General features: G+C 35.8%; 59 protein-coding genes, 1 tRNA gene and 4 pseudogenes (1 of these 64 only partly in view). 41 read left to right on the top strand and 23 right to left on the bottom strand.

Annotated elements, in window-relative coordinates; translation table 11 throughout:
- The first annotated feature begins 228 nt into the window (after positions 1-228).
- The 3 genes from HX13_RS00565 to HX13_RS00560 all read left to right on the top strand — a co-directional run bounded on the left by HX13_RS00565 (position 229) and on the right by HX13_RS00560 (position 2,335).
- The gene (locus tag HX13_RS00565) at positions 229-1,038 is read left to right on the top strand and encodes a hypothetical protein (protein WP_157837394.1); all 810 of its coding nucleotides are present in this window, start codon (positions 229-231) and stop codon (positions 1,036-1,038) included.
- Between the two features lie 67 nt (positions 1,039-1,105).
- The gene (locus HX13_RS22360; protein ID WP_157837393.1) at positions 1,106-1,264 is read left to right on the top strand and encodes a hypothetical protein; all 159 of its coding nucleotides are present in this window, start codon (positions 1,106-1,108) and stop codon (positions 1,262-1,264) included.
- A 231-nt stretch (positions 1,265-1,495) separates the two neighbouring features.
- On the top strand, positions 1,496-2,335 hold the full coding sequence (locus HX13_RS00560; RefSeq protein ID WP_050019525.1) for a hypothetical protein: 840 nt from the start codon (positions 1,496-1,498) through the stop codon (positions 2,333-2,335).
- A 60-nt stretch (positions 2,336-2,395) separates the two neighbouring features.
- Here HX13_RS00560 and HX13_RS00555 read toward each other — a convergent pair whose 3' ends face one another.
- From HX13_RS00555 to mce, 13 genes are all read right to left on the bottom strand, one after another.
- Positions 2,396-3,475 carry a hypothetical protein gene (locus HX13_RS00555; RefSeq protein ID WP_050019524.1) on the bottom strand — a complete coding sequence of 360 codons (1,080 nt, stop codon included), beginning with the start codon at positions 3,473-3,475 and terminating at the stop codon, positions 2,396-2,398.
- Positions 3,459-3,980, bottom strand: a complete 522-nt coding sequence (locus tag HX13_RS00550; RefSeq protein ID WP_050019523.1) for a hypothetical protein — start codon at positions 3,978-3,980, stop codon at positions 3,459-3,461. Before HX13_RS00550 ends, HX13_RS00555 begins: the two co-directional genes overlap by 17 nt.
- A gap of 372 nt (positions 3,981-4,352) precedes the next feature.
- Entirely contained in the window at positions 4,353-5,321 is a 969-nt protein-coding gene (locus HX13_RS00540) for a hypothetical protein (protein WP_050019521.1), read from the bottom strand.
- 11 nt (positions 5,322-5,332) lie between these two features.
- Positions 5,333-6,595, bottom strand: coding sequence for a hypothetical protein (locus HX13_RS00535; protein ID WP_050019520.1), 1,263 nt, complete (start codon positions 6,593-6,595; stop codon positions 5,333-5,335).
- Positions 6,596-7,298: 703 nt separating this feature from the next.
- On the bottom strand, positions 7,299-7,865 hold the full coding sequence (locus HX13_RS00530; protein ID WP_050019519.1) for a hypothetical protein: 567 nt from the start codon (positions 7,863-7,865) through the stop codon (positions 7,299-7,301).
- A gap of 92 nt (positions 7,866-7,957) precedes the next feature.
- Positions 7,958-8,725: a relaxase/mobilization nuclease domain-containing protein gene (locus HX13_RS00525; RefSeq protein WP_050019518.1), complete on the bottom strand. Its 768-nt coding sequence runs from the start codon at positions 8,723-8,725 to the stop codon at positions 7,958-7,960.
- 21 nt (positions 8,726-8,746) lie between these two features.
- Positions 8,747-9,193, bottom strand: a complete 447-nt coding sequence (locus HX13_RS00520) for a plasmid mobilization protein (protein ID WP_238554926.1) — start codon at positions 9,191-9,193, stop codon at positions 8,747-8,749.
- A 104-nt stretch (positions 9,194-9,297) separates the two neighbouring features.
- Positions 9,298-10,242 carry a toprim domain-containing protein gene (locus HX13_RS00515; RefSeq protein ID WP_128572121.1) on the bottom strand — a complete coding sequence of 315 codons (945 nt, stop codon included), beginning with the start codon at positions 10,240-10,242 and terminating at the stop codon, positions 9,298-9,300.
- 221 nt (positions 10,243-10,463) lie between these two features.
- The gene (locus tag HX13_RS00510) at positions 10,464-11,702 is read right to left on the bottom strand and encodes a primase-helicase family protein (protein WP_050019516.1); all 1,239 of its coding nucleotides are present in this window, start codon (positions 11,700-11,702) and stop codon (positions 10,464-10,466) included.
- A 33-nt stretch (positions 11,703-11,735) separates the two neighbouring features.
- Entirely contained in the window at positions 11,736-12,071 is a 336-nt protein-coding gene (locus HX13_RS00505; protein WP_050019515.1) for a helix-turn-helix domain-containing protein, read from the bottom strand.
- A gap of 204 nt (positions 12,072-12,275) precedes the next feature.
- The gene (locus tag HX13_RS00500) at positions 12,276-12,839 is read right to left on the bottom strand and encodes a hypothetical protein (RefSeq protein ID WP_128572120.1); all 564 of its coding nucleotides are present in this window, start codon (positions 12,837-12,839) and stop codon (positions 12,276-12,278) included.
- A gap of 459 nt (positions 12,840-13,298) precedes the next feature.
- A tRNA-Ile gene (locus HX13_RS00490) sits at positions 13,299-13,372 on the bottom strand.
- Positions 13,373-13,434: 62 nt separating this feature from the next.
- Positions 13,435-13,833 (bottom strand): methylmalonyl-CoA epimerase, encoded by a 399-nt coding sequence (gene mce / locus HX13_RS00485; RefSeq protein ID WP_050019512.1) that lies wholly within the window; start codon positions 13,831-13,833, stop codon positions 13,435-13,437.
- A 92-nt stretch (positions 13,834-13,925) separates the two neighbouring features.
- Between mce and rbfA the strand changes: the two genes are divergently transcribed.
- From rbfA to HX13_RS00445, 9 genes and pseudogenes are all read left to right on the top strand, one after another.
- The gene (gene rbfA, locus HX13_RS00480) at positions 13,926-14,285 is read left to right on the top strand and encodes a 30S ribosome-binding factor RbfA (RefSeq protein WP_002983518.1); all 360 of its coding nucleotides are present in this window, start codon (positions 13,926-13,928) and stop codon (positions 14,283-14,285) included.
- 4 nt (positions 14,286-14,289) lie between these two features.
- The gene (locus tag HX13_RS00475; protein WP_050019511.1) at positions 14,290-15,495 is read left to right on the top strand and encodes an ABC transporter permease; all 1,206 of its coding nucleotides are present in this window, start codon (positions 14,290-14,292) and stop codon (positions 15,493-15,495) included.
- A 50-nt stretch (positions 15,496-15,545) separates the two neighbouring features.
- Positions 15,546-17,138 carry an endonuclease gene (locus HX13_RS00470; protein WP_238554925.1) on the top strand — a complete coding sequence of 531 codons (1,593 nt, stop codon included), beginning with the start codon at positions 15,546-15,548 and terminating at the stop codon, positions 17,136-17,138.
- A complete protein-coding gene (locus HX13_RS23065) occupies positions 17,110-17,325 on the top strand; it encodes a T9SS type A sorting domain-containing protein (protein WP_316931200.1) in 216 nt (71 codons plus the stop codon). The genes HX13_RS00470 and HX13_RS23065 overlap by 29 nt, the downstream gene beginning before the upstream one ends.
- Positions 17,326-17,388: 63 nt before the next feature.
- Positions 17,389-18,126 (top strand): shikimate dehydrogenase family protein, encoded by a 738-nt coding sequence (locus HX13_RS00465; RefSeq protein ID WP_050019535.1) that lies wholly within the window; start codon positions 17,389-17,391, stop codon positions 18,124-18,126.
- A gap of 75 nt (positions 18,127-18,201) precedes the next feature.
- A pseudogene (locus tag HX13_RS00460) lies at positions 18,202-19,999 on the top strand (DUF349 domain-containing protein).
- Positions 20,000-20,062: 63 nt separating this feature from the next.
- Positions 20,063-21,088: a bifunctional diaminohydroxyphosphoribosylaminopyrimidine deaminase/5-amino-6-(5-phosphoribosylamino)uracil reductase RibD gene (gene ribD, locus HX13_RS00455; protein ID WP_050019510.1), complete on the top strand. Its 1,026-nt coding sequence runs from the start codon at positions 20,063-20,065 to the stop codon at positions 21,086-21,088.
- A 64-nt stretch (positions 21,089-21,152) separates the two neighbouring features.
- The gene (locus tag HX13_RS00450; protein ID WP_050019509.1) at positions 21,153-21,335 is read left to right on the top strand and encodes a bacteriocin-like protein; all 183 of its coding nucleotides are present in this window, start codon (positions 21,153-21,155) and stop codon (positions 21,333-21,335) included.
- A gap of 99 nt (positions 21,336-21,434) precedes the next feature.
- A complete protein-coding gene (locus HX13_RS00445) occupies positions 21,435-22,040 on the top strand; it encodes an IMPACT family protein (RefSeq protein ID WP_050019508.1) in 606 nt (201 codons plus the stop codon).
- Here HX13_RS00445 and HX13_RS00440 read toward each other — a convergent pair.
- Entirely contained in the window at positions 22,037-22,747 is a 711-nt protein-coding gene (locus tag HX13_RS00440) for a zinc metallopeptidase (RefSeq protein WP_050019507.1), read from the bottom strand. The two genes, HX13_RS00445 and HX13_RS00440, sit on opposite strands and share 4 nt — an antisense overlap.
- Before the next feature lie 106 nt (positions 22,748-22,853).
- On the opposite strand from HX13_RS00440, the gene HX13_RS00435 reads away from it, so the two are divergent.
- The 22 genes and pseudogenes from HX13_RS00435 to HX13_RS23060 all read left to right on the top strand — a co-directional run bounded on the left by HX13_RS00435 (position 22,854) and on the right by HX13_RS23060 (position 44,312).
- Positions 22,854-23,987 (top strand): GNAT family N-acetyltransferase, encoded by a 1,134-nt coding sequence (locus HX13_RS00435; protein WP_050019506.1) that lies wholly within the window; start codon positions 22,854-22,856, stop codon positions 23,985-23,987.
- A gap of 19 nt (positions 23,988-24,006) precedes the next feature.
- Entirely contained in the window at positions 24,007-24,312 is a 306-nt protein-coding gene (locus HX13_RS00430) for a hypothetical protein (RefSeq protein WP_050019505.1), read from the top strand.
- Between the two features lie 75 nt (positions 24,313-24,387).
- Positions 24,388-24,564 carry a hypothetical protein gene (locus tag HX13_RS22725; protein ID WP_167336362.1) on the top strand — a complete coding sequence of 59 codons (177 nt, stop codon included), beginning with the start codon at positions 24,388-24,390 and terminating at the stop codon, positions 24,562-24,564.
- 121 nt (positions 24,565-24,685) lie between these two features.
- Positions 24,686-25,058, top strand: a pseudogene (locus HX13_RS00425) (NADH-quinone oxidoreductase subunit A).
- 79 nt (positions 25,059-25,137) lie between these two features.
- Complete coding sequence (locus tag HX13_RS00420; RefSeq protein ID WP_002983540.1) at positions 25,138-25,698, top strand: NADH-quinone oxidoreductase subunit B; 561 nt, start codon at positions 25,138-25,140, stop codon at positions 25,696-25,698.
- Positions 25,699-25,704: 6 nt separating this feature from the next.
- Positions 25,705-26,199, top strand: coding sequence for an NADH-quinone oxidoreductase subunit C (locus HX13_RS00415; protein ID WP_050019503.1), 495 nt, complete (start codon positions 25,705-25,707; stop codon positions 26,197-26,199).
- 62 nt (positions 26,200-26,261) lie between these two features.
- Positions 26,262-27,486: pseudogene (gene nuoD, locus HX13_RS00410) on the top strand (NADH dehydrogenase (quinone) subunit D).
- Between the two features lie 104 nt (positions 27,487-27,590).
- The gene (nuoE, locus tag HX13_RS00405) at positions 27,591-28,100 is read left to right on the top strand and encodes a complex I 24 kDa subunit family protein (protein ID WP_050019502.1); all 510 of its coding nucleotides are present in this window, start codon (positions 27,591-27,593) and stop codon (positions 28,098-28,100) included.
- A 110-nt stretch (positions 28,101-28,210) separates the two neighbouring features.
- Positions 28,211-29,569, top strand: a complete 1,359-nt coding sequence (nuoF, locus tag HX13_RS00400; protein WP_050019501.1) for an NADH-quinone oxidoreductase subunit NuoF — start codon at positions 28,211-28,213, stop codon at positions 29,567-29,569.
- Positions 29,570-29,577: 8 nt separating this feature from the next.
- The gene (locus HX13_RS00395) at positions 29,578-30,453 is read left to right on the top strand and encodes a hypothetical protein (RefSeq protein WP_128572119.1); all 876 of its coding nucleotides are present in this window, start codon (positions 29,578-29,580) and stop codon (positions 30,451-30,453) included.
- A 41-nt stretch (positions 30,454-30,494) separates the two neighbouring features.
- Positions 30,495-31,493, top strand: a complete 999-nt coding sequence (locus HX13_RS00390; protein WP_050019500.1) for a 2Fe-2S iron-sulfur cluster-binding protein — start codon at positions 30,495-30,497, stop codon at positions 31,491-31,493.
- A gap of 96 nt (positions 31,494-31,589) precedes the next feature.
- Positions 31,590-32,654: an NADH-quinone oxidoreductase subunit NuoH gene (gene nuoH / locus HX13_RS00385; protein ID WP_050019499.1), complete on the top strand. Its 1,065-nt coding sequence runs from the start codon at positions 31,590-31,592 to the stop codon at positions 32,652-32,654.
- A gap of 118 nt (positions 32,655-32,772) precedes the next feature.
- A complete protein-coding gene (locus HX13_RS00380) occupies positions 32,773-33,330 on the top strand; it encodes a NuoI/complex I 23 kDa subunit family protein (RefSeq protein ID WP_002983553.1) in 558 nt (185 codons plus the stop codon).
- Entirely contained in the window at positions 33,330-33,827 is a 498-nt protein-coding gene (locus HX13_RS00375) for an NADH-quinone oxidoreductase subunit J (protein WP_050019498.1), read from the top strand. Before HX13_RS00380 ends, HX13_RS00375 begins: the two co-directional genes overlap by 1 nt.
- Positions 33,828-33,831: 4 nt before the next feature.
- On the top strand, positions 33,832-34,161 hold the full coding sequence (gene nuoK, locus HX13_RS00370) for an NADH-quinone oxidoreductase subunit NuoK (protein WP_050019497.1): 330 nt from the start codon (positions 33,832-33,834) through the stop codon (positions 34,159-34,161).
- A gap of 2 nt (positions 34,162-34,163) precedes the next feature.
- Positions 34,164-36,077: an NADH-quinone oxidoreductase subunit L gene (gene nuoL / locus HX13_RS00365; protein ID WP_050019496.1), complete on the top strand. Its 1,914-nt coding sequence runs from the start codon at positions 34,164-34,166 to the stop codon at positions 36,075-36,077.
- A 2-nt stretch (positions 36,078-36,079) separates the two neighbouring features.
- Positions 36,080-37,573, top strand: a complete 1,494-nt coding sequence (locus HX13_RS00360) for a NuoM family protein (protein ID WP_050019495.1) — start codon at positions 36,080-36,082, stop codon at positions 37,571-37,573.
- A gap of 16 nt (positions 37,574-37,589) precedes the next feature.
- Positions 37,590-38,969: an NADH-quinone oxidoreductase subunit N gene (locus tag HX13_RS00355; RefSeq protein ID WP_050019494.1), complete on the top strand. Its 1,380-nt coding sequence runs from the start codon at positions 37,590-37,592 to the stop codon at positions 38,967-38,969.
- 157 nt (positions 38,970-39,126) lie between these two features.
- Positions 39,127-39,885, top strand: coding sequence for a hypothetical protein (locus HX13_RS00350; protein WP_050019493.1), 759 nt, complete (start codon positions 39,127-39,129; stop codon positions 39,883-39,885).
- Positions 39,882-41,783 carry a DUF4838 domain-containing protein gene (locus tag HX13_RS00345; protein ID WP_050019492.1) on the top strand — a complete coding sequence of 634 codons (1,902 nt, stop codon included), beginning with the start codon at positions 39,882-39,884 and terminating at the stop codon, positions 41,781-41,783. The genes HX13_RS00350 and HX13_RS00345 overlap by 4 nt, the downstream gene beginning before the upstream one ends.
- 210 nt (positions 41,784-41,993) lie before the next feature.
- The gene (locus HX13_RS00340) at positions 41,994-44,039 is read left to right on the top strand and encodes a GAF domain-containing protein (protein WP_238554924.1); all 2,046 of its coding nucleotides are present in this window, start codon (positions 41,994-41,996) and stop codon (positions 44,037-44,039) included.
- Positions 44,040-44,060: 21 nt separating this feature from the next.
- Complete coding sequence (locus HX13_RS23060) at positions 44,061-44,312, top strand: hypothetical protein (protein WP_238554923.1); 252 nt, start codon at positions 44,061-44,063, stop codon at positions 44,310-44,312.
- Between the two features lie 6 nt (positions 44,313-44,318).
- Here HX13_RS23060 and HX13_RS21720 read toward each other — a convergent pair whose 3' ends face one another.
- The gene (locus HX13_RS21720; RefSeq protein WP_128572118.1) at positions 44,319-44,828 is read right to left on the bottom strand and encodes a hypothetical protein; all 510 of its coding nucleotides are present in this window, start codon (positions 44,826-44,828) and stop codon (positions 44,319-44,321) included.
- Between the two features lie 394 nt (positions 44,829-45,222).
- Positions 45,223-45,474, bottom strand: coding sequence for a hypothetical protein (locus HX13_RS00330; RefSeq protein ID WP_050019490.1), 252 nt, complete (start codon positions 45,472-45,474; stop codon positions 45,223-45,225).
- A gap of 9 nt (positions 45,475-45,483) precedes the next feature.
- Here HX13_RS00330 and HX13_RS21715 point away from each other — a divergent pair, with 9 nt between their 5' ends.
- The gene (locus tag HX13_RS21715) at positions 45,484-45,636 is read left to right on the top strand and encodes a helix-turn-helix domain-containing protein (protein WP_157837392.1); all 153 of its coding nucleotides are present in this window, start codon (positions 45,484-45,486) and stop codon (positions 45,634-45,636) included.
- 50 nt (positions 45,637-45,686) lie between these two features.
- On the opposite strand, the gene HX13_RS00325 is transcribed toward HX13_RS21715, so the two are convergent.
- Positions 45,687-46,862, bottom strand: a complete 1,176-nt coding sequence (locus tag HX13_RS00325; protein ID WP_050019489.1) for a Pycsar system effector family protein — start codon at positions 46,860-46,862, stop codon at positions 45,687-45,689.
- Positions 46,863-46,888: 26 nt separating this feature from the next.
- Here HX13_RS00325 and HX13_RS23055 point away from each other — a divergent pair, with 26 nt between their 5' ends.
- Positions 46,889-49,201 carry a metallophosphoesterase gene (locus tag HX13_RS23055; RefSeq protein ID WP_238554922.1) on the top strand — a complete coding sequence of 771 codons (2,313 nt, stop codon included), beginning with the start codon at positions 46,889-46,891 and terminating at the stop codon, positions 49,199-49,201.
- Positions 49,137-50,606: an outer membrane protein assembly factor gene (locus HX13_RS23050; RefSeq protein ID WP_238554921.1), complete on the top strand. Its 1,470-nt coding sequence runs from the start codon at positions 49,137-49,139 to the stop codon at positions 50,604-50,606. The genes HX13_RS23055 and HX13_RS23050 overlap by 65 nt, the downstream gene beginning before the upstream one ends.
- Before the next feature lie 168 nt (positions 50,607-50,774).
- On the opposite strand, the gene HX13_RS00315 is transcribed toward HX13_RS23050, so the two are convergent.
- The 5 genes and pseudogenes from HX13_RS00315 to ruvX form a co-directional block, all read right to left on the bottom strand.
- Complete coding sequence (locus tag HX13_RS00315; RefSeq protein ID WP_050019488.1) at positions 50,775-51,650, bottom strand: SdiA-regulated domain-containing protein; 876 nt, start codon at positions 51,648-51,650, stop codon at positions 50,775-50,777.
- A 54-nt stretch (positions 51,651-51,704) separates the two neighbouring features.
- Positions 51,705-52,472: a nucleoside triphosphate pyrophosphohydrolase gene (gene mazG / locus HX13_RS00310; RefSeq protein WP_050019487.1), complete on the bottom strand. Its 768-nt coding sequence runs from the start codon at positions 52,470-52,472 to the stop codon at positions 51,705-51,707.
- 181 nt (positions 52,473-52,653) lie between these two features.
- Positions 52,654-53,175 (bottom strand): DUF5606 domain-containing protein, encoded by a 522-nt coding sequence (locus HX13_RS00305; RefSeq protein WP_050019486.1) that lies wholly within the window; start codon positions 53,173-53,175, stop codon positions 52,654-52,656.
- A 73-nt stretch (positions 53,176-53,248) separates the two neighbouring features.
- Positions 53,249-53,822, bottom strand: a pseudogene (def, locus tag HX13_RS00300) (peptide deformylase).
- Positions 53,819-54,235, bottom strand: coding sequence for a Holliday junction resolvase RuvX (gene ruvX, locus HX13_RS00295; protein ID WP_050019485.1), 417 nt, complete (start codon positions 54,233-54,235; stop codon positions 53,819-53,821). Before ruvX ends, def begins: the two are co-directional and overlap by 4 nt.
- 119 nt (positions 54,236-54,354) lie before the next feature.
- On the opposite strand from ruvX, the gene HX13_RS00290 reads away from it, so the two are divergent.
- From HX13_RS00290 to HX13_RS00275, 4 genes are all read left to right on the top strand, one after another.
- Complete coding sequence (locus HX13_RS00290) at positions 54,355-54,831, top strand: SixA phosphatase family protein (RefSeq protein ID WP_050019484.1); 477 nt, start codon at positions 54,355-54,357, stop codon at positions 54,829-54,831.
- Between the two features lie 114 nt (positions 54,832-54,945).
- Positions 54,946-56,397 (top strand): hypothetical protein, encoded by a 1,452-nt coding sequence (locus HX13_RS00285; protein WP_050019483.1) that lies wholly within the window; start codon positions 54,946-54,948, stop codon positions 56,395-56,397.
- A complete protein-coding gene (locus HX13_RS00280) occupies positions 56,394-56,696 on the top strand; it encodes a hypothetical protein (protein WP_050019482.1) in 303 nt (100 codons plus the stop codon). The genes HX13_RS00285 and HX13_RS00280 overlap by 4 nt, the downstream gene beginning before the upstream one ends.
- Positions 56,665-57,162: a leucine-rich repeat domain-containing protein gene (locus tag HX13_RS00275; protein ID WP_050019481.1), complete on the top strand. Its 498-nt coding sequence runs from the start codon at positions 56,665-56,667 to the stop codon at positions 57,160-57,162. The genes HX13_RS00280 and HX13_RS00275 overlap by 32 nt, the downstream gene beginning before the upstream one ends.
- Before the next feature lie 128 nt (positions 57,163-57,290).
- On the opposite strand, the gene HX13_RS00270 is transcribed toward HX13_RS00275, so the two are convergent.
- On the bottom strand, positions 57,291-57,671 hold the final stretch of the coding sequence (locus HX13_RS00270; RefSeq protein WP_050019480.1) for a serine hydrolase. The gene runs 1,164 nt beyond the window's last position; only the last 381 of its 1,545 coding nucleotides appear in the window; its start codon lies beyond the right edge, outside the window; it ends in the stop codon at positions 57,291-57,293.

Below are 57,671 nucleotides of genomic sequence, written 5' to 3'. Positions count from 1 at the left end.
TTGCTTCAAAATGCCACGATATACAGGTTTCCCTAGGTGGTGCTGATGTCCCAGACTACGAGTTGATACCTAAAGTTGGAATGATGGTTAACCTATCATTACATATTCGAGGACTAGCTACAGTACCATACGATTTACTCAGATTAGTTTCAAGTCACTATTTTGGTATTCCGACGCTTTTTTTTTAAAGATATTATTAAAAGCTTAGCCGACATCGAATTTGTTGCGTTGCATACAGAAAAAGAAACAATTAAAACAGTTACCCCAACCGTTCCTTATTTTGAAAATATTTATGACCGTGTTGGAGAATTCGCTGAGGTATCGGGGTTTTCTGAACCTGAAAAAGCTGCTTTAGTAATTTTAGATAAATTATCCCAAGCTCCAACAGAGATTAGTAATATTTATGGCATAGGAGCAGAAAAAAAGATTATTGAACGAAATGTACAAATAGGCGTACAGGGTGGATATATTTTAAATGAGCGTACAAGAGGAAAAGATATTTTGATAAGTCCACTATTCTTCTCAGAAAATTATCAATTGTTTGCAGATTTAACGGCAAAATCTGGTGCTAAAACAATTCAAAGAATTTTGGATTTAATAAAAGAATCACAGGGATGGCCATTAAGTATAATTGAAAAAACAAAGATGATTAATGGTAAAATTGTAACAGATGAAGAAATATCACTTATTAAAAGATTAGCTCAAGATAGCATAGTAAAGCCGCCCTCTATAACTACCGCTCACGCCGGAGAAAATTATTTCCTTTTTCCTCCGGCGCCCGGAAATGCTAAACTAAATATATCAAATAAAGAAATTTATGAGCGTGCTATGGCGCTAATTGCTTCTGTAAGGCAAGGACAGCTTCTGGCTCAAAGATACCCTATACGCAATCCTTTATGGATTTTAAATTCGTTAAAAGATACTGGATATTTAAATCCTACTACAGAAACCCAAGCGCAGTACCAACAATTAGCAGTAATGCGTGTAGGTCGTTTTAGAGCAAACAAAACCTGGTTGGCATCGGTTTGTTTTAATTGATACAGAAGAAAATGTAAAAGCTTTAAAATTAGCTATTTCACTACTGTCAACCGGGGTATTTGCAAATATGGAAATAGACCAAGAAGCACGTATAGCTTTGCAAAAAGACCAAACTTACATTGAGTCAATAGTATCATCTAACAAATTACGAAGAGATGGTAAAATTGAACTTGATGAGGAAATGAAAGAAGAAATTGATAACTTATTATTGAACGCTTCATTATGATGAAAGACCGACTCTTGAAACTTAGATTACTTAAATATTATTTACTTAATTTTTGGTATCCAGAATTAGAGGTAAATATAAAGTCCAAAGAGCGTTTATCTAATGCTCCAAAATTGATTACGGATATAGATGCTTTGGCTTTATTTCCAGATGTTACTGGTAATCTTCGTTTGTACTTAGGTGATTGTAAAACTTTAAAAAAATCAATCTCCTATTGCACGTGTTCTATGGATGAAAGGCTTACTAGAATATCTTGGAGCTGAAAAGGGAATAATCTTATTAACTAAAGATATTGAAAAAGAACATCAGCTTTCCGCACATCATTTAAATGTACAGTTATTTTCAGATAAAGATTTTGAAATATATTCTAAAAGTACAGCAGATTATTTGGTAGATATAAAATGTGCATTAGAAGTTGAAGATAAATGGACTGAATTTTTTAATATACCAAAGAAATTCCCTAGTTTATCTAATTTATTTGATTACGGACGTACACAATTCTGGAATGAAGATGGGAGTAGAAAACAATTGAGGTCATCGCTTTCCCAACTAAGAGCTTCTAGAAGAGAACTTAATCCTGATAATCCTCTTCATCTTGCCATTGTATTAAATCATTTATCTTTATCTGCGGTAGCATTAAATAACATTATTATTCACATATTTAACAAATATTTACTTCCTGCTTCGAAAGATGATTTAGATAAGGAACTAAAAATATTTATATATGGAGGTATTGATAACTACGAACTGTTGAATGATTTTAGAAAAAGAATCTCTGAAAATCCAGTAGACTTAGGCTTACCAGAGTGGGATTTATTTTTGGAATTAGTACGGACATCTTTGGAGAAACCTCTTGCATTCAATTTAGTACCATTACTTTTAAAAGAATTAGCATTTAGTTTTTTACCTGTAAGTTCTGATGATTACAACTATTCCCAACATATACTAAAAAAAGATGCATATGTAAAAACATTTGCGCATAGATTTATTGAATATATGTGTAAAGCTTGTGGTTTACCACCTGAATTCAAAGATATCTATATTAAAAGCCTACATTCTATATCGGTTTAAAATTTTTAGAGGTTATTCTTTTTTAGAATAACCTCTAAAAATTTCATAATGAGTATATTGTTACTTATTTAACCTTGTATCTTCATATTTTGCCCTTTCAGTTTTCAAAGAGACTAACCAATCAAGATACATTTCTTCCGGCATACTTCTGTAACCGATTTTGTGAATATGAGCATATTCCTTGTTCATCAGTTCATATAGTTCTTTTGCTTTCGGATTGCTCAGAACTACCTGAATGTCCTTTGTATTCTGTTCCTTCATTATTTTTTGAAATAGTCTTTTATGGGTTTCCGCCTGTAGCAATAAAGCATTGGCTAGATATGGGTGGATTTGAATTGCACGCTCCGCACATTTTAAAGGAAAACTTCCATCGTTATCTGGAAAACTTCTGTTATAATCATTTGCTAAATCAACTAATAAAAGCGCAAGACTTTCTTTATTGTTCAGAGCTTTCATAAAAACACCATTTTGGATAGCATCTAGATGAATAAATCCCGAAGCCATTAACCAACTGTCCTGTGGGAATATTCCGCTTGTCAATTCTGTATTGTACCAACCCAATGATTTGATATTATGCTTTATGTATATATGATTGGGAGCAAGTGCCAAGTTCGCATCAACACCTAATTCTTCCGCCAAAATTTTATAAAGATATGGCATTGAATTACAGTTGCCTTTTTGTGTATCTAATAATTTTGAAACAAAAAGATTGGATTGTTCTTTATGACCAAAAACATCATTAAAGTCATAAGTGAAGGGTTTATATCTTATGGTATCATTGTCAACAATAACCGGAGTTGCTTCACACATTACCGAATAAATGGCTGCATATTTATTTACTTTATTTTCATCTTTCTCTGAATATTTGAGTTTTCTATTTTTTAGCAACGTATTACAGAAGTGGCTAAGAAATCTAATTTTGTTGTTAAGCTCAACTGTGTCAAGTTTACCCTGATAGTAAGCATTTTCGACAGAATACACTCCTTCCTTGAAACTATATTTTTGCTTGTCCAAAAGCATATTGTCTAATGTTTGGTAAGAGTCAGCATAGAAATGATTTTCTTGAGCATTTGATATAAAGAACATACTCAGGGTTATTAATGAGAAAAATTTTGCATTAAATTTATTTACCACTTTCATTTGCTATAGGTTTAGGTGGTAATGGTACTCTTTTTAAGCCGACATTTGTTTTGTCTATATAATTTTCCAACGAATCTAAACTTTTGAAATTCATTTTTTCAATAGTAGTTCCTTTTTCTCTATTTTTTGAAAGATAAGTAACAAGTAATGTCATAAATAATCGTAAATCATTTTTATCATTAAATGCATTTGCATAAATAATTTTAGTGTCTTTATTTTTATATTCAATAAGACAAATAATAAAATTGTTTGTCTTATTAATGTTTTTTGCATCCATTTTTCTCTCCCGTAAAGAAAAATTGAACCACTTTTTGAATTCTTTATCTAATTCAATTTTTTTTGTAGTATTATTTTCAACATCATAAAATATTATTGAACTACTAAATATTTTTGCATCAAATTCTTTAATTCCCTTATGTTCATAATTATCAGTATTGTATGAAACTTCTAAACTGTCAAAATCGGGAATATTGTCATTAATTAATAATTTTTTTGTATTTCTCATTATTAAGAATTACATCGTCATTTACAAATTTAATTTTGGCTTCAAAGGGATATAATAATTTGTTATTTTCAATAATTACAAATTGTTCATTATCATTTGCGTAAATACCTGAAATAGGTACTTTTTTATTATCACTACAATTGATTAATGATAGTATACAAATGCTACTTAGTATAAAGGTTCTTAATTTGTGCATCAGTTCTATTGATATTATATTTTTGATAAAGCGATTTTATAATTGGCAAACCCAGTTTATATGCCTGATTTGTTTTGTCATTAACTAAGTGGTCCGGCGTATTTGTACTTCTTCCTGAATTTGGACCATAGTATTTATTCAGATATGATTGCGTATATCCATCTTTTGCTATTGATTCATAGCCGGTAGAAAAATCGAATTTTTTTATTGTCAAAATAATCAGCGGCACCTAATTTTACGTGTATTCCTAATTCGTGTGTTACGGTCTCTAATGTTCTATCTGTAAATGGTCCATCCGTAATACTTACCTGAAAATTCATTCTTCCATTTTCTTCTTTTTTAGTTGTAATACCATCTGCTGGAGTAACTGTTTTATCTGAATTACGATTGTTTAGTGCCGTACCGTTATCGAAACTTAAATCGATGCCGGCTTTATCATATTTGCCACCTACATCAGAATACTTATGCCCTGCTACAACTTGTCCAGGACTTGCATAATCTTTTAAGAAATTCTGTCCTTCTTTAGAAGTTGCAAATTGATTCCACGCTTGTACTAATTTAGGATTTTTGTAAGAACCATCTTTATTTTTTTCAAATATTGCACTTGGGTCAATATGCTCAGGAGCCATACCTGTAGGGTCTGTGAACTTTAACGGATTGGAAAACACAAAATTGTATGGTGACCAGCTCGGAAACTCCTCACTCAAAGGGTCGGGGCTCATCCACATCCCGTGTGTGTCTCCAATTGGCTGTGCATCGGGGTCAGATAAATCAATATCCAGAACTTCGATAACCTTTTGTTGTTTGGTGTTGTATTTTACAGAACCGATAATAACTATAGAATCCTTATCGTGGAACTCTAAATATTTTCCTCTGCTCAATGTCGCTATTTTAGGATAATAACCATATTTCGCAAAGGGATTACCTGCTGCAATATTCTTTCTTCTTCGTTCTGCTTCCTTTGGAGTTAGTGAATCTCTTGTTTTCAGAACATCATCCATATAAGGGCGGTTCCGTTCCTCCTTTGTTAATTTAACAGGATTTACCCATTCCTTTTCAATTTTAGGCTTTATTGTTTTTTTCTTGACTTGCGCTTGTGAAAATACTGTTGTTATCAGTACAATTAAAATTAGAAGTTTTTTCATATCACTGGTTTTTAAGTTAATAATGGAATCCGGTAAACTTTTGGCGCCTCTTTTTTAGGTATTACTTTTTTTATCTTTTGCTGTAATTCTCTCTGTTGTGCTTCTTTTCTTTTTTGCGTTTCAATGGCTCGTATTCGTTCTAAAATCTCATCACTTCTCTGTTTATTTTCAGCTTTTTGCAGAGAGCCGAGCCATTTCTCATACTGCTCCGCAGGCATCTGCGTGAATCCCGATTGGTCAATAAAATCAAACTGCCCGTTGATATTTCTTAGCTGCGTAATCAATTCAGGAAAATTTTTAATCTTCTGCAATTCGTCTTTATCGTTCGGATTGATTCCTAAATTATTGCAAGCTTTTACAAACCTTTCCTGATTGAGATTTGATTCCCAAAGCACCGCATTGATATTATTAGGATTCAGCTGTTGTGCTTTATTTAAAACTTTTCCCACAAATTCGTCATACCCGAACTTATGAATGTATCCGCTTGCCAAATCTACAAAAGTTTGTGAAAGCAGTTCCTTTTTTGTCAAGTTCTGCATATACATTTTATTTTGCAGGGCTTCGGATTTAATATACCCGTTGTTTAGAACAAATGAATTTGCTGTAAACATTCCGTTGGTCAGTTCTGCGTTCAGCATTTCACCATCGTTGTCTTCGAATCTGATATAGGAATGATTCGGAGAAAGTACCAGCGACGCTTCCGCACCGATTTGTTCCGCTAGGATTAGATACAGCAACGGCATTGAGTGGCATTGCCCCGTATTGGTTCGCATAAGCTTCGACACAAACATTTTGGAATAATCTTTTGCTCCCCAATAATCATCAAAATCATATTTGACAGCTTTATGAACTATTTTGCCACCCTGCTTGGTATCTCCTGCGAAGTATTGGAATAGGGTTAGATTCTTCGACGTGTTATCGTCGTCGGAAATTTTGTTTTTCGAAAACTCAGAACGGATAATTTTAACGGCTTTTTGAATATAATTCTGATATGTGTTTTGAAAATTTTTGTCGTTATCATAAAAGGCATTTTCTACAAAAAAGATAGCATCCGCCAGTGAATAATCTTGGGGATTAAGGTTTGAGAGACTTTCGAAAGCAGAATAATAAGCCTTTGCTCCTGTTTTGTTTGACAACGAAGGTAATCTATAAGACATAGTACGTACATTTGTCTCATAAGCTTGTCTGTTAAGTTCTATCTGCTCAGCCTTCCTGTCGGATTCTTCTTTCGCAATACGCCTAAAATCTTCCTCTATAATCTTTCTATTCTTCAAATCCTGGTTGGAAGAACTTGATGAGACAAAATTTTTTCGGAAGTGAAGGCATAATAGAACTTCTATTACTATGTAATTCAACTGTAGGAGGCGTAAATAATGTCGTTGGAGAATTACTGACTGTTTCTGGTGTTGGAAGATTCGGAATCTGTGAAAACCCTACATTATAAAAAGTAAAAAAAGCAGAGACGATAAGTAAATCTTTTGCATTTCATTAGTTATTTGTTTTTTGTTGGTCTAAGTTTACTAAATTTTTCAGAAATATAAAATAGGTATTTCTACTTGCTTTAATAGTTATTTATAGTCTGATTGTTAGTGAATAAAAAAAAGAGCGTGAATTGACATCACCCTCCGTTCAGGTCACTGGAATAACCTACAAATGGAATGACGCAAAACACGCCCCGGTAGGGCGCATCTCACAGTCTTTTTTCCATTTGTTTTAATATTTCCAGTATTTGAACGGTGAAAAATGAACTGCTTAACGCAATATTTTATGTGTACCTAAACTTGATATTCTATCTTATAAACTTTCTTTTGTTATATCACAAATTTAGCAATAAAATCCGATTGGTAAAAGTCTATCTTTTTGAAGGTATAAAACCATTACTAATGCTTTATTTCATTTTTCGTATGGTTTTCAGCTTCAGCATTCACTAATATGCTTTGCCTTATCACCAAATGTTAACAGGTAGAAAGAGTAACTTTACCTAGCTTCGTAACCATCTTTGAATCTCAGGAATTTTTCTGCATCTTTCGGGTTTTTCTCAATCCATTTTTGCAGGAGTTTCGTATTATTTTCCAATTGTTGAATGTCATTTTTCGGATAAAGCTGTTTTCCGTCTTTTTCAAACTCGGAAAGAATTTCCTGCCTAAGTTCTCTTTTGGAACGAATACTCTCCGCATACCATTTAAGTGCAAGATTGCCACCAATAACAATCGTCAAAAAAGACAATAAGACCACTCCAAAAACTATCCAAACAAAATTTGATTTGCGATTGAATGAATTGATAACATTGAGACTATTACTTGATAACTCTGCTGTTACCCTTTGTGGAATCTGGCTTATGGTTTCTTTTAATATTTTTTTTTGACCTTCGAATATTTCCTCATTCAAAGCAAATCCACTTCTCAACGAATGTTCACATTCAAGCAAGAGGGCTGTAAAATCCTCAATTGACTCTTGGGTCTTTATATTAGATTCAGTATTTGTTCTGCAGGATTCTACTATCCTTTGCAAAAGTTCTTCTCCGTTTTGTTCAGTATTGTCCATATTTTTAACGTTTAAATTTGTTATTGTTATCTATTTCAATTTCATTATTCCTTAAATCCTCATTAGTTTTATTTTGTTTAAAAAATCCAGAATCATTTGAGATTATCAGCTGTTCCGAACGTTTTTGTTTTCTCTTCAAAGATTTGCTTAATCTCTGATATTTTCAGCTTGTTCGTAATTTCTGAAAGCTTATATCCTGCCTTGTACTCCCGTAAAGTTTCTTTATTAATATCCGTTTTAAGGGTAATTCTCATTCCTGAAATCCCAACTTTGATATTGCTCGATAACGATACCAGATAGCCCCGATTTGACATTTCCGAAACCAGCTCGTCAAAATTCTTGGAATTTTCGATACTGGAAACAAGATTCTCATACATCTCATTTCTTTTTTCAATGCCTGTTTCGATATCGGTCTTTATTCCCAAATCCTTGCAGATTTCTCGGACAGCCTTGCCGAAATTCTCACCGATGTTGTGGGATTTTACGGTACACTTTCCAAAAGTATCAATCCTGTTTACCACGAAATGAATATGTTTCTGTTTCGTGGAATTGTGCGCGTCCAAACGGTATTGGTTGTTTTCCGAAACTCCAACCTTTGCCAAAGCCAACATTGTGATTTTTGCCAATTCCGCATCGGAAAGCTTATCACCTGTTTCTTTTGGCGGTGAGATGTAGCCAGTCAAAGCCCATTTTCTGACATTGGAATTTCTTTTCGCTACAGCTTTCATTTCCAAGAATTGTTCTTCAGGACTGCTTCCTAGGAGATTGTTTGTCCCAAGCATCTTCGCAGTTCCTTTGTCGTTTCCATTGTATTCCAAAGCAATTTTGGATATCCGTCTTGTTGTTGCCGAATTATTCATAATTCTCCGTTTTGCAGATTTTCACGTTCCTGTATTTTTTGATAGAGGTATTGTTTTAGCAGTCCCAAAACGGTTTCGATTTCCAGCAGGATGTTTTTTTTTATTTTCAAAAGCAGACCATTCGGAATTTCGCAATAGGTTTTTGATTCGGATAAAGTGATTCCCATATTCTAAAAGGATTTTATCTGTTTCAAATTCATTGACTTTTAATTCTTCTTTTGTCGCTACCATTCGCAGGTAGGTCGAAATCTTCAAGCTGTATTTTTGAGCTTCGTTTTCCAGAAACCCGATTTCCTTTTCGGTAAACCGCACAGAGACAACTCGTAAAAGCTGGCTTGCGCTTTTCTTTTTCAGACCTCCTTTTCTTCCGAGTTCACGGAAGTATTGTTTCCTGTTTTCCTCCACCTTCTTTTGTTCCTGCTCACGGGAGATTTTCAGGACAAAACTTTTCAAAAAGTCATTCTCCATATTTGTGTTTATTTATTTCTTTATTGAATTTCACTTTATTTTTAAAAGGCTCTTCCAAAACGTTTTTGACGATAGGAAAAAACCAAAAATTCCCAATTTTACAATTAGCGTCCACGCTTTTTGTAAACATTGGGTACTTTTTGCACTATGAGACTACCGGATTTTGACAAATCGTTTTTAATGTCAATCAAATGCTCGTTCAAATCCTTATGATTTGTATAGATTTCCGAGCAATCTTTGGCGTTGGGGAATGATTGGAGAATCTCGTTTCTGCATTTCATTCCGGCATTGTCATTGTCCAGAAAAAGATTGATTTCCGAATAGCTTTTTAAATGTTCCTTGGTTTTACCAAGCAAGGCGATGGAATTCATCACCAACAAATCCCCATTGAATTTTTTACGCATTTCAACGAAAGATAATGCATCAATGAAGCCCTCGAAAACGGCAACGTTTTTTCCATCTTTACCGTTTTCATTTTGATTTTGGGAATCGCTATGATGTTCACAACTAATAATCGAAATATCCTTTTTCAAAATAGCACCTTTGTAAAATTGGTTTCTCAATTCCCAACCTCCTGAAAGATTTGCAAAACCCACAGCATACAGATTTTTATCTCCCAATTTGAAATGCACTTCCTTTACCAATGGAAAGACCATTTCAGAAAGTCCCCTGTCCCGCAAATAGCTTTTCAGATTTTTATTTTGCAGTTCTTTGATTGTGATGATTTGATAATTTGCTTTCTCGTGGATTGGGCTTTGAAGTTGGATTTGAGAATGAAAAGAAGAAAAGTTCTGCTTTTCTGCCCATTCCAGAACTTCTTTTACAGAAGCATTCAGATATCTCTGGATAAAATAGGTATTGTTACCACCAACTCCTTCGGAGTGGAGATACCATACATTTTGTCTCTTATCGAGTTTGAAAGATGCCTGGGATTCGCTGGCAAACGGATTGAGATACCAGGCTTCTTTTTCATTTTGTTTCGTGGGAAGGTGTCCGAGATTTTGGAGGACTTCTTCCAACGATATGCTGTTAAATTGTCTACAGTTCATAGGTTTAAATAATTGGGGTTCAATAATTGAAATATTTTGTTGAATTGTTGAGGAAGTAGTGTATATTACTGATTTATAAAAGGTTATTTCATCAACAAAGTCTCAACGTTTCAACAAACTTGAATTTATCTGCTCAACAAACGCTCAACAGAAATCAGGTCTTAAAAGTTTGTTGAATACTTTGTTGAATGATAACTAATTGATTTTATTTTCATTAGCTCTCAATTCAACAAATCAACATATTTTTGAAGGATAAAATCTTTTTTAATCGTGTAATACCTTCCAATGGAATTGTTCTGATAGAAGATTCCGGCATAGTCCATATCGTATCTTATGTAAGCTAATCCATTGGTCTGGGGTTCCAAGTTCCAGACTTCCTTGAGTAGTTTTCGAATGTCGTTACGTGTCCAGAAATAGGGTTTGAACATTTTGTTCAGCATATTGAGAACATCCTGCGGAACCACTTGAATCTCCAACTCTTCACGGCTTTCGAAAAACTCATAGAAAAGTTCCAGCATTTTAGATTCCAGTTGATTGTTATTCTTCCAAACCAATTTCTGCAATGCTTTGGTTCTGATTTCGGAAGCAGAAAACCACATCCTTGTCTTTTTATGGGAATGAAAAGGTCTTTCTATTAAAAACCTCAATAAGTAGGGAATTTCAACGATTAGATGATTCAAAAAATCCGTGTTCTCGGTTTTAATGGGCTTTACTTTGAGAATCCAAAATCTGATTTCGTTTTCATCGATTTGAATAAAATTGTCTTCGTTGTTGGAACATAAAATAAATTTAGCAAAGAAATCGACTTCTTCACGGTCTTTTCCCTTGGCTTCCATTTTATCCTTATTAGTTGTAGAAAGGTATTTCAAGCGTTCTGTGATTTCTTTTTTATCAAAGAATACTTCATCAATGGCGACAATAAGCATCGAAGTCCAGTCCGAATTGAACTGACTACTGAAGGAATCTCCTTTGATATAGGTCATATTCAGTCCGAAAATTGCTTTCAGCCATTTGATGAACGTGGACTTTCCTGTTAAACGTTCTTCGGAAACAAGACACAGAATCGGAAGTATTTGCGTAGGATAGATAAACAATGTTTTCAGGTAATCCAGTCCCAATTCTATCTGCCCACCGAATATATGTTCCATAAAGTTCAGGGAAAATGGAATCTTTTCTTTCAGAGCTTCAGGACTTATATTTTCTTTAATCGGCTGAAAAGGAATTTCATTATACATATTGTAGAATCCTTCAATAATCTGCTGATATTGCAAATGTGAGGGAATACAGCAAAAGCCATCATATTTAGGGATTTTTGAAACGTAGATTTTACCGTGGTCGCTGATAATTGTTTCACGATTCCAGCGAACAAGGATTGAAATCTTGTCCCCAGAAATCAAAGGCTTTTCTATGGTCTTGTAATAGGTCGTACCTACTCGTAGGTATGGGATTTTTTCACTCATTTTACAGAATTTTGAATTGGATAATAAACAATATTATTTTTTCCATTTTTTTATGATATCCTCTTCAAAATCATCGTATTCTGTTTCTTCGTCAGAAGAATCTGATAAGACATAATTTTCCAAATCTTCTTTTTTAAAGTAGATTTTCTTTTGCCCCTTCTTCTTATACGCTTTTATTTTATTATGATGTTTAAGCTGATATAGATAATCAGGGTCTAGGTTTAAAAACAGTGCAGCTTCTTCTTTGGAGTAGATATTTTTAACACCTAATGAAAGAATTAGCAATGCTTTTGAGGTAAATTCTGTTTGTGTTTTTATTAGAGCTATTATCTGTTTCTCTAATGCTGTTGTTTTTTCTGTTGGTTCCATATAAACTTTTTGATAAAAGTAGATGCTTACAACAATTAATAGCTCAGTACAATTTTGTAAAATAAACTTAAATAAAGCAAACTAGGCATTGAACGAATTTTTGGTATTAGTTTACTTTATAAATGCAAAAATCATTGCAATAAAAATTGCAATGATTTATTTATTAATTAACATAAAACAATTGTCTATTACAAGACAAAATAGTTAAACAGTATCCTTATATCGTGACAAAATATCAGCTGTTAGTATAAAATTCTCTTCATTGAGTTCCAAATAATCTTTCTCCTTGGTCTCAAAAGTACTGTGTTTATTTATAAATTCTAAAATTTTATTCTGACCGGACTTCCAATCTTTTGTTTCATTATCAATTATTTCAAAATTATCACGAAAGAAAGTGAAAATGATTTTCTTATTTATTTTCCCAGAGTGAAGTTGAGTAAAAACTATAGGACATTTGGGTTCTTTACCTTTCTTAAGCAATTCTACATCTTTAAGGGATTTGGGGTCTATTTTGTATTTTTTAATAATATCTTGAGCATCTATTGTAGATTCAACTTTAGGAACAAAAGGAATTTCAATTACTGAACATTGTTCCAATATACTTTCAATCTTTTTTTCAGAGGAAATTGTCGTTCTGCTAATTATATCAAGTATTTCAAAAGTTTTATCAATAATATTAGACTTCTTTTCCTGAATCCTTGACAATGGATAATAATTAAATCCTTTATTAAGAAAATTTTTGAAGGTTTGAATAATATTGTAGGGCATCTTATTCTCAATAATAACGAGTAACCCAATCTGTATGATGATATTCAAAAACAAATTAACAAGAATATTAAACCAATCATTATGTTTGATTATTGATACACCATAGGTCAAAGCAATAAATAATGACAATGACGAATAAAAAAACGATAATAATCGCCTTATTTCGATTTAATCCCTCATACCATTCAAATTGTTCACTAAAAGTATAATGAATCATAACAGGTGTAAGCGCAAAATAAGTCCTTCCTAGATTGTAGATTGAAATGCCGATTGTAGAAATAGCCCAAATCCAAACGATTATATAAGCAAGTGATTCCATAATTTATGTTTTTATTAAGTTATAAAAATACGAATAAAATATGAAAACATAAGATATAATAAAGAATAGTTGTTCGTCAAATGTTCGTCAATAAAATAAAAAAGCTTTTACGAAATACCGTAAAAGCTTGATTTATAATGTGGTCCCACCTGGGCTCGAACCAGGGACCACCTGATTATGAGTCAGGTGCTCTAACCAACTGAGCTATAGGACCTCAAAACTTGGTTAAATTTTGTGTTTGCAAAAATAGTAAAATTTCTTTCACCACAAAATTTTTTATGGCTTTTCTTGGCAAAGTTCTACCAGTACTCCATTGGTGGATTTAGGGTGAAGGAATACAACTAATTTGTTATCAGCACCTTCTTTCGGTTCTTCGGAGATAAATTGAAAACCTTCTTTTTTTAATCTTTTTACTTCTTCGAGGATATTCTCTACACCAAATGCCAGATGATGGATGCCTTCGCCCTTTTTTTCTATAAATTTTGAGATAGGACTTTCAGGATTACTGGCTTCCAATAATTCTATTTTACTCTCCCCTGTTTCATAAAAAGAGGTTACCACACCTTCCCTTTCCACCGTTTCTTTTTTGTAAGAGTCTTTTCCTAATAATTTAGCAAACAACTCATCAGAGACTCCTAAAGATTTTACCGCAATACCAATATGTTCTAATTTCATAAATACAAATACCTATAATTAATCGTAAATTTGATACTGTAGCAGAATTTCAAAGTATCAATTCAAACAAAAGTAGTAAATTTGCATAAATTATGGAAAGTAACAGACAAAGAAAAGTAGCACAGATCATTCAGGAAGATTTCGCAGAACTTTTCCGCAAACAGGCTGCTGAAAGCAAACAAAGTATATTGGTATCCGTTTCAGATGTAAAGGTAACGGCAGATCTGGGTATTGCTAAAATTTATTTAAGCATTTTCCCTCAGGAGTTTCGTACCGCTGTAATGAAGGAAATTGAAGAGAACAAACCTCAATACAGAAATTTCATTGGCCAGAAAATGGCAAAACAGGTACGTATCATACCACAGCTTAACTTTTACCTGGATACAGCTCTTGATGATGTTGAAAGACTGGAGAGAGAATTAAGAGGCGAAGGCGACAATCCTGTTTTATAAGATCTTGAAGAATATTGCATTTTATATAGCATCCAGATACCTTTTGGCTAAAAAAGGCAGCACCGCCGTTACGTTTATCACGTGGCTGGCCGTGGGGGCTATGACGGTAGCTGTAGCTGCAATGTTCGTTATTATCTCCGTTTTTTCAGGGTTGGAAGACCTGAATAAAGATCTTATTTCTAACCTACACGCAGATCTGACTATTAAAAGTGCTTCAGGAAAAACCATTAAAAACCTGGATAAAGTCAATGCTGCATTAAAAAACAATAAAGAAATCAGCAGCTTCTCCCGTGTTATTGAAGAAAAAGTATATATCAACTTCAACGGGAAAGGCGATATTGCCTACTTAAGAGGAGTAGATTCTGCCTATATTCAGGTTAATCCTATCAACAAAGATGTTATTTACGGAACTTATCCTAGCTTCAGGTATTCCAATGAAGTAATCATGGAAAATAGCCTGGACAACAGGTTATCAATCCCTGTAGATTCTTCCAGCCATTATGCCACTGTTTTCATGCCGAAACCAGGTACAGGTATCATCAGCAAGGAGGAAGATATCTTCAATAAAAGAGACATCCTTGTGACCGGAGTTTTCCCAGGAAAAGATCAGCTGGACAATTATATTATCTCCCCTATTGAGCTTACTGAAGAAGTGCTTAACCTCCCTAAGAAATCCGCGTATCAGATTGTTATTAAATTAAAAAATCCCGATAACGCTGATGCCGTAAAACAAAGCCTTCTTACTACCCTTGGGAAAAATATACAAATCAAGACAAAAGAAGAGGAAAATGCAGCATTCTGGAAAATGATCAATACCGAGAAGCTGTTTATTTACCTGATTTTTGCACTTGTCATCTTTATTACAACATTTAACCTCGCTGGAGCTATCATCATTCTTCAGCTCGACAAAAAAGAACAGGCTAAATCCCTTATTTCATTTGGATTTCCTTTAAGCCATTTAAGGATGACTTATTTTTATACCGGAATCCTTATTGTAATCTCAGGAGTAATTACCGGCTTGATTCTGGGAACTGCACTTTGCTATTTCCAATTGTATACGGAATTTTTCAGGGCCAATGAAATCCTGCCGTTTCCTGTAAAAATCGTAGGAAAAAATTACCTTATCGTGGCTTTTACCGCAGCCTTGTTTGGCATCACCATATCATGGTTCTTTTCAAAGATCAGCAAAGATTATATTACTAAAAATTAATACATTCCGTTTTCGTTTTTTTGTAAATTTACCCCCCCAATTTAAAAAAAATGAAACAAAAACTACTTCCTTTTTTATTAATTTTCACTTGCTTTTGTGCATGGGCACAGGTACCTGCAGGCTATTATTCCGCAGCAAACGGCTTAACAGGCCCTGCCCTGAAAACTGCCCTGAAAAACATTATCCAGCAAGGCCATCAGGATAAAGGCTACAATGGTCTATGGACAGCCTATGCTACCACAGACCGTGATTTCTTTTATGACAATGATGGTAAAATCCTGGATATTTATTCCGAAAACCCGGCAGGTCCGGATCCTTATTCATTTAACTTAGGAACCAGTCAGTGCGGGACTTATAGTTCGGAAGGTGACTGTTACAACAGAGAGCATATTGTACCACAGAGCCTTTTCAATGAGGCAAGTCCGATGGTGGCCGATGTTCACTTTATCCGCGCCACAGACGGAAAGGTAAACGGAATGAGATCCAATTATCCTTTTGGAAAAGTAGCAACGGCTAGCTTTACCTCCCAGAATCAATCCAAACTAGGAAACTCTGCATCTCCGGGATATTCCGGAATTGTATTTGAACCGATTGATGAGTTTAAAGGGGACGTGGCAAGGATGATCTTTTATTTTGTTACCAGATATGAAGCAGAGCTTCCTACATTCTCTACCGGAAATATGTTGGGTGGATCTGCCTTTCCTGGATTACAGATATGGGAATTAAATCAGCTGTTGGAGTGGAACGCAATGGACCCTGTATCACCTGCAGAAATCGCAAGAAATGATGCATCTTATATCTATCAGGGAAACAGAAACCCTTTCATTGATGATGCCTCTTATGCGAATTTAATATGGTCCAATCTGCCAGTTGACACTACACCACCTACTGCTCCCACCAACGTTACAGCAAGCAACCCTGCATCAAATTCTATGACGGTAAGCTGGACTGCTGCTACAGATAATGTTGGCGTCACCTCTTATCAGGTATATGCCAATGGTGTTCTGAAATCTACGGTATCAGGAGCAACAACATCTACTTCAGTTACAGGACTTTCCCCTCTTACTTCATATTCATTTTATGTAATTGCCAGAGACGCATCCGGGAACGCTTCTCCGCAAAGTAATATCGCTACAGGAACTACTCTTGACGGACCTGCCGGAAACTGTGGAACAGAAGATTTCAACAACATTACAGGCACTGATAACAGCTATGCTACAAGAACATGGACCAACAACAATATTGATTGGATTTCCACCAATACCAAAATAGACGAGAAAATTAATAACTCAAGGGCTATCACCATCAGAAACGGAGAACTTACCAGCTCTGTCATTTCAGGTGGAATTCAGACTTTAACACTAACCACTCAACGAAGGTTTTCAGGATCCAATGGAAATCTGAATGTTTTGGTGAACGGAAATATAGTAGGAACCATCCCTTATTCCGAAACGGAAACCACTACCACCATCAATGTGAATATCAGTGGAAATGTAGTTATTAAAATTGTAAATCCAAGTTCCAACAGACCGACTATGGATGATTTAAGCTGGACGTGTTTCAGTTCTTCTTTAGCAACATCCGACATTAAAAAAAGAACAATCAGTACTTACTATCTATCCGAACCCGGTAAAAAACAATGAATTATTTATAAAAGGCGAAAATCTTACTAAAATTTCAAAAGCTGAAATATATGACCTTTCAGGAAGATTAATGGAGACCCTTGCCAATCCTTTCAAAAATTCAAACAAAATTAATCTTAAAGGGTTGGCGAAAGGAACTTATCTTCTAAAAACAGAGAATGGATCTACAAAATTTATTGTAGAATAATTGTTAAAAAATATTTTAAATGAAAGGCCGGATTTTTCCGGTCTTTTTTTTATTTTTGATCACATGGATTCCAATAAAAAATTAGGGTTGATAGGAAGAAATATCTCCTATTCTTTTTCTAAAAAATTTTTCGAAAATAAGTTCCAGAAACTTATGTTAAAAGGCTTTTCTTACGATATTTTTGATTTAAACGACATCAATGAAGTGGAGAATCTTTTTTCATCCCCTGAACTGTTAGGATTCAATGTTACGATTCCTTATAAAGAAAAAATTATAGAGTACCTTGATGAACTTAGTGATGAGGCTGAAAAAATAGGCGCTGTCAATTGTGTGCTGATTCGTGACGGAAAGAAAACAGGATACAATACGGATGCCTTCGGTTTTGAAAAAACATTGCTTCTTCACAAAAAACCTTCCCAGGACAAAGCCCTGATTTTAGGAAATGGCGGAGCTGCAAAAGCCGTAAAATATGTTTTGGATAAACATAACATTCCTTCAAAAACCATTTCCAGGAATACGGAAATTAATTTTGAAACCCTGGATAAGAAAACGGTTCAGCAATACAAAATTATTATACAGTGCACCCCGGTAGGCACCTTCCCTAATGTCGAAGATTGCCTGAATTTTCCTTTTGACGGACTTTCCTCTGAGCATCTGGTCATTGATTTGATATATAACCCCAATTATACACAATTTATCATCAATGCTTCAGAAAAAGGAGCCAAAACAGTAAACGGCTACTACATGCTTGAGCAGCAAGCAGAAAAAGCATGGGAAATTTGGAATTTTCAAAAAAAATAACATAAATTAGTACTTTAATTGGCTTTACAGCTATATTTGGAGGATATTAACGCCACATCACATAAAAGATTTGCTATGATTACAGAAAACAATCTTTCTGAAAACGAAGAAAAGAATCCTAACGAAGTATCTCAAGAAACATCAGAAAACACATCATCTCCTGATGTCAATCAGCATGAAGATGATACAGAACATGAAGAGCATGATGATGTAGAAATTTCTTTAGCAGATGCTTTAAAAGAAATGGAAAAAATCATTAACACTCCCAATGCCGGTGAGAATTTTAAAAGATTCAACCAGCTGAAGGAGAAAGCAAGTCATTACATCCATGATGAAGTGGAAGATAAAAAGCATGAATACGTAGAAGCCGGAAACGCTCCTGAAAATTTCAGCTATGAACATCCTTCCCAGGCCAAACTTTCTGCTTTGATTAATATTTTCAGGGAAAAACATGACAATTTCCAGAAAGGACAGGAAGAAGAACAGAAAAAAAAACCTTGAGCACCGTCAAAATATTATCGAAAGACTTAAAAATCTATATACCAGCTCTGAACCGGGTGTTAACCTTTTCAAATCTATCCGCGAGATCAAGGAAGAATGGTCCAAAGCCGGACAGGTTGCAAAATCTGAATTCAAAATTCTCAACAATAATTACTTCCATCATTTGAATCAGTTTTACCAAATGCTGGATCTGAATAAAGAATTCCTGGAGCAGGAATACAGCCACAACCTGGAGAAAAGGCAGCACATTATTGCCCGTGCTAGGGAACTGGAAAACGAACCGGTGATTCAAAAAGCACTCAACGAGCTTCAGTATCTTCATAAACTATGGAAAGAAGAAGCGGAACCCGTTGCTGAAGAATTCCGTGAAAAAACATGGGAAGAGTTCAAAGAAATTTCCAATAAAATCCACGAGAGAAAATCTGAGCTTTCTGCTGCCATTGAGCAGGAACAAACAGTAAACCTGGAGAAGAAAAATCAGATCATTGCTGAGATCAAAAAGCTTTCCGAACCTTCAGAAACACCCAATCATAGTTATTGGCAAAATGCCATCAGAAGAGTTGAGGATCTACGTTCCGAGTTCTTAAAAACAGGAAGCGTTCCCAGAAAACTGTCCAATCAAAACTGGAATGAGTTCAAAACAACGCTCAGAGGCTTTAATACAATAAAAAACAATTATTATAAATCATTAAAAGGCTCTCAGCAGACCAATCTGGAAGAGAAATTAAAGCTCATTCAGACAGCAAAAGACAACATGAACAATGAAGAATGGGACATTGCTGTTCCGTTATTCAAAAAGCTTCAGGAAGACTGGAAAAAAATAGGACATGTTCCTAAGAGCATGACTAATAAAATCTGGGATGAGTTCCGTGATGCATGCAATGCCTTTTTCAACAATTACAGGGAAAAAAGCAATACCTCCACCGACAACTGGAAGGAAAACTATAAAAATAAGAAAGCTCTTCTTGATGAACTTAAAGAAGTTTCCAACGAAGAAGGAAGTATTGAGAAAATTGAAGCCATCAAAACGGCATGGAATAATATCGGTAAAGTTCCAAGAGATAAAATCTCAATCAATTCCGAGTTCAATAAGACACTAAGAGAAAAGCTGAAAATCAATAAGATCAATGAACTTGAATTAAAAGAAGAAGGCTTATCTGAAAACCAGCTTACCGATAAAGCAAGGAAAATCAAAAACCAGATTGCTGATCTTGAAGCCGAAATTGTGAAATTGGAAAACAACCTTTCGTTCTTCAACAAATCTTCAAGAGAAAATCCTCTGTTGAAAGATACCTATAATACGATTGACGAAAAGAAAGCCCATTTGGAAACATTAAAGCAGAATCTCCACAATATTATTGCCGGAGAATAAATCTCAAAAAAATAAATAAAGGCGGAGCAAAGCAATTTGTCTTCGCTTTTTCTTTTTACAGATATGAATAACGACGAATTATATATCAAAAGATGTATCGGGCTCGCCCGGAAAGCTTTAGGCAGGACTTATCCCAACCCGCTGGTAGGAAGCGTGATTGTTCACAACGGAAAAATCATTGGAGAAGGTTATCATCACAAAGCCGGAGAAAATCACGCCGAAATCAATGCCATTAATTCCGTTGAAAATAAAGATCTTATCCCAGAATCAACTATTTACGTTTCACTGGAACCTTGTGCACATTATGGCAAAACTCCGCCTTGTGCATTAAAAATTAAAGAACTGGGCTTCAAAAAGGTGGTTATAGGTGCAATGGATTCTCATGATAAAGTAAACGGAAAAGGCAAAAAAATTATTCAGGATGCCGGTATTGAAGTTATTTCAGGAATTCTTGAACAAGAATGCATTGAACTGAATAAAAGGTTTTTCACTTATCATGAGCAGAAAAGACCTTATATTATTTTAAAATGGGCAGAATCCGGCGATGGCTATCTGGATAAAGATTTTAAGCCCACTTCCATTTCAAATACATTGGTCAATCAATGGGTTCATCAATTAAGAGCAGATGAACATGCTATTTTAGTAGGAACACAGACTGCATTAAATGATAATCCCAGCTTAACCGTTCGAAATGTGGAAGGAGAAAACCCAGTCAGGATTTTGATCGACTTTGATTTAAAAGTTCCCGAAAATTTCAATATTTACAATAAGGAAGCGAAAACACTGGTTTTAAATTCTACAAAAGAAGAAAGTAAAGACAACATCCGGTTCATAAAAATCAGAAAAGAAAATTTTCTGCCTGATTTGATGAATGCCCTGTACAAAGAGCAGATACAGTCTGTCATCATCGAAGGCGGGCGTTTCACTCTGCAACAATTTATTGATGCGGGTCTATGGGATGAAGCTATAGTCATTAAAAATGAAAACCTGAGGCTGAAAAACGGAACCAAAGCTCCTCAGTTTAATCACACGGCCAATAAAATAGAAAACTACAGAGACAATTCTGTTTCCTTTTATACTTCAAAATGATAAATTACTGATTTTGAATTAAATAAATTTTTCATATATTAGACCAACCAAAAAAAATATAATCATGAGAAACTTAAAAAAGGTATCCAGAGATGGACTAAAAAACATTAAAGGAGGAGGATTTGTGGCATGCACCTTACCTAACGGAGAACCCACAATATGTATGGATTTTTGCCCAACTGATTTTTGCGGACCTACCAGCTACAGGTGCCGTCTTCCATTAGATTTTTGTGAAGGAAACAAGTGATTTTAAATCATAGAACTATATAAGCCGTCAAATTTTTGGCGGTTTATTTCTTTTTAATAAAGCATTTAATATTTTTGCAGATACAAAGCCGGACTCCAGATGACGTTTGAATTCAAAACCATAGAAAAACCCATAGAAAATACACTCTTAAAAGAAAAAGGAAGCAAGTTTATCGGATTTGCCTTTCCCGTAAATAATGAAAAAGAACTGAAACATGCTTTGGATAAGGTAAGGGAAGAGCATCCTAAAGCTACCCACCATTGCTATGCTTTCAGAATAGGTTTACAGGGAGAAAATTACAGAGCCAATGACGACGGAGAACCTTCTGGCAGTGCAGGTTTACCCATCTACAACCAATTACTGGCTAACGAGATCACAAATGTTCTTGTCATTTCAGTACGTTATTACGGTGGCACCAAACTGGGGGTGTCCGGTTTGGTAAAAGCGTATAAGGAATCTGCAAAAATCACCCTGGAAGAAGCCAATATCATTGTTAAAGAACTGGAAACTGAAATTGAAATACAATTCAATTTTAATCAGCAGAATATCATATTTACCCTACTTTCAAAATTTGATGCCAGGGTTCTGAATTTTGATGCGAATGAAAACTGTATCCTTACCGCTTCATTAAAACTGGCACAAAAAGAAAACATCTCGGAAAAGCTATCCGAGATGCAATATGTTTCATTTGAATTTAAAGATTAATCCCTTCTTCCACCGAGAAGTAAAGATCCCCAGTAAAGAAGCTGAGCCAAAGATCCTAAAGCAGCTACCACATAAGTTCGTGCTGCCCATTTTAAACTATCCTGCACGCCTACAAATTCCTCCTGAGTTACAGTTCCGGTATCCTTAAGCCATTTCATCGCCCTGTTGCTCGCATCATATTCCACCGGAAGCGTTACAAAAGCGAAAAGCGTTGTCACGGCAAACATTGCTACCCCTATCGCCAGTACCGTTGTATTTCCATTAGGATTTTCAATACTTCTTGATGCTGCCATTATCGCAATACCAGCTATAAGGACAAACTGCATCAGATTAGAACTTATATTAACGATAGGAACCAGTTTTGAACGTAAATTGAGCATCGAATACCCTACTGCATGCTGCACAGCATGGCCACATTCATGGGCTGCTACTGCCGCTGCCGCTGCATTTCTCTGCATGTAGACACCTTCTGAAAGGTTTACTGTTTTATCTGCCGGATTATAGTGGTCCGTCAACTGCCCCGGAACTGATATTACCTGAACATCATTGATCCCGTTATCTCTCAACATTTTTTCCGCTACTTCTTTTCCCGAAAGGCCGTTTCGGAGATGTACATTGGAATAATATTCAAATTTAGATTTCAATCTCGATGAAACCCACCAGCTCACCAACATTGAAACCCCAATAATGATATAATAGACCGTCATTTTATATAGATTTTGTGTTTAATTTTTATCCATAATGATATAAAAACTGTGCCAAAGTATAAGATTTTATTATTTATATTTGTCCTTAAATTTACCCCCTTAAATCATGTCTCAGATTTCAATTACTGAAGTAAAAACAGCCAGTCAACTCAAGCAATTCGTAAGGTTTCCAATGGATATGTACAAAGATAATCCCTATTATGTACCTTCCTTTATCAATGACGAAATCAACATCTGGAATGTGAATGAGAATCCTGCCCTTCAATATTCTGAAGCCAGGCAATATCTGGCCTATAAAAATGACAGGATTGTAGGAAGAATTGCTGTTCTTATTAACCATAAAGAAGAGAAGGAATTAGGCATTAAAAAAGTACGTTTTGGATGGCTTGATTTCATTGATGATGAAGAAGTTTCCAAAGCCTTACTGCAAAAAGCTGTTGATTATGCCAGGGAGAAAAACATTGATAAAATTGAAGGCCCTATGGGCTTCACCAATCTGGATAAAGCGGGAATGCTCATCAAAGGTTTCGACCAGCTGGCTACCATGATCGGGATTTACAACCATGAATATTATCCTAAACATCTTGAAAAACTTGGACTGACAAAAGAAAAAGAATGGGTGGAATTTGAAATTAAATTTCCGGATTCACTGCCTGATAAGATCCATAAATTCAACGCGTTAATTTTAGAAAAATATAAACTGAAGGTTTTAAGATTTAAAACAAAAGAAGAAATTCTACAATATGTGGATGCCATGTTTGATCTTTTGGATGAGACCTACAAGCATCTTTCCACCTATACTCCTATTTCCGATGAACAGCGTAAAACGTATAAAGAAAAGTATTTCAAACTGATTGACAAAGATTTTATCGTCTGCATCGTTGATGAACACAACAACCTTATTTCGTTCGCTATTACGATGCCGTCCTATTCCAGAGCTTTACAAAAGTCCGGAGGAAAACTTCTCCCTTTCGGATGGTGGCATTTTTTAAAAGCCGGAAGGAAAAATGACAGGGCTAATTTTTATTTGATAGGAATACATCCTGATTACCAGAGACGGGGAGTAACTTCCATTATTTTCAAAGAAATTTTTGATGTTTTTAAGAAAAAAGGAGTAAAATTCCTGGAAACCAATCCTGAATTAGAAGAAAATAAGAGCATCCAATTACTATGGCAGGATTATAATCCCGTCAACCACAAAAGAAGAAGAACCTACTCTATTTCATCCAAAGAATGGTAACTCTAAAAATCTGACTATCATGGTAAATCTGATAAGCAGCCATTTATCTGATTCCATCAATACTTATCTTTATAGCTTTGGCCATTTTAATCAGAAAAGATGGTCATTATTCGGTTATTTTAATGCTTATCTCATCTTTTGCCAAATTATCAACGGATCTGGTAGAGTTTATGGCAGTTGCTGCCACACTCATTCCTTTAAAAACAGGCTTTATCTTCCTCTTTCAAAAGCGTTGCAGACAACCGGAATTGTTTCCATGTATACCTTTGAGATCAGCTTTTTAATTTTTATGCTACGCTATAGAAAGAATGGAAAAAAGCAGTGAATTCATCACGCATATCCCAGACAGAATTCTAAGACTGGAAAAACTTACAATTATAAATTTCATACCTTTGAAAATATGAAACCACAACTCATTATCTTCGCCATTTTAATTGCAGGATTTATCGCTTACAATTTATTTTTCCAGTCCCAGGATGATAAGACGAATACAGCGGTGAACATTGTTTATGCCAGTGTTCTTTTTGGATACATCTCTTTCATGGCCTATTCTCTCCTCAAAAAAATGAAGAAATAAGTCTTATTTTTATTGATTCTAAATTATCGGTTTTCCCTATTTTCATCCTACTTTTAAGCTGATAAATTTCATGCTTTATTGTTTATTCGTTAAATTTGCAAATTGAGATAATAATGCAAAAATGAATTTACCTGAAAGTTATATTCCAATCCTTATCCAGGCTGGTGTAGCAGTAGGATTTGTAGCAGTTTCCTTGCTTGGAGCGCATTTCTTAGGTCCACAGCAGAAAAAGGGGAACTCTGTAAAAAACCAAAGCTGGGAATGTGGGGTTCCTGTAGAAGGAAATGCGAGAACACCGTTTTCTATCAAGTACTTCCTGACTGCGGTATTGTTCGTACTATTCGATATTGAAATCGTATTCTTTTATCCTTATGCGGTAAACTTCAGAGAATTCGGAATGGAAGGATTCCTGGCGGTACTTACCTTTGTTGCAATTTTCTTCATGGCGTTTTTTCTATGTCTGGAAACGCGGTGCGTTAGATTGGGATAAATAAAAGTAATTGTGAATTTTGAATGATGGATTTTGAATCAATAATCCAGCATTGATAATTCAAAATCTAAAATCAAAGAAAAATGTCAGATAAAAAACCAGTAATAAGAACAGATGCACCTGCTCCCGAAGGATATGAAGGAGAAGGTTTTTTCGCAACAAAACTGAGCAGTGTAATCGGTATGGCAAGAAAGTTTTCGCTTTGGCCATTGCCATTTGCAACCTCTTGTTGTGGTATCGAGTTTATGGCTACCCTGAACCCAACATATGATGCTTCAAGATTTGGTATGGAAAGAAACTCTTTTTCACCAAGACAAGCGGATATGCTGATGGTTTGCGGAACTATATCAAAGAAATTAGGACCGGTCCTAAAAGAAGTGTACACTCAGATGGCTGAGCCAAAATGGGTGGTGGCAGTAGGAGCATGTGCTTCCAGCGGCGGTATTTTTGATACCTATTCCGTACTTCAGGGAATTGATAAAATTATTCCGGTAGATGTTTATGTTCCGGGATGCCCGCCAAGACCTGAACAGATCATTGAAGGAGTAATGCAGGTACAGGCTCTTGCAGAAAGCGAAAGCATCAGAAGAAGAGATATGCCTGAATATCAGAAATTATTAGATTCTTATAACATAAGCAACTAAACGGAAATGACAAACGAATTTGTATTAGAAGCAATCACAAGAGAATTTCCGGAATCTGTTATTTCAAGCTCAGAACCTTATGGAATGCTGACGATCGAAGTGAAGAAAGAAGACATCAAGAAAATCATCCATTATCTTAAAGATTCAACGTTGGGAATCAACTTTCTTACGGATATATGCGGAATTCATTATCCTGAATTCCCGGATAAAGAAATAGGCGTTATTTATCATCTGCATAATATGATGACCAATTTCAGATTGCGTCTGAAAATCTTTATGTCCAGGGAAAATATTGAAGTGGATTCTCTTACGGATCTGTATGCCGGAGCCAACTGGATGGAAAGGGAAACGTATGATTTCTATGGGATTAAATTTAAAGGACATCCGGATCTAAGACCTATTTTGAATATGGAAGATCTCGGATACCACCCTATGTTGAAGGAATATCGCCTTGAAGATGGTACAAGAACCGACAAGGATGATAGCATGTTCGGAAGATAAAAAAGCGAATGGCCAATGGCAGCTAGCCAATAGCCAGAAGCAAATAGCTAAAAGCAATCATTATGAAAGATAACTCATTATCTAATATATTAAACCAATACGAAAGTAAGGAACAGATTGACGGACAATTATATACCCTCAATTTAGGACCTACCCACCCTGCCACTCACGGGATTTTCCAGAATATCTTAACGATGGACGGGGAAAGAATCCTGCATGCTGAGCAGACTGTAGGATACATCCACAGAGCATTTGAGAAAATTTCTGAAAGAAGAAATTATGCCCAGATCACTACCCTTACTGACCGTATGAACTATTGTTCTGCACCAATCAACAATTTAGGTTGGCACATGACAGTAGAGAAACTGATTGGTGTTGAAGTTCCAAAAACGTGTGGACTATATGCGTGTTATCCTGATGGAGCTGGCAAGAATCGGGGATCACCTGATCTGTAACGGGGTAACCGGAATGGACTCGGGAGCAATTACAGGTCTTACCTATATGTTCATCGAAAGAGAACGTATTTATGATATGTATGAGCAGATCTGCGGTGCGAGGATGACTACCAATATGGGAAGAATCGGAGGATTTGAAAGAGATTTCACTCCTAAATTCCATGAGCTGATCAAAGACTTCTTAAAGACTTTCCCACCAAGATTTAAAGAATTCTGTACCCTATTGGAAAGAAATAGAATTTTCATGGACAGAACCATTGGTACAGGAGCAATTTCTGCCGAAAGAGCATTAAGCTACGGTTTTACAGGTCCCAATTTACGTGCAGCAGGAGTAGATTATGATGTGAGAGTTGCACAGCCTTATTCTTCATACCAGGACTTCGACTTCATTATTCCGGTAGGAACGTCCGGAGATACTTACGACCGTTTCATGGTACGTCAACAAGAAGTCTGGGAATCAATTAAAATCATTAAACAAGCATACGAAAACCTTCCTGAAGGACCATTCCACGCGGATGTTCCTGATTTCTATCTTCCTGAAAAGGCAGATGTATACCAAAAAATGGAAGCATTGATCTACCATTTCAAAATTGTAATGGGAGAAACGGATGTACCGAAAGGAGAAGTATACCATGCTGTAGAAGGAGGTAACGGGGAACTAGGTTTTTATCTTGTAAGCGACGGAGGAAGAAGCCCATACAGGCTTCACTTCAGAAGACCATGTTTTATCTACTACCAGGCATATCCTGAAATGATTACAGGTTCTGTAATTTCGGATGCCATTGTAACGATGTGTAGTATGAACATTATTGCGGGAGAATTAGACGCATAAAAATAAGATGTCAGACATCTGATTTCAGATGTTAGACACTTAGCTTTACATATAAATTTAAAATCTGATGTCTGAAATCTGACATCTGAAATCTTAGATAAAAAATGAGCGAAACAATAGCTTTTAAACCGGAAAGTTTAGCACAGGTACACAAAATTATCGCAAGATATCCTGAAGGAAGACAGAAGTCTGCCCTTATTCCTGTACTTCACCTGGCACAGAAAGAATTCGGGGGATGGTTAGATGTTCCTGTGATGGATTATGTTGCCGGACTATTAAGTATCAAACCGATTGAGGTATACGAAGTAGCTACTTTCTATACGATGTTCAATATGAAGCCGGTAGGTAAATATGTTTTGGAAGTTTGCAGAACAGGGCCTTGTATGGTATCCGGCAGCGAAAAAATTCTTAACCATATCAGAACGAAACTGAACATTAAGGACGGAGAAACTACTGAAGACGGAATGTTTACACTAAAGCCTGCAGAATGTCTTGGAGCTTGCGGATATGCACCCATGATGCAGCTTGGAAAGTTCTTTCATGAAAATTTAACGATAGAAAAAGTAGACGAAATCCTTGAGCTTTGCAGACAGGGACAAGTTGCTTTGGACTAATAAAGATTTTGGATCCTTAATTTTGAATTTTGGATTTAAACTCGGTTAATTTTTTTAATAATTATAAAAAGCTAGAAGCCAAAAGCCAATAGCTAAAAGCATAATAAACAATGAGTAAAAAACTTTTACTTAAAGACGCACATATAGAAGGCATCCGTTACTTTGAAACCTACCGTAAACAAGGAGGTTACACAGCTGCTGAAAAAGCCTTGAAAATGACTCCTGACGAAATTCTTGAAGAAGTAAAAGCTTCAGGATTAAGAGGTCGTGGTGGAGCCGGATTCCCGACAGGAATGAAATGGAGCTTTCTGGCAAAACCTGAAGGGGTTCCAAGACACCTTGTGGTAAATGCGGATGAATCTGAGCCAGGAACGTTTAAAGACAGGTATCTGATGGAATTCCTTCCTCACCTACTGATTGAAGGAATGCTCATTTCATCCTACTGCTTAGGTTCCAATACTTCCTATATCTACATCCGTGGAGAATACTCATGGATTCCGGATATCCTGGAAGAGGCTATTGAAGAGGCAAAAGCGGCAGGTTTTTTAGGTAAAAATATTTTAGGAACCGGTTTCGATCTTGAAATCTATGTACAGAGAGGTGCCGGAGCATACATCTGCGGTGAAGAAACCGCTTTGCTTGAGTCTCTTGAAGGAAAAAGAGGAAATCCAAGGTTAAAACCGCCATTCCCGGCTGTAAAAGGGCTTTGGGAAAGACCAACAGTGGTAAACAATGTTGAATCTATTGCAGCCATTGTTCCGATCATTGATATTACAGGTGCTGAGTATGCTAAAATCGGTGTAGGAAGATCTACAGGAACAAAATTGATTTCTGCTTGTGGAAATATCAACAAACCTGGGGTTTACGAAATCGACATGACCATTACGGTAGAAGAATTCATCTACTCTGATGAATATTGTGGTGGCATTAAAGACGGAAAAAGATTAAAGGCTTGTATTCCCGGAGGAAGTTCTGTTCCGATTGTTCCAGCCAATTTATTGTTGAGAACCGTAAATGGAGAGCCTAGATATATGAACTACGAATCATTGGCAGACGGTGGTTTTGCTACCGGAACCATGATGGGTTCAGGAGGTTTCATCGTTTTGGATGAAGACCAGTGTATTGTAGAACACACCATGACTTTAGCAAGATTCTATAACCACGAAAGTTGTGGGCAATGTACCCCTTGCCGTGAAGGTACGGGATGGATGTATAAAATTTTAAAGAAAATAGAAAACGGACAAGGAAAAATGGAAGACATCGATTTGCTTTGGGATATCCAGAGAAAAATCGAAGGAAACACGATTTGTCCATTGGGTGATGCAGCAGCTTGGCCGGTTGCAGCAGCAATCCGTCACTTCAGAGATGAATTTGAGTGGCACGTGAAAAACCCAGAACTGTGTCTGACACAAAATTATGGATTGGCACATTATGCAGATCCTATTCCGGCTGTTGAAAAGAACGCATAGGTGAAAAAATGAAAAAATTATTGGTTGTCGGCTTAATGATGTCGAATTTTGTCTTTGGGCAAAAAGAGAAGGATTCTTTAAAATTAGAAAATAATGCAGAGCTTTTTAAAGCACCTGCTTATACAAAACCAGAACCTTTGAGCAAAAAAGGTCAGATGTTCGTATTCTTTGGATGGAACAGGGCTGCTTACAGCAATTCTGATATCCATTTTAAGGGAAACGGCTATGATTTTCAGCTGAATAATGTAACGGCTCACGACAGACCTACCAAATTTGGTATTGTTTATATCAATCCGGGATGGTTTACAGTGGTTCAGTACAATTTCAGAGCGGGTTATTTTATCAAAGATAATCTGGCACTTGTGCTGGGAATTGATCATATGAAATATGTAATGGACCAGAACCAGACGGTCAACTTCAAAGGGCATATTTCAGATCCTGAATATCAGAAAATGGCACAAAATGGCCAGGTGAACCTGGCAGATGAGAAGTTCCTTACTTTTGAACATACGGACGGACTTAATTATGAGAACCTGGGTCTTGAAAGATATCAGAGTCTTATCAACAAAAAGAATGTTGATTTAGTATGGTCTTACGGAGCCGGAGTCGGATTTATGTTTCCAAAAAGTAATGTAAAGCTTTTTGGAAATGAAAGAAGTGACCGTTTTCATGTGGCAGGTCTTGGAACTGACATACGCGCCAGCCTTAACCTGGTTCTCTGGAATCATGTGATGGTAAGATTAGAAGGGAAAGCCGGTTATATCAATATGTGGGATATTAAAACTACATTGAACAATAAACCGGATAAGGCTCAACAGGATTTTGTTTTCGGACAGGTTCTTGCCGGAATTGGATATACATTTAATACGAAAAAATATAAATAACAAAGCCTATTGCTTAATGCATAAAGCTTAAAGCATACAATATGAGCGAAGAAGTTAAAAAATTCAAAATAACGATAGACGGACAGACTACTGAAGTTATGCCTGGTACTTCTATATTGGAAGCGGCGAGACAAATCGGTGGAAAATCTGTACCTCCTGCAATGTGCTACTACAGTAAATTGGAAACCAGTGGCGGGAGATGTAGAACTTGTCTTGTGGAAGTTTCCAAAGGATCAGAAGCAGATCCACGTCCTATGCCGAAATTGGTGGCAAGCTGCCGAACCAATGTAATGGACGGTATGGAAGTAAAAAACCTTACTTCTGAGAAAGCTCAGGAAGGAAGAAAAGCTGTTACAGAGTTCTTACTGGTAAATCACCCGCTGGATTGCCCTATCTGTGACCAGGCAGGAGAATGTCATCTTCAGGATTTAGGCTATGAGCATGGTGTGGAAAACACAAGAACAGAATTCGAAAGAAATACTTACGATGCTGATGATCTTGGACCACACATCAAACTGAATATGAACCGTTGTATTCTTTGTGCGAGATGTGTATTAGCAGCCAATCAACTGACAGGTGAAAGAGAACACGGCATCCTTTTCAGAGGAGATCATGCTGAAATTTCTACCTATTTAAATAAGGCTTTGGATAATGACTTCATCGGAAATGTTATAGACGTTTGTCCTGTAGGAGCATTAACAGACAGAACAGCCCGTTTTGCCAGCAGAGTATGGTTTACAAAACCAATGAACGCATCTTGCAAATGTGATAAATGTTCAGGAAAAACGGTAGTCTGGATGAAAGGTGACGAAATTGTAAGGGTTACTGCAAGAAAAGACCAATGGGGTGAAGTGGAAGAATTCATCTGTGATACATGCCGTTTTGAAAGAAAAGCATTATCAGACTGGAATATTGAAGGTCCGAGACATATCGACAGACACTCTGTAATTTCATTGAATCACTACGAAAAACCAAAAGATGAGCTAAGAGTTTTAGACAATCCGATGGCTAAAGAAATCAGTGAAAAAGACGAAAAATAATTTTAATAAAGACAATTAGATTTCAGACACAAGAATCAGACTTAACCTCATATCTAGTATCTGACATCTCACATCTAAAAATCTTTACAACAAAAAATGGATTTACTTACATTTAAACTTATACTTGTACTAGCACTTTTCCTGCTGTCGTTGACGATTGCGGCCTACTCTACCTGGGCAGAAAGAAAAGTGGCCTCTATCATGCAGGATAGAATCGGTCCGAACAGAGCAGGACCTTTCGGATTACTGCAACCTCTTGCTGATGGTGGAAAATTCTTCTTCAAGGAAGACTTTACGCCTGCCAATGCTGAAAAATTCCTTTTCGTATTGGGACCGGCTTTAGTAATGTTTATTTCATTGATCACAGGAGCAGTTATTCCCTGGGGTAAAAGTTTAAATATTGCAGGTACTTCTTTTGATCTTCAAGTGGCGAACATTGACGTTGGTGTACTTTTCATCATCGGAATGGCTTCTATCGGAGTATACGGAATTATGATCGGAGGTTGGGCTTCGAACAACAAATATTCATTATTAGGTGCTATCCGTGCTTCTTCTCAGATGATTTCCTATGAACTGGCAATGGGATTGGCCCTTCTTTCTATCATTATGATGTCCGGAAGTTTAGATTTAAAAGTAATTACTGAAAACCAGACGCATGGGAAACTATGGGGAATCATTCCTTGGGTTTCCGGAATGAACTGGAATATTTTCTACCAACCAATTGCTTTCCTTGTATTCTTTGTAGCAGCGTTAGCTGAAACAAACAGACACCCGTTCGATTTACCTGAATGTGAATCTGAATTGGTAACAGGATACTCTACAGAATACTCTTCCATGAAGTTAGGGTTGTATATGTTCGGGGAATATGTGAACATGTTTATCTCTAATGCTTTCATGGTAGTTCTTTTCTTCGGAGGTTATAATTATCCTGGTATTGAATGGGTAACTCAGAACTGGGGAGAAAATACTGCAGGGATCTTGAGTATTGTAGCATTTTTGGCGAAAACAGTAATCGGAATTTTGATCTTCATGTGGATCAGATGGACACTTCCAAGGTTCAGATATGACCAGTTAATGCACTTAGGATGGAAAACTTTAATCCCGATGGCATTGGTAAACCTATTGATTACAGGAGCTGTAATTTTAGCGTTTGGAAATTAAATTATCTAAACCTTATAGGTTTTTAAAACCTATAAGGTTTGATTAAAAATATTAAAAATTAAGATAACAGACAAGATTAGTCTAAATCTGGTGTCTAACATCTAATATCTATAATTAAATGAAACTTACAAACAGATCAAAAGTTGTTTCCAACAAAGAAATGACCCTTGCTGAAAAAATCTACCTTCCTGCAATCTTTACAGGAATGGGGATTACATTTAAGCATGCTGTAAGAACCGTGATAAAGGGTGCTCCCGCAGTATATTCGTATCCGGAAGTACAGAAGCCAAGAACAACTATCTGGAGAGGCCAGCACGTGTTAAAAAGAGACGAGGAAGGCAGGGAAAGATGTACAGCCTGCGGACTTTGTGCGGTAGCTTGTCCTGCAGAAGCCATTACGATGACTGCTGCTGAAAGAACCAAAGAAGAAAAACACCTTTACAGAGAAGAAAAATATGCTTCAGTATATGAAATCAATATGCTGAGATGTATCTTCTGCGGTATGTGTGAAGAGGCTTGTCCTAAATCTGCCATCTATCTTACCGACAGATTGGTAGACGTGGAAACCAACAGAGGTTCTTTCATTTACGGAAAAGATAAATTAGTTGAAAAAATAAATGAAAGGATTGATATCACAACAAGACAATCCGAGAAACAAAAAAATGCGGTAAAATAATGGATCAGTTTTTATTTTTCTTGGTGGCGTTTTTAGCAGTGGCAAGTGCAGTTTATTTTGTATTTGCTAGAAATCCTTTATATGCTATTTTGTCATTAATTGTTACGATGTTTTCAATTGCAGGAATGTACATTCTTTTGAATGCCCAGTTCCTGGCAATCATCCAGATTATAGTATACGCAGGTGCCATCATGGTACTTTTCCTTTACATCTTAATGATGCTTAACCTTAATAAAGCAGACGAAAGTAAGAAGAACAATACTTTAAAATTTGTCGGAGTTTTTACGGCAGGTCTTCTTTTAGTAGGAGTATTAGGGGTTTTCAGAGGAATAAGAGAAAACCACATTGTAGTTGAAAATGTAGACAGAGGTGTGGGTCTTACAAAAAATCTGGGTAGACTTTTGTTTAATGAATATGTTTTACCGTTTGAGCTTGCTTCCATCCTTATTTTAGCAGGTATTGTAGGCGCGGTATTAATCGGTAAAAAAGATTTATAAAATTATGGGAGAAGTAAATACATTTATACAAAGCATCCCTTTAGACTACTTCATCATCCTTTGTTCAGTATTGTTCAGTTTGGGAGTGATGGGTGTATTGCTTAGGAAAAATGCTATTGTGATTCTGGGCTGTGTAGAGCTTATGCTGAATTCTGTAAACCTTTTATTGGCAGCTTTTTCAGCATATAAAGGCAACGGCGACGGACAACTTTTAGTTTTCTTCATTATGGTGGTAGCTGCTGCTGAAGTAGCCGTAGGGCTGGCAATTATTGCTATGCTATACAGAAATACCCGTTCCGTAGATGTGAGTATATTTAATAAATTAAGAGGATAAGAATGGAGAATCTAGTATATGCAATAGTACTTTTACCACTTTTAGGGTTTCTTATTAACGGTTTATTCGGGAAAAACCTTCCCAAAATATTGGTTGGATCTTTGGCAACTGCAGTGGTTTTCGGATCATTCTGTATTGCTGTAAGCCTTTTCATGAATTTTAATTCTGAAAGCCAGCCTGTAATCGTAAAAGCTTTTGAATGGTTTAGAGTAAACGGGGTTCAGATCAATTTTGGATTCCAGATTGATCAGCTTTCTTTAATGATGGTCATGATCATCACGGGTATCGGTTCACTGATCCATTTATACTCTATCGGATATATGAGTCATGACAAAGGTTTCTATAAGTTCTTTACTTACCTGAATCTTTTCATCTTCTCCATGTTACTTTTAGTGATGGGAAGCAACTACCTTATCTTATTCATCGGATGGGAAGGTGTAGGTCTTTGTTCTTACCTGTTGATCGGATTCTGGTACACCAACGAAGAATACGGTAAAGCGGCAAGAAAAGCTTTCATCATGAACAGAATTGGTGACCTTGCGTTATTAATCGGTATCTTTATGATTGCCTCTCAGACCAATGCTTTAGACTACCTTTCTGTAGCAGAAAACGCTTCAAAATTTGAATTAGACGGAACAGTGATCATCTTTATCACAGCGAGTTTATTCATCGGTGCTACCGGTAAATCTGCTCAGGTTCCTTTATATACATGGTTACCGGATGCAATGGCCGGGCCGACTCCTGTTTCTGCATTAATTCACGCGGCAACGATGGTAACGGCCGGTATCTATTTAGTAGTAAGATCTAATTTCTTATTTACATTAGCTCCAACGGTGCAGGGAGGAATTTTATTCATCGGATTCTTAACAGCTGCTTTGGCAGGATTCTATGCACTACGCCAGAACGACATCAAAAAAGTATTGGCATACTCTACCGTTTCACAGCTTGGATTTATGTTCATCGCTTTAGGTCTTGGCGCTTATACAACGGCGATGTTCCACGTAATGACGCACGCATTCTTTAAAGCATTATTATTCCTGGGTGCAGGTTCTGTAATCCACGCAATGAGCAACGAGCAGGATATGCGTTTCATGGGAGGTCTTAAAAAATATATTCCTCTTACCCACGCTACATTCCTTATCGGAACATTAGCCATTTCAGGTTTCCCTTTATTATCAGGGATGATCTCAAAAGACGAAATTTTAGTAGCAGCTTTCGCTAAAAATCCAATTTACTGGGTAATCTTATTTGTTCTGGCAGCAATGACTGCAACGTATATGTTCAGATTGTACTATTTGACATTCCACGGGGAATTCAGAGGGACTGAAGAACAAAAACACCACTTACATGAAAGCCCGTCAAATATGACATTACCATTGATCGTATTGGCTATCCTTTCTGTAGTAGGAGGTTTTATCAACTTACCACACTTCATCGGCCACGGACATTATGCTAAACTGATGGAATGGTTAAAGCCTGTTCTTACGGAACAAAGCTACAGCCAGATGGAAGCTACCCTTTCAGGAGTAAATTTCAATACTGAAATGATCTTATTAGCAGCTACAGTGATTATGTTCTTCTCCGTATGGTTTATTGTCAGAAACACCTATGTGAAAAAGAAAAAGATGGCCGTTGCAGAGGAAAGCTATACCGGATGGGAAAGGCTTTCTGCTAAAAAATTATATGTTGACGAACTTTACAACGCATTGATTGTAAAAACTGTTGAAGGATTAGGACGCGGAGGAAAAATGTTTGATAAGGGTATCTTGGATCGTTTTGTAAACTTTGTAGGAGATGGTGCTGAAGACAGCGGAAAAGCTATGAAGCGCGTACAAAACGGAAATGTAGAGACGTATATTCTTATCATGTCTTTAGCTGTGGGAATTATATTAATTGTTAACTTTTTATTACAATAATAATGTCTTGTTTATTATTAACATTATTACTATTACCTCTAGTAGGTTCGGGATTAGCTTTTGCCTGGAAGAATAGCTCCAGCAAATATTTGGCACTGGGAATTGCATTGGTACAAATGCTTATTACCTTCTACATTCTTTCGGATTTTGATTTTAATCCGACGGTAGACAGCGTATTACAGCATGAGATCAATTATCCTTGGTCACAGTTTATGAAGAGCTCTCTTCACTTCGGTATCGATGGGATGAGCATGCTTCTTTTATTGTTGACCAACATCCTGGCGCCAATCATCATTTTATCTTCATTTAATGAAAGTGTAAACTACAGAAATACATTCTACGGACTGATTCTGTTGATGCAATTCGGTCTTGTGGGGGTGTTTACTTCTTTAGACGGATTATTGTTCTACATTTTCTGGGAAGTAACTTTGATTCCAATTTGGTTTATCGCCGGACTTTGGGGACAGGAAAATAAAAGGTTTGAGTTTACTACGAAATTCTTCGTATATACATTCGTTGGATCTTTATTTATGTTAGCCGGACTGATCTATGTGTACAACCACTCTGCATCATTCGCTTTAACGGATCTATACAATGCACAACTGAACGAAACACAACAGACTGTGGTATTCTGGTTCATTTTCTTTGCTTTTGCAGTAAAATTACCGGTATTTCCTTTCCATACATGGCAGCCTGATACATATACCTACTCTCCTACTCAGGGATCGATGTTATTATCAGGGATCATGCTTAAAATGGCAGTATATGGTGTAATGCGTTATTTACTTCCAATTACTCCACTTCCTATTGCAGGAATTTCAGGACAAATTGTAATTATCCTTGCCATCGTGGGAATCGTTCACGGAGCTTTGATCGCTATTATCCAGACGGATATGAAGAGAATCATTGCGTATTCATCTTTCTCTCACGTAGGATTGATGGTAGCAGGTATCTTCGCTTCTGCAGTAGTTACTTTAAGAGGAACTTTCAATGTGGAAGGTGCTGAAGGAGCTTTGGTACAGACTTTCGCTCACGGTATCAACGTAGTGGGGTTATTCTACTGTTGTGATATTTTATACAAGAGATTTAAATCAAGAGACATCAGACAAATGGGTGGTTTAGCTAAAGTAGCACCTAAATTTGCCGTATTGTTCCTGATCATTATATTAGGTTCAATGGGAGTCCCATTGACGAATGGATTCATCGGAGAATTTATCCTGTTAAAATCAGTATATGATTTCAATGGAACAGCAGCAGTAATTGCTGGTCTTACGGTAATTCTTTGTGCGGTGTACTTATTGAGATTCTACGGAAAAGCAATGTTTGGAGAAGGAGATGCAGCGGTTTTAAGTACAGCAAAAGATTTATCAGCTGTAGAATTTTCCGTATTGGCAAGTTTAGCGGTTTTTGTGATCTTATTAGGTATTTTCCCACAACCGGTAATCGACATGGTGAGTAGTTCAGTGAAGTTTATCTACCAATCAATGGTAAGTTAATTTGATATTTTAAGAAATGAGTGTTTTAATTATTGTTTTCCTAACGGCAGTTATTGCGTTATTTTCAGGAGTTTTTGAACAAGGAAAATTCGCAAGATACATTGGGATTTTGGGATTAATCATCGCATTGTACGTAAGTTTTATGCCTGAATGTTCGTTCTTCGACCATTACAAGCATATGTATGAGTACAGTGCCAATGCTGCATTATTCACTAAAATATCAATCGTAACAACTTTATTGTTATTCTTCCTGGGAGGTTTTGCGTTCAGCAACCACAGAAGCCACCAGTCGGAATTATATTCTTTGATGCTATTTGCATTGTGTGGAGGGATTGTTCTTTTCGGATACCAGAACTTAGTAACCATGTTCCTGGGTGTGGAAATCCTTTCAATTCCATTATATGTAATGGCCGGAGCCAACAAAACTGATCTGAGATCTAATGAAGCTTCCATCAAGTATTTCTTAATGGGTGCATTCGCAACAGGTTTCTTACTTTTCGGAATCGCATTTATCTACGGAAGTGCAGGAAGCTTTGATTTATATAAAATCCATGACTTCGGAGTAGCAAACACTACGAATGTGATGTTCATTCTTGGGGTTTTATTAATCCTTTGTGCATTGGCATTTAAAGTAGCATTAGCGCCTTTCCACATGTGGAGCCCAGATGTATATACAGGTTCTCCGTCGCTGATCACTGCTTTCATGGCAAGTGTTGTAAAGATCTCAGGATTCTTCGCATTATTCAGATTAATGACCATCGGATTTGCTGGCGTTACTCATGAGTGGATTAATGTTTTAGGAGTATTCTTAATCATTACATTACTTTTAGCAAACGTTATGGGTCTTGCTCAAACGAATGCAAAAAGAATGCTGGCTTACTCTTCAGTGTCTCATGCCGGATACATCGGATTGGTATTCTTCGGAATGACTAGCCTTTCTACTTATAATTTAGCGTTCTATTTATTCGCTTATTCATTATCTACAGTAGGAGTTTTCATGTGTCTGATCTGGGTAGAAAAATTAAAAAGGGAAACGTCTTACGGAGCCTTCAAAGGACTGGCCAAAACAGAACCATTATTGGCAACAGCATCTGCCATCTCTATGCTTTCAATGGCAGGAGTTCCATTAACTGCAGGTTTCATGGGGAAATTTGCTTTATTCTCCCAGGCGATGAACGGTGCCGCTTTCTTGGTACTGGTAGCAGTGTTAGGGTCTGCTCTGTCGATCGCTTACTATTTAAGATTAATCATAGCGATGTTTTTCTTTAAAGAATCAACATTTAAATCTTCAGAGAAAGTAACGCTTACTTACAACATTATTGCCGTAGTTGTCATTGCAGCAATTATTATCCTGGGAATATTCCCGGATTTGTTCGCAAGAATGTTCGGACTATAAAATCTGAATTTTAAAATATAGAAGCACAACTTTTTAGTTGTGCTTTTTTTTGTCGAAAAATGAAACGTTAATTCACAATAATCAATTTAATTTTTTTACGTCAACTTCTGTCGTTATCCTCGGGTATCTTCGTATTGTAAACATTTAAAAATAAAATATGATTTCACCAGACGACTTTGAATTAATAAAGACCTATGTAGACTCAAAATTGAACGATCTACAGCTTAGCACCATCAACCTATGTCAATACAGTCATTTTGATGACCGTTTTAAATATGGTTATTACACAGAAGGTACCCCATCTCAGATTTCGCAAATGAAATTGGAAAAAAAGGATGGCAAGGAATGCTTACGAATGAAAAGTACATCAAAAAATGTAGGGTTTTATGCCAATGTCAACCATAATTTCAATGCTAATAAGGAATTAATTGGCAGAACATTTACCATTTCTTTTGATGTTTTCCCATTATCAGAAATTGATCATTTTAATATAGGATTTTCAGGAATAGATCATGTTCATCCTACAACAGTTACCAATCGCTGGCAGAGAGTTTCCTACTCTCAGTTTATAGATCCCAGTCAGTTTATAAATAGCTTTCCTATTTTCACCTTATATACAGGGGATGATATTAATGACTTTTATATTTCCAATCTAAGTGTTACGGAAGGGCTCTATCCTTCTGCTTTTTATCCTTCTAAAGAAGACCTGACTTTGGGGTATTTAAGCAAAAATGCCAAAGGCTGGCTGGATCAGTTACTTCCTAAATCTGAAGCCCACATGGGGTCATTAGTTTTTCCAAAGGGAACCCCCAAAGAAGGTTTAGACCCGGAAGTTTGCCATATTGCCTTTAATGGAAATGATTTAATCCTTACAATAGAAGGAAACCAATACAAACTCACAAAAACACAGATATGAAAAATATACCATTTTATAAAGATGGAAAAAGTAACTATGTAATTGTTCAGCCATCGTCTCCCGATCAGATTCACCAGGATGCTGTACAACTCTTAAATGATGAAATATACAAGGCATGCTCTATCACATTACCTGTCATAACTGATAATGAGAGTCCGCAATATCACGAAATAATCATTGGAAATTGTCCTAACAGAAATACGGTATTTGGATCAACTATCTTACTAGATCATGATGAATTTTACCTTTTCAATAAAGATTCTAAAATTTATATCAATGGTAACAGAAGGGGATTGATGTTAGGAGTAAGTTATTTTTTAGAAAATTATCTGAAAGTTAAGAAACTTATGGTAACAGGCCGTAACGGAGCACAGCCCATTGAATGCTTCAAGGTTAAAAGTCTCCCCGAAGTTTACATTACAAAATTTAATTTTAATATTCAAAAACCCGCTTTCTCCTATAGATGGGTGGTATCTCAAGAAGCATACAGTAAAAACTACTCCAATTTCAATAAACTTTCTTATTGGGATATTAAAGTGATGCAACCAGCTGCATTAGAAGATTCCGGTGAGAGCGTTCACAATCTTACAAGGCTTTTTGGATATCAGACTCATTTTGCCTCGCATCCTGAATATTATCCGTACATCAATGGTAGCAGGACCTCTGAACTCATGACTGAGACACAATGCCACAGGGCACCATGCCTATCCCAGGCTGGAGTCTTTGACATTGTAAAAGCAGCGCTGCAAGCAAAAATGGACGAAAAGCCGGATAAACCCATCTGGAATCTTTCTCAGCCGGACGGAATGACAGATTACTGCCAATGCTCAGAATGTGCCCCCAAACATGCCCTGCCCGGTGGATTCTCAAATACATTATTTCCTTTCATCAACCGTATGGCAAAAGAATTTCCTGATAAAATTATCAAAACACTCTCTTACGTTGTAAGTGACCATATTCATACTGTGGAAACTGTATACTCCAATGGAAATATTCTACCTGCCGGTAAAGTTGAGCCTAATGTTATGATTATATATTGTCCTACAATTAATAACAAAATCAAATCAATTGCTTCTTCAAATGAATTGATTGCCGGTACTTATAGAGAGATGCTTTATAAATGGTCTCAAAGTGGAGGAAAATTGTTCATTTGGGAATATCTGGTGAATTTCTCTTATTATCTCTTTCCATTTCCTACACTCCATATTTTACAGGAAAATCTAAAATATTACAAATCTTTGGGAGTCAGCTCATTCTTTGCTGAATGTTCAAGTACGGAAGATAGTTCATTGAGAGCTTTAAACACCTATGCCTATTCAAGACTTTTATGGAATCCTGATGATGATTTAGAGGGAATTATCAGTGATTTCTGTAAAAATTATTATGGAACTGGTTATAAAGAAATGTTTCAATACATTACGACTCTTTTAAAATATGCCAACAATGATAATTCAGGTGTTTGGAACTCTATGGGAGGTACCGGATCTATGATTGGTCACGCAAATCCTGTACTAAGTGTTGAAGGCACAACATTATTCAGCATTAAACATTTAAAAGAATTTTATCAATATATAGATGATGCTCTGGCAAAAGTAAATATAAATTCGAACGAATGGGCAGCGATAAAAAGAGAACAGATTTGTTTAAAACAAGTAGAAGTGGAAGCATCATGTACTTATGCCCATCGACTAAGTACGAATCAGGATTTCTTCGACTATTTTACACGTTACGGAGGAGGGAATTATGGAAATACCCCTAAAGGCAAAATACAAAACAGATGTTATGATTTACAAACAGACTGTCTTTCTCTTAATCCTCCAATAGAAAATATAAATGGAACGGGAAGAAAAATAACTCCCTACGTAACAGACGTAATCAACGGCGCTGGCTATAATTAATCTATTAGAACTATAAAAAGTGACACACTATATCAAAAACCTTTCAGATCATCTGGAAGGTTTTTTTTGTACTCTTATATAAATCATACACGATCTGTTTTTTAATTATTCAAAAAATAAAATAAAAATCTTACAAAATATTGTTTTCAGCAATCTATGTAGTATTTGGAAATACCGTTTTTTTCATAACTTTACTTAAATTTTCAGCTGTTGGCTAATCTTTACAAAAAAGACTCTCCTTTTCAGGTTTACATATCATTCAAAAAATATTTGGATGTTCTGGAACATATCCGATATAATGACCGGCTGGAATATCGGGCCAACTATGCCGAATCACTGATTGAAAGAACCAAGAATTTTAAAGAATTCAGAGATGGCTTCCAGGATATAAGTCTCCTTGAAAAAAATGAAGAACTCATCAGGCTGTTGCTTGCCGATCTTTTCCCCACCGGGCTTACCCACAATGAAATAAAGGCAGCAAGTATCCCACTTTCCAATATCACGTTCAACTATACTGAAAGATTTAAAAACATTTTAAAAGATGCCGGAAAGGATTTTGAAATAGAACTCAGGAATATTACAGATAATGAATTTTATGTATTCTGCTGTTGCCTGATTCTTCAGAGTTACTTCAAAAAAGATATCAGAAGTACCATCCCTTTTTATTATGATATTCCCAATAAGCAGGGAATTATGAAACATTATAAGATTACGGTAAATTCAGATTTTACAGAAATTATTCCTACCGAAAAAGCAAAAATTCCGGATGATGGTATCATGGATATGTTATTGGAAAACCTGGATGACTTTAAACTATGGAAGAAATATTTTCCTTCACAATCCTGGATATTAAAAGGCTTTACCATTATTTCACTGGTTGACTGCACTTCTGAAGTAGCATTGTCTGACCTGAAATCCAGTATGATAGAAATAGATCCTGAAAATTTGAAGCCGGATGAAAACCTGACTGAAATTTTTAAATCCTATTTTGATGTTCCCGAACTAAACTTCGGACTGATGACCTTCAACAAGAAGGAACAAAAACTCGATAAACTTCCTATTTACGAAAGCTTTCTGACCAATCATATCCTTGATTTCTGGATCAATACCTTCGATGAAGAAACCCGTAAAAATACATTTAATAACTTAAGTCACAATTCTAAACCGATTGTTGTTTCTAATGTTGATAATCTGGACGCTAATGTAAAGCAGCTTCCATCCTTCAATATTCTAAAAGACAACCATATCAACAGCTTCATGGTAATCCCTATCATGAAAGATAATGAGCTCCTTGCTATAATGGAGTTTACTTCACCTGTGGCTGGTAGTTTTAATGGTTTAAAACTCAAAAAAATGGAGTTTTTTACTGATATGGTCCTGTTCTCACTCAGCAGGTTTTATTTTGAAAAAAACTATCAGATAGAAGCAATTATCCAAAGAGAATATACCACTATTCATGACAGTGTGGTCTGGAAATTCAGGAATGAAGCCGAAAAATATTTTACAGCCTCATTGGGAAAGAAAATGTATACCCTAAAGCAGATTTCATTTAAAAATTTAACCCCTCTGTTCGGAGTTTCAGATATCCGTTCTTCATCCGAAAAACGCTTTAAGCTGATGCTTGAAGACCTCAACCAACAGATTAACTGCTTAATGGATATTTTTACCTTGACCAATTCCGATTCGGAAAAATTCCTGTTAGCTTTAGATATTTTCAAAAATGAACTTAACCATGAGATTAAAGCTGACACTGAGCAACGCTTTCAAAGGCTTTTAAGAGAAGAAATTCATCCTTTTTTACAGGGAAAACTTGAAATAAAAACCAGCCGTGAAATAAAATCAAAAATCAAAGATTATTTCTCGAACATCTTTGCCCAAACTGATCTGTTCTATAGCCATAGGAAAAACCTGGATGATTCTATAACACTTGTCAACAGAAAGCTGGCAGATATGCTGGATGAAAGCCAGACGAAAGCTCAGCAGATATTTCCGCATTATTATGAAAGATTCAAATCCGATGGTGTAGAACATAACTTATATATCGGGCACACTATTGCCCCTGATCTTCATTATTCGTTCAAAGTCGTTCACAAACTGAGGTATTGGCAACTGAAAACCATCTGCCGGATGGAACATGAATTTCAGTCTTTTAAAAAAGATCTTCCCATCCCATTGGATATCGCTTCATTGATTTTTGTTTACAATGAAAAAATAGACATCCGTTTCAGAATGGATGAAAAAACGTTTTTGATGTAGATGGCGCCTACAATTCTTATTATGAAATCATTAAAAAAACGTTTAGATAAAGCCCATATTAAAGACTCTTCAGAAAGAATTACCGCTCCGGGAAAAATTACCATTGTTTATTTTGGTATGGAAAACCAGAAGGAATACCTAGACTATATTTCCAAGCTTCAAAAGAAAGGTGTTCTTGAACATGATGTAGAATTCCTTAAAGTAGAAGACCTTCAGGGAATTACAGGATTACTGGCGTTGAGAGTTTCTTTGTTTAGGAATTTAGATGATTGAAACACCCTAATAATATTCAATTTTTCTAATCCATCTGTACAGATCCTTTCCATTTACGTTTTTAATAATTTCTGTCCAGTTATTTTGCTTGTCAAATTTATATCTGAAATCTATTATGACTGGCTCTACGATTTTATCATCCAGTGCAGGTTTATCTAAATAAATTAACCTGGTTATATAATTTCCTTTATACTCAAATTTTCTTTCATACGAAAGCCTATTTTGATAATAGCTTGTTTCTTTTTCCAGCTTTTGATCTTTAGTATAAACATAAATTGTATAAGAGTTTTTTTCGGAATCACCGTTTTTTTCTTCTTTAATCATCTTACCGTTACCAAGGATAATATATGAATAGAATTTCCCATCCTTAATGCTGGTTCTCTTTATTATATTTCCAAATTCATCATATTCATATTTAAAATGGCCGGTTAGATATATTTTTTTATTTTGCAAATCATTTTCATGTTCAAAAAACTTTTCTTCAACTACCCTATATTGGCTGTCATAAATTTTCACTCTGTTTAATTTTTTGTGATAGATAGAATCTTTGCCCCTGGAATATCCCCCGTTTCCTACCGCTTTCCAGATATCATTTGTGACGGCAAAAATGCTGTCTGTTTTTGAAAGGGTATCAAACTTTGTAATAAATAAAGGATTAAAACTCTCCCAATTATTAATAATTTTTTCTCCTGGTTCATCTTGCCGTTTATAGTACGATTCACTAAATTTCACCTTTTTCCTATTTCCATCATAAAAATATCGGGAATTTTTTTCTGAATATTTGTTTTTAGTATTTTGAGCAGTCAATCGATTCAAATGATCATATGTATTTATATATTCATCAACAATCTCCCCGGATCTATAGTACCATATCTCCCGTGTAATATTTCGGTTTATATCGTAGTAAGTCTCATTGTTGATATATCGACAAAAATACGTTTGAAACCATGAATTCCTCATGCTTTCCCTCAAAATTTTTAGGTTTCATGATTGTAGCGTGACCATATTCATCATCTCCTCTCATGAAAGTATATGGTCCAGAATCATTTAGAAAAACTACAGATTCCTTCACAGATTTAGGGTTTCCTAAAATTGAATCCTTAATAACCTGAGAATGAAAAAATGTTGTTAAAAAAAATAAGAAAAGCAATGATTGTTTCATTATTTATGTTTGTTTTTAGAACTAACTTTTATAGTTGATGTGGAAATTTCACAGATCACAAGGATAGAAAGAGGAATCATCAATACTTCTATTCTCAGTCTTATGAGAATTGCCGATGCACTTGAAATTTCTATAAATGAATTCCTGAAAGATATAGAATAAGCTAACCCCAATAGACACATCAGGGCAAGCCCATTGTAAGTGATTTATAATTAAAGACTCAGAAAAGCTGCCCCAAAAGATAGTACAGAAATAATAATTCCAGCCATAAAAATCTTATAGGTAATGGATAGAAGTTTATATTTTCTGTCTAAGACTTTTCCCAGGTAATAAAGATCTTTTACCATAGAATCGTAAATATAATCCCTGTCTTTGATAAGGTCTTTCATCGCATTATGATAATCATCAAATAACATCTGATGGAAATTCCCGAAAAACAGCAGGTTTACTTTCCTGTTAACAATATCCTGAGCAGTAAATGTAGTTTTCGTTACATTGGGTTTAGTAGAAAGAATTGCAAATATAATAGTTAATACACTAGACAACAGCAGGATGAAACTCGGAAGAATCAAGTGTGAATTCTTAGGGGCATCCAGCTTCGGAACCAAAACGGAAAGACAAACTGAAATAATAATGGCGTTGACAGACAAAAGAATATTGGCCTTGCTATCTGCAATATCACTCAATCTTGTATGATTGTTAAGGGTTACCCTGAAAAGGGTATCTACACTCCGGTCTGACTTTTCCTTCTCCTTTTTCCCTTCGGCATTATCTTTTTTATCCTCTTTCTTCACTTCTTCTTTTTCCAGCTTTTTCTCTATCTTTTTGATGTTTTTCTTTTTTAAAGGCTCCCAGTGTTCTTTAGCATAGTCCGTATAATAAGTATGTCTGTTTTTAAGCATATCCAGGTTTCCGGCATTCCATTCTTCATTAGAGAAGCATCTTACATTGGTCAGTTCCCACTCCTTCCTTAAAGCATCGGAAATATCATTGTAATCATGGCCTGCAAAATGGCTGAAGTCTGCATCTTTTACAATTTTTTCCAATAAATTCTTAGGTTCATAACTGATTTTCGTCGCCAGGATCAGCTTTTCAACATCCTGAATATAATTTTCTGCATAATTTTCCTGATGTAAAAAACTTTTCATAATCTCCACACTCCTCTCTTCATGATTCTGGGCGCATTCTATATAGCCCGTATCGTGGAACCATAAAGCAACAAGTACCTTCTCCTGATCCTCATCAGAAACAGGGGTATTTTTCATAATTTCTTCAGCCTTATTGACTGTATAGGCAGTATGAATAAAATTATGATAAAAGTAAACCGAAGATAACTTATCTTTGAATAAGATTTCAACATAATTTTTAGCTTTGTGTAGAATGCTCATTCCTGAATTTTTGTTAATGTAAATTTATGAATTTATCCTTTAAAACTCAATTAAAAAATACTTCTATTGTTCTGAGGACGGTATTGTCTGCAGGAGTGCTGTATTCCTGCGCAACATATAACGTGCAAAAAGGCAAAAACGTATTTGAAATAAAAGATTCTGACATAAAATCTGAGAATGATTTTAAAATTTTCCTGATTGGGGATGCTGGAAATGCAGATGAAGCGCAGGCACAGAAAACCCTGCATTTACTGAAAAATAAACTTGATTCAGCAGACAGCAACTCTATGCTGATTTTTCTTGGAGACAATATTTATCCGAATGGAATGCCGGAAGAAAAGGATAAAGGCTATATTCTCGCCAAACAAAAGCTGGAAGATCAGTTGAACATTACTAAAAATTTCAAGGGAAAAACAGTAATGATACCCGGAAACCACGATTGGTATAACGGACTGGAAGGGCTGAAAGCCCAGGAAGGATTTGTAAAGAAGTATTTTGATGATAAAAAATCTTTTCTTCCCAAAAGCGGGTGCCCGATTGACGATATCAATATTTCCAAAGATATTAAACTGATCGCTATTGATACAGAATGGGTGATTACCAATTGGGATCAACATCCGGGGATCAACAAAAACTGCAACATTAAAAACCGGGAAGACTTTTTTACCGAATTTAAAGATCTTATTATAAAAAATCAGGGCAAAAGAATCATTGTAGCCCTCCACCATCCTGTTATCAGCAGCGGAACCCATGCAGGTTTTAGCTCTGCCAGATCTCACCTCTACCCTTTTAAAAGTAAAATTCCGGTGCCGGTCATTGGCAGTGTAGTAAATATTCTGCGCAGTTCTTCCGGAGCCAGCCCTGCTGATATCAACAATCAGCATTATGCAGATCTTGCCAACCGGTTGAAGAGTATAGTTCAGGATAAAGAAAATATTATTTTTGTTTCAGGACATGATCATAATCTTCAATATCATGAAGACCGCAATATAAGGCAGATTATCAGCGGAGCCGGTTCCAAAGTAGATCCGTCCACAATTGCCGAACAGACAGATTTTTCCTATGGAGGCAGCGGATTTGCCATATTAAATATCAGAAAAGATCAGAGCACAGACGTTGAATACTTCTCAACAAAAGATGCCCTGCTTCAAAAACTGACCCATATTTCCGTTGTTTCAAAACCGGATGTATTTGTGAACAACTTTCCGAATACCTTTCCGCCCACCTTTACCTCAACAATTTACCCGGTACAGCTTACCCAAAAAAGGAAATTTTACCGGTGGCTGTGGGGAGATCATTACAGAAGATATTACGGAATCCCTATAGAAGCTCCTATAGCCAACCTTTCCGAGTTGAACGGAGGTTATGTGCCTTTCAGGGAAGGAGGTGGAAACCAATCCAATAGTTTAAGACTGAAAGCAGCAGACGGGCAGGAATTTGTAATGCGGGGAGTGAAAAAAAGTGCTATCCGCTTCCTCAACAATATGGCTTTCAAAAAAAGTACTCTTGGAGATGAACTTACAGACACTTTTCCGGAAAAGTTTTTGCTGGATTTCTACACTACCAATCATCCGTTTACACCATTCACCATTGGAAATATGGCCGAAAAGCTCAATATTTTCCATAGCAACCCCAAATTATATTTCATTCCTAAACAACAGGCATTGGGAAGATATAACCAAAATTACGGGGATGAAATGTATATGATTGAAGAACGTTTTTCATCTGACCCCAAGACATTAGCTTCACTGGGGAATGCCAAAGATATAGTCTCTACAGATGATGTATTAAAAAACCTGACTAAAAACTATAAATATTCCGTTGATAAAGAATCTTACATCAGAGCGAGAATTTTTGATATGCTAATCGGTGACTGGGACAGGCATTCGGATCAATGGAAATGGGCAGAATATGAAGAAGGCAATAAGGTAATCTACAAACCAATACCAAAAGACAGGGATCAGGCATTCAGCAAATATGACGGCGCTGCATTCAAGCTGATTATGAATGTTCCTGCCATTCGCCATATGAAAACCTTTACGGAAGATATTAGCAGCGTTAAATGGATCAGTATGGAACCCTATCCAATGGATCTTGTTTTCCTGAAAGGGTCTACCCAGGAAGAATGGATAGCACAAGCTAAATATATCCAGGAACACTTGAGTGATACCGATATTGAAGAAGCTTTCCACAATCTACCGAAAGAAGTTCAGGATGAAACAATTGCTGATATCCAGAGGAAATTGAAAATCCGAAAAACAAAATTGCAGGAGTATGCATCACAATATTATGATGTACTGCAAAAAAAAAGTTCCTCTGGCAGGAACTGTAAATCCTGATAAATTCGTCATTACAAAAAATAAGAATTCTGTACACGTACAACAATACGAACTAGGCAAAAACAAGGATAAAAACGAACTTGTATTTGAGAAAACATATTCTGATTCGAAAACTAAAGAATTATGGATTTACGGGCTGGAAGATGATGATATGTATGAGGTAGGAGGTACAGGAAATCCCAGAATGAATATCAGGCTTATCGGTGGATATAATCATGATATTTATAATGTAACTGATGGAAGAAAGGTAAAAATCTATGATTTCAAATCCCAGAAAAACACCTATAATTCCGGAAATGCAACCAGGAATATTTCTGACGATTATGATATCAATACTTACAATTATAAACATCCGAAATACAATTCCTTCGCCGGGTATCCCAATGTGGATTATAACCCTGATGACGGAGTGATCATTGGAGTCCTGGCCAACTACACGGTTAATAATTTTATCCGGGATCCCTTTACTCAAAAACACAGTTTAAAAGCCAACTTTTATACTGCTACTGCCGGATTTAGCTTACAATATAAGGGGATTTTCAAAAAAGCAATTTCCGGATGGGATTTCAATCTGGATGCTTCTTATACCACTCCAAGATTTTCACAAAACTTCTTCGGATTATCTAATGAAAGTCCGTATGATAAAGAAGATACTGAAAGAGAATACAACAGAGCCAGAATTTCCAAGTTCAATTTTGCCCCTTCTATTTCGAAAAAAAGCTGGATGAATCTCAGCCATCAGATCCAACTTACTTTTGAAGATAATAAAGTACAGAAAAGAGAAGGCCGTTTTATCAATACATCGCCGGATGTAAGACCTGAAGTATTCAATAGTCAGCAGTTTATGGGGGCCAACTATACCTTTAGCTTTAAAAATGCAGATAACCTTGCTTTTCCAACCCTGGGAATGGAGCTGATGGTGAACGCCGACTGGAAAGCCACTTTTTCCGATTTTAACAAAAACTTCCTGACTTTAAAAGGAAAACTGGCCATTGATCACCGAATTGATAAAAAGGGAACTTTTGTATTTGCCAATTCCAGCAATGTCATGTGGATCAATAATAACAATTTTGAATTCTATCAGGCCGCTGCAATCGGAGGAAATAATGGAATGAGGGCTTTCAGAAACGAAAGGTTCTCCGGAAGATCTTATTTTACCAATAATTCAGAGGTACGATGGGACTTTGGAAGAATCAGAAATAATATTGTTCCTGCCAACCTGGGGATTCTTGTAGGCTACGATATCGGCCGGGTATGGAATGATACCGAGAATTCCAGAAAATGGCATCAGTCTGTAGGTGCCGGTGTCTGGCTAAGTATTGTAGAAATGCTTTCTGCAAGACTCAATTATTTCTATGGATCTGATGGAGGAAGAGTTTCTGCCGGTATAGGCATGAAGTTTTAAATCAATTTAATTGGACAAATTTATAGTTGTAAAATCCGGATTTTATAATATAGTCTCTTACAAGACTTTCTGCAAGCTTATCATCTCAGCTATATTGCTCAAAAATCCACAGGTGTTTTCTGTGGATTTTAGTTAATATATTTTAGAAAACGGAAAAGTACATAATTCCTAAAATGAAAAGTTATACACATTTCCACCTTCATCTTTTCCTTTCTCATCCGCAATCCATAAGGTCTTATCATCATGGAAGACGATGGCTTCTTTCTGCGAATTATGATTTAAAGAGATTTTCTGAATTTTAGCGGAGCTGAAATCATCTGCGGTAAATCCGGTAAGTACATGAATATTTTTATGTGTCAGTAATACAATTTTATCATGAGTACTATTGATGGCGGCTGATGTAATGGCGGCATCATTATAGCCTCCTTCAAGTTTTAGCTTCCCTACCAGCTTAGCTTCAAAATCACCTTCCTGGTTAGGCACCTTGAATACAAGGAAAGTTCCGTCAAAGCCCTTACTCCTGTTTTTGGTAAAAAGATAGAAATTTCCTCCCATTTCCACAAAGCCTTCACAGTCATACAGCCAATTTGATTTCTTAGGAGGAAATTCGGTTTGTCCCTCATAATGAAATCTGGTGGACTGAATTACTTTTGTTGTTTTCTGAGACAGATCTTTCAGGTCGGTTTTTAAAATAGCAAGGTCTTGTCTGTTGTTATCATTATTTCCAAAATCTCCGATATAAATATTGCCTTGCGAATCAGTAATAATATCCTCCCAATCAGTATTTTCTGCATTTTCTACCGGAATTTTACCCAGCATTTCTCCTTTATCATTAAGAGCATAAATGGCATTTTTATTCCCTTTGTCCTCAATTACCCAGACCGTTTTTTTGTCTTTTGACAATGTTATTCCCGAAACTTCCTTCAGTTTTTTAGGCAAGGAAAACAGAAGAGGCAATCCGTCATTTTTAGCAACCGGTGAATTTTGTGCTTTAGGATTACAACTCAATAAAAAAATAAAAGGTAAAATAAGGAATCGCAACATATTGTTATTTTAAAAATTAAATGAATTAAAAAGCATTCATTGTTTCAGACGAACTTAAGAAAGCTGTTTTGCTTTTTCCCAAAGAACATCCATTTCCTCCAGGGTCAGGTCTGCCAGCTTCACATCTTTTTCAAGAGCCAGTTTTTCCATTTTTTGAAATCTTGAGATAAACTTCAGGTTGGTTCTTTCCAATGCAGAATCCGGGTTAATGCCTGAAATCCTTGCATAATTAATCAAGGAGAAAAATACATCTCCCAGCTCTTGTTCTTTTTTATCAGGATCTGTTTCTGCATGAAACTCCTGAATTTCTTCATCCACCTTTTTCCAGGCATCCTCAGCATCATGAAACTCAAACCCGATACCTTTTACTTTATCCTGGATCCTATAAGCTTTCACCAGGCTTGGCAGGCTCTTCGGAACACCACCTAAAATGGATTTGTTTCCTTCTTTCAGCTTCAGTTTTTCCCAATTCTGTTTTACTTCTTCTTCGTCCTTTACTTCAGTATCCCCATAAATATGTGGATGACGGAAAATAAGTTTTTCATTAAGGGAATTAATAACATCTGCAATATCAAAGCTCTTTTTCTCAGATCCTATTTTAGCGTAGAAAACCAGATGAAGCAGAACATCTCCCAGCTCTTTTTTAATTTCCGTCAGGTCTTCCTGAAGAATCGCATCAGAGAGTTCGTAAGTTTCTTCCAGCGTCAGGTGGCGCAACGATTGCAGGGTTTGTTTCTGATCCCACGGGCATTTCTCACGAAGATCATCCATGATATCCAGTAATCTTCCGAAAGCATCCAGCTTTTCCTGTTTTGTATTCATAGTTTGAGAATTCAAGTCTTACAAATTTAAGAATAGTTTCTGTCATTTTTAAACCTGGCAGATTTTAAAGTCTGTTATTTTTGGGACAATAAAAAACCTCATCAATTCTGACAAGGTTTTATATTGTACATTCAAATGAATGAATTATCCTTTTTTAGTATGCGTACTTTTCGGAGCTGCTTTAGCTGCTGAAGTAGCCTTTACTTTTGGAGCGGCAGGTTTTTCTGCTTTTGGAGCGGCTTTTTTTAGGAGCTTCTTTTTCAATGCTCACTTCAGCCGGTTCTCCTTCCAAAGTTTCAGGTTCTGCTTTTACAAAGCTTTCAGGTGTAATATATCCTGCTTTCTGAAGAATATTATACCATTGTGCCAGTTTCTTAATATCAGAAGAGTATACTCTTTCGGTATCATAATTAGGAAGTGACGCCAGCATAAAGTCTTTCAGATCTGCATCAGAAGATTTATGAGAAATTGTTTCCTTATAATCGTTGTTTTTAGCAATATTTTCAAAAACTTCGAACAAAGGAACTTCTTTTTCAAATGTAAACATAGCAATGTTATCCAGTAAGCTTACCTGGCTTGAGTTTCCAATGCTCACTTTTTTCTTGGTGGTAACATCTTCAATAATGAATCCGTTTCTTAATTGAGAAACTAATTTGTAAAGTCCTGGTTTTCCAGAAATTGAAATTATTTTTTCTAACAGCATAATTTTATTTTTTGTAAATTCTGCAATCGGCAATCAGCTTTTTGCGTTTTATTATCTTTTATCCTTGTTTACATTATTTTGGAAATCTCATTTTGTAACCGATGTTTACGTCACCCTGAGAAATCTTTGTCAGTTTTCCTTTTACCAGCTTCTTTTTTAATGCACTTAAATGATCGGTAAATAAGATCCCTTCAATATGATCGTATTCATGCTGAATTACGCGGGCTCTAATATCGGAAAAAGTTTCTGTATGTTTCACAAAATTTTCGTCATAATATTCAATAACGATTGTCCCTTTTCTTTTCACGTCTTCCCTTACATCAGGAATAGACAAACAGCCTTCATTAAACTTCCATTCTTCACCGGATTCTTCCAGGATCCTGGCATTGATGAATACTTTTTTTAAATTCTGCAAGCTCGTCTTTAATATCCTCATAATCTTCATCTTCAGCAAGAGGAGTCACATCGATGACAAACAAACGGATATCCAATCCGATCTGAGGCGCAGCAAGACCTATGCCATTTGCGCTGTACATCGTTTCGAACATATTATCTATCAGTTCCTGTAACCCGGGATAATCTTTATCTATATCTTTTCCCACTTTTCTCAAGACAGGATCTCCAAAAGCTCTTATCGGTAAAATCATTTTAATCTTTGTTCTAAAAAATTCTGCAATATAATCGTTGCACTTACTTTATCTATTAATCCTTTTTCCTGTCTCTTTTTTTTGCTTTTCCCGCTTTGGGATATAAAAAAAGAGGCCATTTTAGAAGTAAACCTTTCATCAAAACGATGAACGGCAATATCTGAAAATTCTTTTTTAAAGACTTCAATAAATTTCAGAATATCGGTCTCTACTTCCGAAATATTTCCTTTCAGATCTATGGGAAGTCCAATCACTACTTCGTCTACCTTATTTTCACTGAAATATTTTTTCAAAAATTCCATTAAAGAATGGTTCTCAATAGTTTCCAGACCACTGGCTATAATCTGCATATCATCCGTTACAGCAATGCCACAACGGGCTTTTCCGTAGTCTATTGCAAGGATTTGTCCCATAAGTCTGCAAATTTAGTAAAATTTACTGATTTTATTCATAACGCAGTTTTTTTTATATCAATCATGTTTTATTCCATTATTTTTTTTTATAATTTTAATCTTCCAAAAAAACAAAATATATGAAGAGACTCATCCTCGTAAGACATGCAAAAAGCGACTGGCCGGAAGAAACGGAGGACTTTGACAGACCCTTGGCAGATAAGGGACTGGAGGACGCCATGAAGATGTCCAGGTTTATGAAAAACAACCATATTTCCATAGACCATTTTGTGTCGAGCCCCGCTGTACGTGCATTGAATACCTGTAAAATTTTCAACCAGACCTACCAGCTTGATTTTACTACTAATGAAAAGCTATATAACCCTTCGGAAAGAAATTTTGAATCGGTAATTTATGACCTGGATGACAGTCTGAACTCAGTAGCCCTTTTCTCTCACAACAATGGAATCTCTAATTTTGCCAATTCCATTTCCGAAGATATTTTTCATTTTCCCACCTGTGGTGTTGCCGGTTTTGAGGTGGATTGCAACTCATGGTCCGAATTTGACGGTGCCAGAAAGAAGCTTCTTTTCTTTTATGAGCCCGGAAAAATATAATCTTCATATTCCATTTTGTCCTCAAGAATTTATACCTATTAAAAAGAATATTAAAATCAATACCAACGATTGATATAGCAAGAATTGCAAAACACACACAAATGATTAAAAAAAATGACTTCAAAGAAAAATCCTGGAGTAGAATATGATGTAAAAACTCCAATCAAAAGAAATCCCATTTCCCGGTATTTTGTAAAAGGGTGGTGGGAAGATATGGAAGGAAAAGAAATAACAGAGGCAAATCTGAGAGATAGAGTCCGCTTTCATCTGCAAATGAAAAATATCGACTCTCCTGAAGGAAAAAAAGTACACCTTGAATTGAGGGAATGGGATAAGTTTGACTTTCTTCTTTATATCCTCAGTTTTGTAAACAAAGAACTGATCGGATATAAAAACGCAAGGGAATATGAAACGATCAATATTGTAGCCACCGACCCTGAAAATAAGGAGATCCTTACAGAATGGGAATTAAATGAAAATTCTGAGATCATCATCCCTTTACTGCTGGATGAGAATGCCCTGACTAAAATGGTAACGAATGATGCAGGAAGGGACCTTGAGCTTTATTTCCGATGCAGGTATATAGATGAAGGATATATGCCTGAAATCGTAGAACTTCCATGGGAAAACCAGGATTACCTGAAAGTAAAACCGAAACCTGTAGCAGAACCTATCATCTTCGTACATGCTTCGGATAAGCACCTCCTGCCAGCCATTTATTCTGCTGATGATGGAAGCCCATGGTATATTGCAGCCATGAAAAACGGGTTGTATGCCAATAAAGTGAATACATTAACAAAACCTTATAGCAGCGATTTCAAAAAAGAAATAACAGGTTTTGAAAAAAGAGCTTATAAAATTGCCATCAGAAAGCTGGAAAAGGGAGAGTTAGTTTTCAATACAGGAAGAAAGGGTACTACTTCAAAATTTTATAATCTTGATATTTCAGAAATAGATGGAAATTTTAAGGATAAAATAAAAGTAGGCGTAAACAGAGGGACGGGCATTCCAGGGGAAACTTCTAAGGGAATTAACCAGCTGGAAGCCCAAACCCAGCGAGGTAAGGCAGGTGCAATAAAAACAGTGGGAGAAATTACAGGTGTTTTTGGCATTTTATCAGATTTGGCAGCTTTATTAAGAGGAGTGGCAGATCATCAGATTCCGATGCCATCTATTGTTCCGCCTTTTGTGATGGATACTGTAAACAAAATGAAAGCTGAGAATGATGAATTTATTATAGAAAATTGGAATAAAAAATTACAAGCTTCAATTAATGAAGGATTAAACTCTGTTAAAAGAACTGTTAACTCCCCAGCTAATAAGAGCTATAATTTGGGTTTTAATCTTATTAATGTTTCGGAAGAACTACTTACAAAGATATTGAAAAAACAGATATTCGAATATGATAAGAAGTCATTAGATTTCAAAACTTATTTAACGGATCAAAGCCACGGCAAAGAAGAGGCAGCTATATTAGTACAAAGCATTGAAGAAAATGACAAATATAATCGTTCAACAATTAATCATTATATTCATGCTCTTTTTGTAAAAGATTTAAAAATATGAGAAGTATATTAAATATCTTACTTTTTATTCCATTATTATGTTCTTGCCAGCAGTATAATAATCCCCCCTATGATGAAAAGGAAAAAGTATTGAGAGATTTTCCTGTAGAAAATAGTACCAGGATGGTAATGGATTCTTTATGGAATAAAAGGGACTCACTTACTTATCTTAGACTTAAAAATCTCGATTTAATTCTGATGAATGAATCTTCAACAATTCCCAATTGGATTGGAAATTTTGAAAAAATGAGAATATTTCAAATAGTGAATGAAGAGAAAAAAAATCACATCTATTCCTAAAAGCATAGGAAAATTAACACGCCTATTGCAATTTGATATTCCAAACAATAATGTAACTGTACTCCCTAGTTCTTTTTATAATCTTAAAAGCTTAACATATCTTGATTTAAGAAACAATCCTATTGTATTGATTAACAATGAAATAAGCCAACTTACTAATTTAGAAAGTATCAATTTAGATGGTACTTTTATAAATAACTTACCTATTAGCATTTGCAAATTACAAAAAATAAAATTTTTCACTTTAGAAAACACTCATATTTCTGATTTACCTACTTGTTTAAAAGATATGTCTAGTTTGGAGTGGCTTAATATTTCAGGTACAAGAATAAAAATCATTCCCATTGAAATTTTAAATGCACCAAAGTTAGAAACAATTCATGCAAAAGGCTTAAAGCTCAAAAACTATAAAGAAGTAAAAGCCATTTGTAAAAAAAGAAATATCACATTTTATTATGATGAATAAATTTATTATGATGAATAAATAAAATTATATTTTTTTAGAAGTACTAATTGAATTAACAATAGTTAGCGGGAATAAAAACGGGACAAGCCAAAACCCGTCCCGTCGTACTATTTTTTGTGATTTTACTTTTACTTCCTTTTCAGATCCAGATCATCAAAATCAAAACTGAAATCAGTAACTTCAGAAATAGCTTTTAGCTTTGCAGACTGTGCTTTTCCATTTTCGTCATACTCAAAAATAAGGTAAGCATCGGCATCATAGCTTCTGTCATCCCATTTGATAATGAAGGAATTATTGGAATATGGAAGCAATTCGCCTTTTAATCTTGGTGAGTTTTTGCATGAAATTCTGTAGGTACTTCCCTGCTGTACAATTTCCACATCACCAAACCAGGCATCATTATAAATTCCTACAAACTGTTCGGATTTTGGATGAAGTGCTTTTTCCTTTTTAAAGGCGTCCGATTTAGCAAACGCATCTTTCTTTTGCTTTTCATAATCAGCATTCAT

This window comes from Chryseobacterium sp. P1-3 (genome assembly GCF_000738495.1).
GTDB classification, from domain to species: Bacteria; Bacteroidota; Bacteroidia; order Flavobacteriales; family Weeksellaceae; genus Chryseobacterium; species Chryseobacterium gallinarum.
This window is presented reverse-complemented; position numbering and strand designations above follow the sequence as displayed.

What these genes read in the sequence shown, in the direction of transcription:
- HX13_RS22360 (WP_157837393.1), top strand. Translation starts at nt 1,106, where the DNA reads ATGGAAATAGACCAAGAAGCACGTATAGCTTTGCAAAAAGACCAAACT.
- HX13_RS00560 (WP_050019525.1), top strand. Translation starts at nt 1,496, where the DNA reads ATGAAAGGCTTACTAGAATATCTTGGAGCTGAAAAGGGAATAATCTTA.
- HX13_RS00555 (WP_050019524.1), bottom strand. Translation starts at nt 3,475, where the DNA reads ATGAAAGTGGTAAATAAATTTAATGCAAAATTTTTCTCATTAATAACC.
- HX13_RS00550 (WP_050019523.1), bottom strand. Translation starts at nt 3,980, where the DNA reads ATGAGAAATACAAAAAAATTATTAATTAATGACAATATTCCCGATTTT.
- HX13_RS00540 (WP_050019521.1), bottom strand. Translation starts at nt 5,321, where the DNA reads ATGAAAAAACTTCTAATTTTAATTGTACTGATAACAACAGTATTTTCA.
- HX13_RS00530 (WP_050019519.1), bottom strand. Translation starts at nt 7,865, where the DNA reads ATGGACAATACTGAACAAAACGGAGAAGAACTTTTGCAAAGGATAGTA.
- HX13_RS00525 (WP_050019518.1), bottom strand. Translation starts at nt 8,725, where the DNA reads ATGAATAATTCGGCAACAACAAGACGGATATCCAAAATTGCTTTGGAA.
- HX13_RS00520 (WP_238554926.1), bottom strand. Translation starts at nt 9,193, where the DNA reads ATGGAGAATGACTTTTTGAAAAGTTTTGTCCTGAAAATCTCCCGTGAG.
- HX13_RS00515 (WP_128572121.1), bottom strand. Translation starts at nt 10,242, where the DNA reads ATGAACTGTAGACAATTTAACAGCATATCGTTGGAAGAAGTCCTCCAA.
- HX13_RS00510 (WP_050019516.1), bottom strand. Translation starts at nt 11,702, where the DNA reads ATGAGTGAAAAAATCCCATACCTACGAGTAGGTACGACCTATTACAAG.
- HX13_RS00505 (WP_050019515.1), bottom strand. Translation starts at nt 12,071, where the DNA reads ATGGAACCAACAGAAAAAACAACAGCATTAGAGAAACAGATAATAGCT.
- HX13_RS00500 (WP_128572120.1), bottom strand. Translation starts at nt 12,839, where the DNA reads ATGCCCTACAATATTATTCAAACCTTCAAAAATTTTCTTAATAAAGGA.
- mce (WP_050019512.1), bottom strand. Translation starts at nt 13,833, where the DNA reads ATGAAATTAGAACATATTGGTATTGCGGTAAAATCTTTAGGAGTCTCT.
- rbfA (WP_002983518.1), top strand. Translation starts at nt 13,926, where the DNA reads ATGGAAAGTAACAGACAAAGAAAAGTAGCACAGATCATTCAGGAAGAT.
- HX13_RS00470 (WP_238554925.1), top strand. Translation starts at nt 15,546, where the DNA reads ATGAAACAAAAACTACTTCCTTTTTTATTAATTTTCACTTGCTTTTGT.
- HX13_RS00465 (WP_050019535.1), top strand. Translation starts at nt 17,389, where the DNA reads ATGGATTCCAATAAAAAATTAGGGTTGATAGGAAGAAATATCTCCTAT.
- ribD (WP_050019510.1), top strand. Translation starts at nt 20,063, where the DNA reads ATGAATAACGACGAATTATATATCAAAAGATGTATCGGGCTCGCCCGG.
- HX13_RS00450 (WP_050019509.1), top strand. Translation starts at nt 21,153, where the DNA reads ATGAGAAACTTAAAAAAGGTATCCAGAGATGGACTAAAAAACATTAAA.
- HX13_RS00445 (WP_050019508.1), top strand. Translation starts at nt 21,435, where the DNA reads ATGACGTTTGAATTCAAAACCATAGAAAAACCCATAGAAAATACACTC.
- HX13_RS00440 (WP_050019507.1), bottom strand. Translation starts at nt 22,747, where the DNA reads ATGACGGTCTATTATATCATTATTGGGGTTTCAATGTTGGTGAGCTGG.
- HX13_RS00435 (WP_050019506.1), top strand. Translation starts at nt 22,854, where the DNA reads ATGTCTCAGATTTCAATTACTGAAGTAAAAACAGCCAGTCAACTCAAG.
- HX13_RS00430 (WP_050019505.1), top strand. Translation starts at nt 24,007, where the DNA reads ATGGTAAATCTGATAAGCAGCCATTTATCTGATTCCATCAATACTTAT.
- HX13_RS22725 (WP_167336362.1), top strand. Translation starts at nt 24,388, where the DNA reads ATGAAACCACAACTCATTATCTTCGCCATTTTAATTGCAGGATTTATC.
- HX13_RS00420 (WP_002983540.1), top strand. Translation starts at nt 25,138, where the DNA reads ATGTCAGATAAAAAACCAGTAATAAGAACAGATGCACCTGCTCCCGAA.
- HX13_RS00415 (WP_050019503.1), top strand. Translation starts at nt 25,705, where the DNA reads ATGACAAACGAATTTGTATTAGAAGCAATCACAAGAGAATTTCCGGAA.
- nuoE (WP_050019502.1), top strand. Translation starts at nt 27,591, where the DNA reads ATGAGCGAAACAATAGCTTTTAAACCGGAAAGTTTAGCACAGGTACAC.
- nuoF (WP_050019501.1), top strand. Translation starts at nt 28,211, where the DNA reads ATGAGTAAAAAACTTTTACTTAAAGACGCACATATAGAAGGCATCCGT.
- HX13_RS00395 (WP_128572119.1), top strand. Translation starts at nt 29,578, where the DNA reads ATGAAAAAATTATTGGTTGTCGGCTTAATGATGTCGAATTTTGTCTTT.
- HX13_RS00390 (WP_050019500.1), top strand. Translation starts at nt 30,495, where the DNA reads ATGAGCGAAGAAGTTAAAAAATTCAAAATAACGATAGACGGACAGACT.
- nuoH (WP_050019499.1), top strand. Translation starts at nt 31,590, where the DNA reads ATGGATTTACTTACATTTAAACTTATACTTGTACTAGCACTTTTCCTG.
- HX13_RS00380 (WP_002983553.1), top strand. Translation starts at nt 32,773, where the DNA reads ATGAAACTTACAAACAGATCAAAAGTTGTTTCCAACAAAGAAATGACC.
- HX13_RS00375 (WP_050019498.1), top strand. Translation starts at nt 33,330, where the DNA reads ATGGATCAGTTTTTATTTTTCTTGGTGGCGTTTTTAGCAGTGGCAAGT.
- nuoK (WP_050019497.1), top strand. Translation starts at nt 33,832, where the DNA reads ATGGGAGAAGTAAATACATTTATACAAAGCATCCCTTTAGACTACTTC.
- nuoL (WP_050019496.1), top strand. Translation starts at nt 34,164, where the DNA reads ATGGAGAATCTAGTATATGCAATAGTACTTTTACCACTTTTAGGGTTT.
- HX13_RS00360 (WP_050019495.1), top strand. Translation starts at nt 36,080, where the DNA reads ATGTCTTGTTTATTATTAACATTATTACTATTACCTCTAGTAGGTTCG.
- HX13_RS00355 (WP_050019494.1), top strand. Translation starts at nt 37,590, where the DNA reads ATGAGTGTTTTAATTATTGTTTTCCTAACGGCAGTTATTGCGTTATTT.
- HX13_RS00350 (WP_050019493.1), top strand. Translation starts at nt 39,127, where the DNA reads ATGATTTCACCAGACGACTTTGAATTAATAAAGACCTATGTAGACTCA.
- HX13_RS00345 (WP_050019492.1), top strand. Translation starts at nt 39,882, where the DNA reads ATGAAAAATATACCATTTTATAAAGATGGAAAAAGTAACTATGTAATT.
- HX13_RS23060 (WP_238554923.1), top strand. Translation starts at nt 44,061, where the DNA reads ATGAAATCATTAAAAAAACGTTTAGATAAAGCCCATATTAAAGACTCT.
- HX13_RS00330 (WP_050019490.1), bottom strand. Translation starts at nt 45,474, where the DNA reads ATGAAACAATCATTGCTTTTCTTATTTTTTTTAACAACATTTTTTCAT.
- HX13_RS00325 (WP_050019489.1), bottom strand. Translation starts at nt 46,862, where the DNA reads ATGAGCATTCTACACAAAGCTAAAAATTATGTTGAAATCTTATTCAAA.
- HX13_RS23055 (WP_238554922.1), top strand. Translation starts at nt 46,889, where the DNA reads ATGAATTTATCCTTTAAAACTCAATTAAAAAATACTTCTATTGTTCTG.
- HX13_RS23050 (WP_238554921.1), top strand. Translation starts at nt 49,137, where the DNA reads ATGCATCACAATATTATGATGTACTGCAAAAAAAAAGTTCCTCTGGCA.
- HX13_RS00315 (WP_050019488.1), bottom strand. Translation starts at nt 51,650, where the DNA reads ATGTTGCGATTCCTTATTTTACCTTTTATTTTTTTATTGAGTTGTAAT.
- mazG (WP_050019487.1), bottom strand. Translation starts at nt 52,472, where the DNA reads ATGAATACAAAACAGGAAAAGCTGGATGCTTTCGGAAGATTACTGGAT.
- HX13_RS00305 (WP_050019486.1), bottom strand. Translation starts at nt 53,175, where the DNA reads ATGCTGTTAGAAAAAATAATTTCAATTTCTGGAAAACCAGGACTTTAC.
- ruvX (WP_050019485.1), bottom strand. Translation starts at nt 54,235, where the DNA reads ATGGGACAAATCCTTGCAATAGACTACGGAAAAGCCCGTTGTGGCATT.
- HX13_RS00290 (WP_050019484.1), top strand. Translation starts at nt 54,355, where the DNA reads ATGAAGAGACTCATCCTCGTAAGACATGCAAAAAGCGACTGGCCGGAA.
- HX13_RS00285 (WP_050019483.1), top strand. Translation starts at nt 54,946, where the DNA reads ATGACTTCAAAGAAAAATCCTGGAGTAGAATATGATGTAAAAACTCCA.
- HX13_RS00280 (WP_050019482.1), top strand. Translation starts at nt 56,394, where the DNA reads ATGAGAAGTATATTAAATATCTTACTTTTTATTCCATTATTATGTTCT.
- HX13_RS00275 (WP_050019481.1), top strand. Translation starts at nt 56,665, where the DNA reads ATGAAGAGAAAAAAAATCACATCTATTCCTAAAAGCATAGGAAAATTA.